This window comes from Streptomyces sp. NBC_01635, from assembly GCF_045209715.1.
In the GTDB taxonomy this organism is placed as follows: domain Bacteria; phylum Actinomycetota; class Actinomycetes; order Streptomycetales; family Streptomycetaceae; genus Streptomyces; species Streptomyces hirsutus.
On sequence record NZ_CP109277.1, the window covers coordinates 2,223,811 to 2,280,184 of the forward strand.

Sequence of the window (56,374 nt, forward strand, 5' to 3'; positions counted from 1 at the left end):
ATGCGGGCATCGCTCGAGTCGATCGGGCATAAACGGGCAATACCGGTTACGCAACAAGCCTGGTCAGGTTCGCGTACCCGCTGTACAACTTCTCGCAAGGGCCCCACAGAGCCCGAACGGGCAATCGACACAGAAAGCGGGGGTGCGGCCATGAACGACAGAACGGCCGAGGAGCGCCAGCGCGAGATCGTGCGGGTGGCACGCGCCACCGGCTCGGTCGACGTGACGGCACTCGCCGCCGATCTGGGCGTGGCCAAGGAGACCGTACGGCGGGATCTGCGCGCCCTGGAGGACCACGGTCTGGTGCGCCGCACCCACGGCGGCGCCTATCCCGTGGAGAGCGCCGCCTTCGAGACCACGCTCGCCTTCCGGGCCACCAGCCATGTGGCCGAGAAGCGACGGGTCGCGAACGCGGCGGCCGAGTTGCTAGGCGACGCGGAGACGGTGTTCGTCGACGAGGGCTTCACCCCGCAGCTCATCGCCGAGGCGCTGCCCCTGGACCGGCCGCTCACCGTGGTCACCGCCTCCCTTCCGGTCGCGGGCGCGCTCGCCGAGACCGGCACCGTGTCCGTCCTGCTGCTCGGTGGCCGGGTCCGCTCCGGCACCCTCGCCACCGTCGACCACTGGACGACGAAGATGCTCTCCGGTTTCGTCATCGACCTGGCGTTCATCGGCGCCAACGGCATCTCGCGCGAACACGGCCTGACCACGCCCGACCCGGCGGTCAGCGAGGTCAAGACACAGGCGGTGCGGGCCTCGCGCCGGGTGGTGTTCGCGGGCGTCCACAGCAAGTTCGGGGCGGTCAGCTTCTGCCGGTTCGCCGGCGTCGGCGCGCTGGAGGCGATCGTCACGAGCACGCTGCTCCCGGCGGCCGAGGCCCACCGCTACTCCCTGCTGGGCCCCCAGGTCATCCGCGTCTGACCGGACGGCCCGGGCCGCAGCACGATCCACGGCACGCGGCTTCCCCGCGCGCCGGTTCACCACACGAGTTCCCCATCCCCCTCGGGCCGACCCGTCCAGGCGACACCCGGTACCTCCCTATACGACAGTTTTCGTCAAGGAGTGATCCATGCGAACCCAGAGCCGACGGAGGCCGCCGCGAGCCACACTCGCCGCGGTCGCCGCAGGGACGCTACTCGCCCCGCTGCTCTCCGGCTGCTGGGTCGGAGCGGGCGGGGCCGGATCAGGCGGTGACGCCGTCAACGTCCTGATGGTCAACAACCCGCAGATGGTGGCGCTGCAGAAGCTCACCGCCGCGCACTTCACCAAGGACACCGGCATCAAGGTGAACTTCACCGTGCTGCCGGAGAACGATGTCCGCGACAAGATCAGCCAGGACTTCGCCAACCAGGCCGGCCAGTACGACGTCGCCACCCTGTCCAACTACGAGATCCCGATCTACGCCCGCAACGGCTGGCTCAAGGAGATGGGCCCGTACGTCGAGGAGGACCCCGGCTACGACGAGCAGGACGTCCTCAAGCCGATGCGCCGGTCCCTCACCGGGGGCGACGGCAAGCTCTACGGCCAGCCCTTCTACGGCGAGTCCTCGTTCCTGATGTACCGCAAGGACCTCCTCGAGCGGGAGGGCCTGACGATGCCGGACCACCCCACCTGGAAGGAGGTGGGCGAGATCGCCGCGAAGCTCGACGGGGCCGAGCCCGGCATGAAGGGCATCTGCCTGCGCGGTCTGCCCGGCTGGGGCGAGGTCATGGCACCGCTGACGACCGTGGTGAACACCTTCGGCGGCACCTGGTTCGACGAGGACTGGAACGCCCGCCTGGACTCCCCGGAGTGGCTCGAGGCCACGAAGTTCTACGTCGGCCTGGTCCGCGAGCACGGCGAGGCGGGCGCCGCCCAGTCCGGCTTCGCCGAGTGCCTGAACAACACCACCCAGGGCAAGACCGCCATGTGGTACGACGCCACCTCCGCGGCCGGCTCCCTGGAGTCCGCCGACTCCCCCGTCAAGGGAAAGATGGGCTACGCCCCCGCCCCCGTGGAGAAGACGGAGTCGGCCGGCTGGCTCTACACCTGGGCCTGGGGCATCCAGAACGCCTCCCGGAACCCGGACAACGCCTGGAAGTTCGTCTCCTGGGCCTCCGGCAAGGAGTACGAGCAGCTGGTCGGCGACGAGATCGGCTGGTCCGACGTCCCGGCCGGCAAGCGCGCCTCCACCTACGAGAACCCGGACTACCGCGCACAGGCCGCGGCCTTCCAGGAGATGACCAGGAAGGCCATCGAGCAGGCCCGCCCGGACGACCCGGGCGTGCAGCCGCGGCCCGCGCCCGGCATCCAGTTCGTGGGCATCCCCGAGTTCACGGACCTCGGCACCCAGGTCTCCCAGGAGATCAGCGCGGCCATCGCCGGACGCCAGTCCGTCGAATCGGCCCTGAAGAAGTCCCAGCAGCTCGCCGAAGAGATCTCCGAGGAGTACGAGGGACGATGACCGCCACGACAACGGCCCCCGTGGCCGCCCCGGACATCCGCCCCGGCGGCCACCGGCGCTCCGACCGGCTGCGCGGCTGGGCCACCAGGGCCCCGCTGCTGCCCGCCCTGATCTTCATGATCGCGGTGACCCAGCTGCCCTTCGTGGCGACGCTGGTGATCTCCTTCTTCGACTGGAACTCCCTCTACCCCGACGCCCGGGAGTTCGCCGGCTTCGCGAACTACGGTGAGGTGCTCGGCGACTCCGACCTGCGCCGGTCGGTCTGGACGACGATCCTGCTGACGGTGGCGGTCGTCCTCGCCAGCCTGGTCCTCGGTCTGCTGCTGGCCCTGCTGCTCGACCGGAGGTTCCGCGGCCGGGGCATCGTCCGCACCCTGCTCATCGCCCCGTTCCTGGTGGTGCCGGTGGCGGCGGCCCTGCTGTGGAAGCACGTCCTCTACAACCCGGAGTACGGCCTGTTCAACGGCCTGCTGCACTACGTCGGCGGCCCGCAGCCCGACTGGATCTCGGACACGCCGCTGCTCGCGGTGGAGGCGGCGCTGGTGTGGCAGTGGACGCCGTTCATGATGCTGATCCTGCTCGCCGGCCTGCAGAGCCGGGACCAGGAGCAGATCGAGGCGGCCCGGGTCGACGGGGCGAGCGACTGGCAGATCTTCCGCCATCTGACCCTGCCGCACCTGCGCCGCTACCTCGAACTGGGCGCCCTGCTCGGGTCGATCTACATCGTGCAGAACTTCGACGCGGTCTTCACGATCACGTCCGGCGGCCTGGGCACCGCCAACCTCCCGTACACCGTGTACCAGACCTTCTACCAGGCCCACGAGAACGGTCTGGCCTCGGCCGCCGGTGTGCTGGTGGTCATCGGCTCGATCATCATCGCGACCTTCGCGCTGCGCGTCGTGTCGTCCCTGTTCCGCGAGGAGGCGTCCCGCGCATGAGTACCGTCGCTGCACCCGACCGCGGCCGGCCGCGGACCCGGAACCGCAAGGGAGCGGGGCTCGGCCTGGTCGCCTGGCTGGCCGGCATCGTCTTCTTCCTGCCGATCGCCTGGATGGCGCTGACGTCCTTCCACTCCGAGGAGGACGCGGCCACCAACCCGCCGTCCTTCGCCGCCGCCCTCACCCTGGACGGCTACCGGGAGTTCTTCGGCGCGGGCGGCGGCGCGAGCCCCTGGCCGTCGCTGATCAACTCGACGGTGGCGTCCGTGGCCTCGATGATCCTGGTCCTGCTGCTCGCCCTCCCGGCGGCATACGCCCTGTCGATCCGCCCGGTGAAGCGGTGGACGGACGTCCTGTTCTTCTTCCTGTCCACCAAGATGCTGCCGGTCGTGGCGGGTCTGCTGCCGCTCTACCTGTTCGCCAAGAACACCGGGATGCTCGACAACATCTGGCTCCTGGTCCTGCTCTACACCTCCATGAACCTGCCGATCGCCGTGTGGATGATGCACTCGTTCCTCTCGGAGATCCCGGTCGCGGTGATCGAGGCCGCCCAGATCGACGGAGCGCGGCTGCCGACGGTGCTGGCCCGCATCATCGCCCCGATGGCGATGCCCGGCATCGCGGCGACCGCCCTGATCTGCTTCATCTTCAGCTGGAACGAACTGCTGTTCGCCCGGGTCCTGACGGGCGTGGTCGCCGAGACCGCCCCCGTCTTCCTGACCGGCTTCATCACCAGCCAGGGCCTCTTCCTGGCCAAGGTGTGCGCCGCGTCGCTCGTCATCTCCCTGCCGGTGCTCGCCGCGGGGTTCGCCGCCCAGGACAAACTCGTCCAGGGCCTGTCGTTGGGAGCCGTGAAATGAAGGCCGCCGTCATCGAGTCCGTGGGCCGGGCCGTCGTCGCCGAGGTCCCGGACCCGACGCCGGGACCCCGCGAGGTCGTCGTCAAGGTGGCGGCCTGCGGGCTGTGCGGCACGGACCTGCACATCCTGCAGGGCGAGTTCGCCCCCAAGCTGCCGATCGTGCCGGGGCACGAGTTCGCCGGCGAGGTGGTCGGCGTCGGCTCCCGGGTCACCGAGGTGTCGCTGGGCGACCAGGTCGCCGTGGACCCCTCCCTGTACTGCTACGAGTGCCGCTACTGCCGGACCGGTCACAACAACCTGTGCGAGCGCTGGGCGGCGATCGGTGTCACCACGGCGGGCGGGGCCGCCCAGTACGCGGTGGCCCCGGTGGCGAACTGCGTCAAGCTGCCCGAGCACGTCCGCACCCAGGACGCGGCCCTGATCGAGCCGCTCTCCTGCGCGGTGCGCGGCTACGACGTGCTGCGGTCCCGCCTCGGCGCGCACGTCCTGATCTACGGCTCCGGAACGATGGGCCTGATGATGCTGGAGCTGGCCAAGCGGACCGGCGCGGCGAGCGTGGACATGGTCGACCTCAATCCGGCCCGCCTGGAGACGGCCCGCGGTCTCGGCGTCTCGGCGTCGGCCGCGAACCCGGACGAACTGGACCGTCCCCAGGGCTGGGACCTCGTCATCGACGCGACGGGCAACGCGGCGGCGATCCAGGACGGCCTGGACCGGGTCGCCAAGGCCGGCACCTTCCTGCAGTTCGGCGTCGCCGACTACGCCACCCGCGTGACCATCGACCCGTACCGCATCTACAACCAGGAGATCACGATCACCGGGTCGATGGCGGTGCTGCACAGCTACGAGCGGGCGGCGGAACTGTTCGCGACCGGTGTCCTGGACCCGGACGTCTTCATCAGCGACCGTGTGCCGCTGGACCGGTATCCGGAGGCGTTGGAGCAGTTCGCGAAGGGTGTGGGGAGGAAGATCGTGGTGGTGCCCTAGCCGGGGCCGGGCCGGCTCCCGTCGCCCCCGGTCGCGCCCCCATGGGACGGGTCGGGGGCGACGGGGCGGACGAGCGGACCCCCTGAGGACGACGGGGCCGCCGGGCAGGGGCGGCGGGGGCGAAAACCCCTGGGCCGCCCCGCCCCCGCCCTCGTACCATCCCGACATGCCCCGACCCCACGGCTTCGCCTACGAGGCCCACCTCAACGGCACCGTGCGCATCACCCACCACAACCACCCCGCGACCACCCTGAACGGTGACCGCGCCGCCCGTTTCCTCACCGAGGTCACCGCCGGCGACCCCCAGCTCGTCATGGCCCGCTGGACCGGCGACTACAAGCGCGGCAACGAGCGCACCGCCCGCAACCACCTCCGCAACCGGCGCCGACAGCCTCTGCCCCATTCGGGCCGCAGGTAAGGGAACGGCAAAACGCCCCCGCTCGTTCACCCGGCATGACAGCTATGACCCCCGGCTCGAACATCCCTCTTCCCACCGCCCGTGTGACGGTGGACGTCGCCGCCCCGGTGCGGCTCGACGTATCGGGCCTGCTGCTCACCGCCGACGGCAAGGTGCGCTCCGACGACGACTTCATCTTCTACAACCAGCCCGCGGGCCCCGGCGTGACCTACCGCTCCGGCGGCGGCAGCGCCCCGGACGCCATCACGATCGACACCACGGCCGTCCCGCCCGGCATCGAGAAGATCGTCGTCACCGCGAGCCCCGACGCCCAGGGCCAGACCTTCCAGGGCATCGAACCGACGGCCACCCTCCGCAGCGCGGACGACAACGCGGTCCTGGCCACGTTCACCCCGCCGAGCCTCGGCGCCGAGACCGCCCTGGTGGTCGTCGAGATCTACCTGCGCAACGGCGCCTGGAAGGCCCGCGCGGTCGGCCAGGGCTACGCCAACGGCCTGGCCGGCATCGCCACCGACTTCGGCGTCACGGTCGAGGAACCGGCCGCCCCCGCCCAGCCGGCCGCCACGGCCCAGCCGGTCGCTCCCCCTCCGCCGGCGCCGCCGGTCCCGCCGATGGCCGCCCCGCAGGCTCCGCCCGCGCCCGCCGCTCCCCCGGCGCCGCCCGCCGCCGCGCCGGGCACCGGGAAGATCAACCTGGACAAGGGCCGGGTCAGCCTCCAGAAGAACCAGACCGTCTCCCTGATGAAGGGCGGTCGCCCGCTGCTCTCGCAGGTCCGGATGGGCCTCGGCTGGGAGCCGGCGTACCGGGGCAAGGACATCGACCTGGACGCCTCGGTCATCGCGTACGGCCCGCAGCGCAACCACATCGACAGCTGCTACTTCGGCAAACTGCAGATCGTGAACGGCGCGATCAAGCACTCCGGCGACAACCTCACGGGCGAGGGCGGCGGGGACGACGAGACGATCACGGTCGACCTCGGCCGCCTCCCCCAGGAGGTCTCCGGTCTGGTCTTCACGGTCAACTCGTTCTCCGGCCAGAAGTTCACCGAGGTCGCCAAGGCGTACTGCCGCCTCCTGGACGCCACCACCGGCGAGGAACTGGTCCGCTTCGACCTCACCTCCGCCGAGCCGCAGACGGGCGTCATGATGGCGAAGCTGATCCGCCAGTTCTCGGGCGAGTGGGAGATGACCGCCATGGGCGAGTTCGTGAAGTCCCGCACGGTCAGGGGCATGGTCAAGCCGGCCGCCAAGGCGCTGTAACAGCCGTACGGCCCGTGGCCGGGTGCACCCCGCGTGATCGCGGGACGCACCCGGCCGCGTCGCGCCCCCGCCCCGCCCTCGCCCGACTCAGAACAACGCGCTGTACGCGTTCAGTGCCGGCTGGCCGCCCAGGTGGGCGTAGAGGACGGTGGACTCGCGGCCGACCTCGCCGCGGGACACCAGGTCGATCAGCCCGGCCATCGACTTCCCCTCGTAGACGGGGTCGGTGACCATCCCCTCGGTGCGGGCCGCGAGCCGCATCGCCTCCAGCGTCGCCTCGTCGGGGATCCCGTAGGTGCCCGCGTGGTACCGCTCGTCCAGCTCCACGTCCTGGACGGTCAGGTCCTGGCGTACGCCGATGAGCCGGCCGGTGTTCTGCGCGATCCGCGCGATCTGTTCGCGGGTGCGGACGGGCGCCGCCGACGCGTCGATCCCGATCACCCGCCGGGTCCGCCCGCCCGCCTCCTGAAGCGCCCGGAATCCGGCCACCATCCCGGCCTGGGTGGACCCGGTGACCGAGCACACGATCACGGTGTCGAAGAAGACGCCCAGCTCCTCCTCCTGCTCGGCGACCTCATGGGCCCAGTTGGCGAAGCCCAGTCCGCCGAGCGGGTGGTCGGAGGCGCCGGCCGGGATGGCGTACGGCTTGCCGCCCGACTCCTCGACCTCCCTCAGCGCCTGCTCCCAGCTCTCCTTGAAGCCGATCCCGAACCCGGCCCGCACCAGGCGCACGTCGGCGCCGGCCAGCCGGCTGATCAGGATGTTGCCGACCTTGTCGTAGACGGCGTCCGGCCATTCCACCCAGCTCTCCTGCACCAGTACGCACCTGAGTCCGGCGCGGGCGGCGACGGCGGCGACCTGGCGGGTGTGGTTGGACTGCACGCCGCCGATGGAGACGAGGGTGTCGCAGCCCTGGGCGAGGGCGTCGGCGACCAGGTACTCCAGTTTGCGGGTCTTGTTCCCGCCGTAGGCCACACCGGAGTTGCAGTCCTCGCGCTTGGCCCACAGGGCGGCGCCGCCGAGGTGCGCGGTGAGCCGCTCCAGCGGATGCACGGGCGAGGGGCCGAAGAGCAGCGGGTAACGCTCGTGGGCAGAGAGGGACATGGGGGTGATCCTTCCGTCAGGGAACGTCGGGAACCTCGGACACGTCGGCGAGCTCCTCCAGGCCCCGCCAGATCTCCGCGGTGACCCGGACCGCCTCGTCCGGGTCTCCGGCCGCGCAGGCCTCGATCAGCCGGTCGTGCAGTCCGGTGGAACGGCAGGCGCCGCCCTCGCCGAAGCGCTGCCGCTCCAGCCGGCGGATGAGCGGGGTGTAGCGGGCGGCGGTCGCGGCGGCGGCACGGTTGCCGCTCACCCGGACGAGGACGTCGTGCAACTCGTCGTCGGCGCGCAGCGCGCCGTCCACGTCACCGGTCCGCACGGCGGCGTCGAACCGCTCGTTCGCGGCGCGCATCAGCTCCACGTCGGGCTCTCCCAGCCGCGGTACGGCGACGCGGGTGACCAGTTCGTGCATGGCGCCGACGACGGCCGCCGCGTCCCGTACGTCGCGGGCGATCAGCGGGGTCACCCGCGTGTAGCTCTGCGGCTTGCTCTCCAGCAGCCCTTCGTCGACCAGCCGCGCGAACGCCTCGCGCACCGGCGCCCGGGACAGCCCGAGCCGCTCGGCGATCTCCGCGTCCCGCACCACCGCGCCGGGTTCGATCTCCCCGGCCACGATGGCGTCCCGGATCGCCGCATGGGCACGGTCCCTGAGCAGGGTGCGCGGTACGGGTCGCATGGTTTCCACAACTGAAATGTTAGATGTCAGAGACCGCCCGAACAAGCCCTCGGTCACCCGCCACCGTGACGGGGACCGCGGGCGGCGGGTTCAGCGGCGTTTCTGGCGCTTCCAGGGGCCCGTGACGGCGAGCATGATGCCCGGTTCCTGGATGTTGGCGTACAGGGTCTTCCCGTCGGGCGAGAAGGTGACGCCGGTGAACTCGCTGAACTCCGGCTCCTCCTCGGTGCCGATGTTCAGGTCGTTGCGGGCGATGGGATAGGTGCGTCCGCTGTCGGTGGCGCCGAACAGGTGCTGCACGCCCTCGCCGTCCTCGGCGATGACCAGTCCGCCGTACGGGGAGACGGTGATGTTGTCCGGGCCGTCGAAGGCGCCGTCCTCGGCCGGGTTCCGGTCGACGCCGAGCAGGACCTTGAGGGTGAGGGTGCGGCGCCGGGGGTCGTAGAACCAGACCTGGCCGTCGTGCTGGACGGGGCTCTCCTCACGGGCGTACGAGGAGACGAAGTACGCCCCGCCGTCGCCCCACCACATGCCCTCCAGTTTGCGGGCACGAGTGACCTCGCCGGCCCCGAACTGCTCGCGCACGGAGACGGTCCGCGCATCGCGGTCGGGCACGTCCACCCAGTCGACGCCGTACACCGTGCCGGTCCGGGTGGCGCGGGAGAGGTCGTCGACGAACCGGCCGCCGGAGTCGAAGCACTTGGGCGCCTGGAGGACGCCCGCGTCGTCGGCGAGGGTGCGGAACCTGCCGGGGCCGTGGCGGAAGTCCTCCGGCGGGGTCCAGCGGAAGAACAGGCCGTTGGGTTCGTCTGCGTCCTCGGTGAGGTAGGCGTGGCCGCGCTTGGAGTCGATGACGACGGCCTCGTGGTCGTACCGGCCGAAGAACTTCAGGGGCTTGGGGTCGCGGTTGGCGCGACGGTCGGCGGGGTCGACCTCGAAGACGTAGCCGTGGTCCTTGGTCATGCCGTTCTCACCGGCCCGGTCGGAATTCTCCTCGCAGGTGAGCCAGGTGCCCCAGGGGGTGCTGCCGCCCGCGCAGTTGTCGGCGGTGCCGGCGATGCCGACCCACTCGGCGACGCTGCCGTCGGGGCGCACTTCGACAATCGTGCAGCCGCCGGGCGCGCCCGGGTCGTAGACGAGGCCCTCGACGAGCGGGACCGGGTGCTCCGCCTCGTCGCGCGGACCGTCCATCTCGTGGTTGTTCACGAGGAGGGTGGTGCCTCGGGGGCCCGCGAAGGCGGCGGTGCCGTCGTGCTCGGCGGGGGTGTACTCGCCGGACTCCAGCCGGGTCTTCCCGCAGTGGGTGAGGATGCGGTAGGAGAAGCCGGCGGGCAGGGCGAGGATGCCGTCCGGATCGGGGAGCAGGGGGCCGTAGCCGATCGTGGGGTGCTGGTGCCGGGCCTCCTGCTGCTCCTCCCCCGCGCTCTCGGCGTCGTGGGAGGCGAGGGCGCCCGGCGCGGAGGCGAGGGCGCCCACGCTGCCCACCAGTGCGACACCGGCGCCGGCGACCGCGGATGTCCTGGCGAAGTCCCTGCGGGTGAGCGACATGGAGCCTCCTGTGACGGTGGGGTGCCGTGAGGGGGTGACGGGTCAGGTCTCGTTCACCGTCACGCTCGCGCCCCTGCCTGAACACCGGTTGAACTCCGCGGGGCCTCCCGACGGCCGCTTCGGTGAACCACGCGCGGCCGCGTCCACTTCGCCCACCGAGCGGGGTACGCGGTCGCTTACTGTGCTCGCCGACCGGGGTGTACGCCTGCCCGCCCCGCTCAACGAACGGGGTGCGACGCGCCCGCTCAACGGGGGGGCGCGCCGCTCACTCCACCCGCACACCGAGGCGCACGTCCGCCCCCGTGCACGCCGGCCGGGAGTGACGGACCCGCTCTGCCATCGGCGCGGGCGCCGGCTGTCCGTCCGAATCCTCTGCCGCGATTCAACTCCCGCGCTGCGAGCGCGCCTTGAAGGCGGCCTTGCGTGCGGCCTTGGCGACCGCCTTGTCCGGGTGCAGCCGGCCCATCGCCTCCAGCACGTCCGCCGTGGCCGGGTGCTCCACCCGCCAGGCGGTGGCGAAGAAGCCGCTGTGCTGGCGGGCCAGGCCCTCCACCAGGGCCTGCAACTCCTCGGAGTGGCCCTCGGCCGCGAGCTGTGCGGCCACCGTGTCGATGGTCAGCCAGAAGATCATGGCCTCGGAGGGCGGCGGTACGTCCGTCGCCCCGTGCTCGGTCAGCCACACCCGGGCCAGCCCGCCGAGTTCCGCGTCGTCGAGCACCTCGCGCAGGGCGGGCTCGGCCGAGACGCCGACCAGCGCCAGCGCCTGCTGGCACTGCAGCCGCCGCAGCGGCGCGTTCTCGTCGCCGCCGCGCGCGGCGGCGAGCAGTTCCCGGGCCGCGTCGAGGGGTTCGCGGCGGGCGAGCCACTGCTCGGTCTCCGCGTGGGCGGCCGCCGGCGGGAAGGCGGGGGTGCGGTCGAGCAGCGCGTCGGCGCCCTTGTCCGTGAGGTCCCCGACCGCCGGGGCGTCGAATCCCGCTTCCAGCAGGCGGGCGCGCAGCCCGTACAGGCCGAGCGGGGTCAGCCGCACCACGCCGTAGCGGGTGACGTCGGTGTCGTCCTGGGGCGGGGCGGGCTCCTCGTCGCCCTCGGCCAGCAGTGCCTCGTCGACCGGCTGGTACTCCACGAGTCCGGACGGCTCCAGCAGGCGGAACCGGTCGTCCAGCCGCATCATCGCGTCGGACACCTCCTGGAGCACGTCGTCGGTGGGCTCCGGCATGTCGTCGGGGACGATCACGGAGGCGGCCAGTGCGGGCAGCGGCACCGACGGGCCGGCGGGCCCCGCCTCGCCGACGGTCAGCAGATACAGGTTGCCGAGGATCCCGTCGAGGAAATCCGCCTCGGCCTCGGGGTTCCAGTCGACCGAGGAGAGGTCGAGTTCGCCGGATCCGTCCCCGGCGGCGAGGGCGTCGACGAGTCCGTCGAGGTCGGGCACGCTCGCGTCGGCGAGTGCCGCCTCCAGCGCGGCGAGCCACACGGTGAGGACGTCCTGCGGCGAGCCGCCGGTGAGCAGGGCGAGGTCGGCGCCCGCGGTGACGGTGCCCTTCTCCTCGTCGACGACGTCGACGAGCCCGGCGTCCACGGCGGCGCGCCATGCCGCACTGGCGTCGGCGGTGGCGTCCTCGCCGCTCAGCCCGAGTTCCTCGGCCGCCGCGGGCAGCTGCTCGTCGACGAGCCCGCCGCCGGCGTCGACCCGCGTTTCGGGCCCGGCCCAGCGGGCGAGCCGGGCGGCCCGGGACAGCAGGGGCGTGGACAGTGCTTCGCGCGCCAGCTCCGCTTCGGGGTGCAGCCGCGCCGGCGGCATGGAGCTGTCTGACATCGGCTGTTTCTCCTAGGGTCTGTCCGGCGGATCACGTCGGGGGCAGCCGGCGGCAGCCGGCCGGCTGGGCCGGAGACGACTCGGCCACTCAGCCTAGACGGATTTCCGCCCAAGCCGCCCGCTTCACCTCTGCTTCACCTCCCGGGCATGGCCGAAACCTTGACAAGTGGCCTGGCCAAGCTGGAGATTGACGCGCGTAGAAATCGGCGGACAGTTGTTCACCGGAGCCGGCGGCCGGCCGCGGACGCCATCCGTGGAGGCCGCCCCGCAGGCCACTCGGGGACCGGCTGCGGACGCCATCCGCAGAAGGCATCCTGAGAGGACGGGAGGCCGCGCAGGGCCGCGGGGCCATCCACGGCAGCCCGCCCGCACCCCGCGCCCTCTCCACGCGTCACACGATTCTCCACCCTCGTCCCGGCACTCATCACATTCCCGGAGGGAATCCGTTGCCGAGCAAGTCGTCCGCGCGTCTCGCCGCGCTCACCGTCGCCGCCGTGTGCGCGGCGTCCACGATCACCCTCACCTCGCCCGCCCACGCGGAGTCCGTGCGCATCCACGACATCCAGGGCGACACCCGGACATCTCCGTACGCCGGGCAGCAGGTCACCGATGTGGCCGGAATCGTCACCGGCGTCCGCACCTACGGCTCGTCCCGCGGATTCTGGATCCAGGATCCGGCGCCGGACGCCGACCCGGCCACCAGTGAGGGCGTCTTCGTCCACACGGGCTCGACCCCCCAGGGGGTCGCCGTCGGCGACGCCCTCACGGTCTCCGGCACGGTGTCGGAGTACGTCCCCGGCGGCACGTCCTCCGGCAACCAGGCGCTGACCGAGATCACCCGCGCCACGTTCACCGTCGTCTCCAGCGGCAACCCGGTCCCGGCCGCGACCAGGATCGACGCCAGGTCCGTCCCCGCCGCCTACACCCCGGCCGGGGACGGCGCGGCGAACGGCTCCGTCAACACCCTGCCGCTGCGCCCCGACCGCTACGCCCTGGACTTCTACGAGTCCCTGGAGGGCATGAACGTCCAGGTCTCCGACACCAGGGTGGTCGGCGCCACCGACCCGTACACCGAGCTCTGGGTCACGGTGAAGCCGAAGGAGAACCGCAACGACCGCGGCGGCACGGTCTACGGCTCCTACGACGACCGGAACACCGGACGGCTGCAGATCCAGTCCCTGGGCCGGGCCGCGGACTTCCCCGACGCGAACGTCGGCGACACCCTCGCCGGTACCACCGCGGGCCCGCTGGACTTCAACCAGTTCGGCGGCTACACGCTGGTGGCGAGCGAACTCGGCACGCTGAAGAACGGGAACCTGCGGCGCGAGTCGACGCGCGCGCAGCGCTCCGGCGAGCTGGCGGTCGCCACGTACAACGTGGAGAACCTGGACCCGTCCGACGGCACGTTCGCCGCGCACGCCGAGGCGATCGTGGGCAACCTGAAGTCGCCCGACATCGTGTCCCTGGAGGAGATCCAGGACAACAACGGCGCCACCGACGACGGCACGGTCGCCGCCGACCGGACGGTGGCCCGGCTGATCGACGCGATCGAGGCGGCGGGCGGCCCGCGCTACGACTGGCGCGGGATCGATCCGGCCGACAAGGCCGATGGCGGCGAGCCGGGCGGCAACATCCGCCAGGTGTTCCTCTTCAACCCGGAGCGGGTCTCCTTCACCGACCGCGCGGGCGGCGACGCCACGACGGCCACCGGCGTCACCAAGGTGCGCGGCAAGGCGGCCCTGACGGTCTCCCCCGGCCGCGTCGCCCCCGGCGCCGAGGCGTTCGAGAACAGCCGCAAGCCGCTGGCCGGCGAGTTCGCCTTCCGCGGCCGCACGGTCATCGTGGTCGCCAACCACTTCGCCTCCAAGGGCGGCGACCAGGCCCTGACGTCGCAGTACCAGCCGCCGTCGCGCAGCTCGGAGACGCAGCGCCACCTCCAGGCGAAGGAGGTCCACGACTTCACCGCGAAGATCCTCGCCGCCCAGAAGAACGCGGCCGTCGTCGTCCTCGGCGACATCAACGACTTCGAGTTCTCCACGACCACGAAGATCCTCGAGGGCCGGGGCACGCTCTGGTCGGCGGTCAAGTCCCTGCCGCGGAGCGAGCGTTACTCGTACGTCTACCAGGGCAACAGCCAGGTGCTGGACCAGATCCTGATCAGCCCGTCGATCCGCCGCGGCGGGTCGTTCACGTACGACAGCGTGCACCTCAACACCGAGTTCCACGACCAGATCAGCGACCACGACCCGCAGATCCTGCGTTTCCGCCCGTAGGGCGTACATCCGCGCCGAGGGCCGGCCGGACGCTCCCGTCCGGCCGGCCCTCGGCCGTGCCCGTCCGGTCGCCCGCCCTGCCCCGCCCGCCCGGGTCCGCAGTGCTCCCCGGCCCGCGGTCAGTGCGTCCCGCGCCGCCGCAGTACCGCCATCCCGGCCGTCGCCGCCAGACCGGCCGCCGTCCCCCCGGCGATCATCACCGGCCATGGCTTCCGCGTCCCGGCCAGCCTGGCCTGCGTGGCGCTGCTCCGCAGTTGCACGGTCACCGCGCCGGCCTTGTCGCGCAGGTCCTCCACACGGGCCATCGCATGGCCCTTGACATCCATCTTCCCGGCCAACTGCTCCACCGTGTCCCCGAGTTCGTGCCGGGTCCGCTCGATCTCCCGCCGCATTTCGTCCGGCCCCTTGGCCCCGCGGGCGGCATCCTGCTCGACCGCGGGCTCGATGTGGGACCCGGAACCGGGTCCGGAGGCCCCCGCCTTCGCAGGCGCGTTCACGCCGTTCACGTCCCGCGTCATCGGTGCGCCCTTCCCTTGATCTCCTCCACGTCGGCCTTCACACTGCCCAGCGCCTGCTCCGGGGTCGCCGGGGTGGCCTGCCGCAGCTGACCGCGACCGAGCACGGCCAGCACACCGGCGATCACGAACAGCACGGCCGTGATGATCAGCGCCGCCGCCCACACCGGCATGACGAGAGAGAGCGCGGCGCCCCCGGTGAAGGCCGTCGCCAGCAGGCCCGCGTAGGCGAAGGCGCCCGCGGCGCCCAGCATGCCGCCGCCGCGTCCGGCCCGGCGGCCCTTCTCGGCCAGCTCCACCTTGGCCAGGGCCATCTCCTGCCGTACCAGCCGGGAGACCTGCTCGGTGGCCTGTCCGACGAGTTCGCCCACGCTGTGCTCGTCGTGGCCGTGCGGGTCACGGGTGTATTCGGCACGGCTGCGGCCGTCACGGCTGCGCGTGTCACGAACGGGCGGTTGCTCGATGGTTGCGGTCACAGTGTTCCGCCTCCTCTCGGTCGGGTGTTCTCCGAGTACCCGGAGCGCGCGGCGCCTACCCTGAACGTCATTCGTTACCGATGCTTACCAATAACTGATAGAGGATTTAAGTGGAACTACGCGGTCATCGGGCAGAGACTACTCCCCATGACCTCATCGACGCCCCCCTTCGGCCGCGCTCTGTGCGCCATGGTCACGCCGTTCACCCCCACCGGCGCCCTGGACCTGGACGGCGCCGCGCGTCTGGCCGACCACCTGGTGAGCCACGGGTGCGACGGCCTGGTGCTGTCCGGTACGACGGGCGAGTCCCCGACCACGACGGACGCCGAGAAGTCCGCCCTCGTCACGGCCGTACGGGAGGCGGTGGGCGATCGCGCCTCGATCGTCGCCGGTGTCGGCACCGCCGACACCGCGCACACCGCCGACCTCGCCCGTGAGGCCGAGCGGGCGGGCGCCGACGGTCTCCTGGTCGCCACCCCGTACTACAGCCGCCCGCCGCAGGACGCGATCGAGGAGCACTTCCACGAGGTCGCGGACGCCACGGACCTCCCCCTGGCCCTGTACGACATCCCGGCCCGCACGGGCACCCGCATCGAGCCGGACACGATGCTGCGACTCGCCGAGCATCCCCGGATCGTGGCGGTGAAGGACTGCTCGTACGACTTCCTGGCCGCCCAGAAGATCCTCGCCCGCACGGATCTCGCCTACTACGCGGGCTGCGACGAGCACATCCTCGCCCTGTACGCGGTCGGCGGCGCCGGGTACGTCAGCACGGTCGCGAACGTGGTCCCGGACCACCTGCGCGCCGTCCTGGACGCCTTCGACGCGGGCGACACGGCCCGCGCGGCCGGTCTCCAGCAGCGGGCCACCGCCCTGATCGAGGCGGTGATGGCGAACGGCCTGCCCGGCACGGTCACGGCCAAGGCCCTCCTCACCACCCTCGGCCTGCCCGCGGGCCCGGTCCGCCGGCCGCTGAGGCCGGCGGACCGCGACACGACCGAGAGTCTCAGGTCGCTCCACGAGGACCTCACGACAGGCTGACCGTCACCACTCGCCGTGCACGCTCTCCGCTCAGTCGAGCGCGTGGGCGAACATGCCCGGCTCGTACGAGCCTCCCTTCTGGTGCACGATCACGGCGAGCCGGTTGGCCGCGTTGATCAGGGCGACCAGGGCGACCAGCGCCGCGGTCTGGTCGTCGTCGTAGTGCTTGCGCACCCGGTCCCAGGTCTCGTCGGAGACACCGTGGTGGGCGTCGCCGAGCCGGGTGCCCTCCTCGGCGAGGGCCAGGGCGGCCTGCTCGGCCTCGGTGAACACGGTGGACTCGCGCCAGGCGGCGACCAGGTGGAGCCGGACCGCGCTCTCACCGGCGGCCGCGGCCTCCTGGGTGTGCATGTCGATGCAGTGACCGCAGCCGTTGATCTGACTGGCGCGCAGCGACACCAGTTCCTGCGTGGACCGGGGCAGCGGCGACTGCTGGATCACCAGGCCCGCGCCCGCGAACCGCTTGGCGAACTTGAGCGCGATCTCATTGGCGAACAGGTCGAATCGGGCTTCCATGGCTTCGTCCTCACTCGTGGTGTTGCATCGGACGAACACGAGACTCCGGCCGGCCGCTGCGTGTGACAGCACCGCCAGGTGACACAAGCCACGGCAGACGGGTGTCACAGGATCGCGGGGACCGGTGTCCCGTGCGCATGACCCAGTCGGAAGCGAAGGAGCGTCCGGTGAAGAGCGAACGAAGCGAGCCCACGGCCGGGCGCCCCGCGGGCACCGCGGGAACGGATCCCGCCACCGAGGCGTTCGTCGACCACCGCAACCTCCTGTTCACGGTCGCCTACGAGATGCTGGGCTCGGCCGCCGACGCGGAGGACGTGCTGCAGGAGACCTGGCTGCGGTGGTCGGGGGTCGATCTCGGCACGGTGCGGGACCGGCGGGCGTACCTGGTCCGGATCACCACGCGCCAGGCGCTGAACCGGCTGCGTACGCTCGGCCGCCGCAAGGAGTCCTACGTGGGCTCCTGGTTGCCCGCGCCGCTGCTCACCACACCCGACGTGGCCGAGGACGTCGAACTGGCCGACAGCGTCTCGACGGCGATGATGCTGGTGCTGGAGACGCTCACGCCGACGGAACGGGCGGTGTTCGTACTGCGCGAGGTGTTCGCCCTGGAGTACGACGAGATCGCGGAGGCCGTCGACCGGAAACCGGCCGCGGTCCGCCAGATCGCGCACCGCGCACGCGGCCATGTGGCGGCACGCCGACCGCGCGAACACGTGTCGTCGGCGGACTCCCGAAAGGCGCTCGACGCGTTCCGTCGGGCGGTCGAGACGGGGGACCTGCAGAACCTGCTCGACATCCTGGCTCCGGACGTCGTCCTGCTGGGCGACGGCGGCGGAGTCAAGCAGGCAGTCCTGCGGCCCATCGTCGGTGCCGACAAGGTGGCCCGCCTGCTGGCCGCGGGCCTGGGCAGGATCCCCACCGGTTCGTCGTTCCTGTTCGCCCAGGTCAACGGCCGCCCGGCACTGCTCCTCCGGGTCGACGGCGAGCTCGACACCGTCCTGACGGTCCGCGTCGACCACGGCCTCGTCACCGGCCTCTACGCCGTACGCAACCCGGAGAAGCTGTCCCACATGCGCCGGGCGACGACCCTGAGCCGCTGAGGCCGGACCTGAGGCCTCATCAGCCACTGCCACGCGGGAGGCGGTTGCGTACAGCCCTCTGACGCGCCGACGGGGGGCTTCGGCCTTCACCCGACGTCCGGCAGCGGGTCCACGACGAACGTCCCCAGCCCGGTGAACAGGCCCACGAAGGTCGGCAGGGCGAACACGTTCCGGGCGCCTTCCGCCTACCGGGCGACCAGATGCACGGGAGTATGCGCGCCTAGGGCTCGGCTGTTCCCCTTCCGGGTCCCGCGGTCGAGGCAGACACCCGGGGTCAGTCGGTGCCGAGGCCGTCGATCAGGCGGTTGAGGAACCGGGCGAAGGTGGCTTCGGGGGCGAGCGGACGGCTGGGCGCGGAGAGGGCTTCAGCGAGTTCCGGATGGTGGCCGTCCGCGGCGACGGCGGCGAGGTAGCGGGCTTCGGCTGCGGCTTGGTCGGGCGACCGCGAGACTGCGGCCTGCGCGATCTCGTGCGCGGCGTGCCCGGCCACGAACGCCGTGAGCTGGGCGAAGATCTCCAGCTTCGCCGCACCGTCCAGACCGGTGGGCCGCAGGGCGGTGAGCGCGCGTTCCATGAAGGCCAGGGTGTGGGGTCCGGGGACGCGGTGGGTGGACAGGGCGGCGGGCAGCCAGGGGTGTCGCAGCATCAGGGCGCGCTGGAGGTGGGCGACGGCCTTCAGGTCGGCGCGCCAGTCGCCGGTGAGCGTGTCCGTGACCGGCAGTTCGCCGCTGACGTGGTCGACCATCAGGTGCAGCAGCGTCTCCTTGTCGGGGGCGTAGCTGTAGAGCGACATGACGCCGGCTCCGACCTGTGCGGCGACTTTCCGCATGGTGACCGCTTCGAGGCCCTCCGCGTCCGCCAGGGCGACGGCCGCCGCGGTGATCGCCTCCCGGCTGTAGGTCGGCTTGCGGCCCCTGCGGGGCCGGGCAGAGCCGAGCCAGAGCTTCTGGGGGTCGACGCCCGGAGCGTCGGCCCTTCCGTCGCGGGGCATGGCCCACACCCCTTTCCCGGATCACGGTTGCCCTTGCGGGCCTCAGTCAAGCATCCTCTATTCTCGTACAGCGTACGTAAATTGAGGAGGGGACGATGACAGCACGCACACACGGTCCTGTGCCGAAGCCCACCTGGGCTCCGCCTTCCGGGAAACCCCCGCTGGCCTCACGGATGATGAGGGCGACGTGGCGCCGGCTCCCGGCCAAACGGCACGATGCCGGGTGGGAGCCGGGGCTGGTGGTGCCGGCCGCCGACGGGAGCCCACTGCTCACCGACCACTACTTCCCGCGCACCGAGGGCGACTTCCCCACTCTCCTGGTCCGCTCGCCGTACGGCCGAGGTCTGCCGTGGTCCCCCATGTACGGCCTGCTCTTCGCCGAACAGGGTTTTCACGTGGTCCTGCAGAGCTGCCGCGGCACCGGCGGTTCGGGAGGCGCGTTCGACCTGTGGCGCAACGAGGCCGCCGACGGGCAGGCCACGGTGGCCTGGCTGCGCGGGCAGCCCTGGTTCGACGGCGCCCTGGGCACCGTCGGCCCCAGTTACCTGGGCTACGTGCAATGGGCCTTTGCCCTGGACCCGCCGCCGGAGCTGAAGGCCATGGTGATGCAGATGGGCCTGCACGATCCCTACGCCCTGTTCCACACGCACGGTGCGCTGCGCCTGGAGAACGCCCTCGCCGTCGGGGTGGGCATGACCTACCAGCATCAGGGCATGGCACCGTTCCTGAGGGCGGCGCTGCGCCTGCGGCGCCGCCTGCGCGACGTCACCACCGCGCAGCCACTGCGCGGGGCGTACGTACCGGCCCTCGGGGGCGAGTTGCCCTGGCTGGACGACGTCATGACGCACCCGGACGCCGAGGACGCGTACTGGCACGGCGCGTCGTCGGCACAGGCGGCGGAGCGGCTCGACGTCCCCACGAGCCTGATCACCGGATGGCACGACGCGCTGGCCGACCAGACCTTCGAGCAGTACGACCGGCTGCGGCGGGCCGGCTGCGAGACCGCCCTGCTCGTCGGGCCCTGGACCCACACCTCCGCCCTGCAGCAGGGCTGGCCCGAGGTGTTCACCGAGAGCCTCTCCTGGCTGCGCGCCCACCTGCACGCTGACCCCTCCGGCCTGCGCCCCACCGCCGTGCGCGTGCACATCGGCGGCGAGAACGCCTGGCGGGACCTCGAGGACTGGCCGCCGGCCACGGCCATCGACCCGTGGTTTCCCACCGCACAGGGACATCTCACCCAACAGCCCCCCGCGGACTCCGCACCACTGACATCGTTCCGCTACGACCCGGCCGACCCCAAACCGTCCCTCGGCGGCCCTCTGCTCTCCCGTACCGCCGGCCCCCGCGACAACGGCACTCTGGAAGCCCGGGACGACGTACTGACGTTCACCGGACCCCCGCTGACCGAGCCCTTGGACATCTTCAGTCCGGTCTCCGCCCGGTTGCGCATCTCGACGGACACCGGCCACGCCGACGTCTTCACCCGCCTGTGCGACGTGGACCCACAAGGCCGCTCCGTCAACATCTGCGACGGACTGGGCCGGATCCGAACGGCCGCGCACGTGCCCGCGCAGGTCACCGTGCCGATGAGCTCCACCGCCCACCGCTTCGCCGTCGGTCACCGCCTCCGCTGGCAGATCAGCGGAGGCGCCCACCCCCGCTACGCCCGCAATCCCGGCACCGGGCAATCACCGCTGGACGCCACCACCTTCACCCCGGTGCACATCACACTCCACACGGACTCGGCGTTGATGCTCCCGATGCACGCCCACGGTTCCCGGCTCAGCCCTGCGGAGAACGGCTGACGAGCCGGACCCGACGGCCCGGCTCAATGAAAGGCACGCTCGTTGTCACCGAGGTGGCTGCTTCGGAGGACGCCGAGAGGTCGGTGGGCTCATGAGATCATCGGGTCCGCGGCCCTGGGAGTCTGGCGCCACAAGCCGAGCGGCTCGGCCAGGGCACCGGCGACACCGAACTGCGGCACCCGGGGGCGGGCATGGAGGACAGCGGGCCAACGGAAGTGCGCCGGGAGCGTGCGCGTGCCGGGCGGCTGCCCGAAGGGCTGACCGTCGCCGTGGCGTCGGTCCTCTCGTTCGTCCTGTTGGCCGGCCCGGCAGTGGTCTTCGGCACCGCGGCCTGGCACCTGGTCACCGACGCCGGTACCACCGCGTTCAGCCGGTTCTCGGCGTCGGCGGTCTTCCTCGCCCTCGTGGTGCTGCCGTTCCTGCTGGCCCGCGTGGTGTTCCGCTCGGGCCGGCGCAAGGGCAGGGAGCGGCTGACGGCTGCGGTCCCGGCAGCGCTGACGCTGCTCGGCTCGTCCGTCGTCTCGTTCGCGGCTCTGTGCCTGATCGTCGTGTACGCGGACTGACCTCCGGCTACCGCACCAGCGAGACGAGGGGTGCCGGCACGAGCGATGCCGGGAGAACCCTGTTCACACACGAGCGCCCTCCCGGGCCGTCATGGGGCCGTGGAAGGGCGCTCGGTGTGGTGACCCGTGCCGACAGGGCCGGCCGGCGGGGCAGCCGGCCGCCGTCGGTCAGTTGTGGCTGTGCAGCACGTCGTTCAGGCCGCCCCAGACCGCGTTGTTCGGGCGGGCCTCGACCGCGCCGCTGATCGAGTTGCGGCGGAAGAGGATGTGGGAGGCGCCGGACAGCGCGCGGGCCTTGACGACCTCACCGTCGGGCATGGTCACGCGGGTGCCCGCGGTGACGTAGAGGCCGGCCTCGACGACGCACTCGTCGCCGAGCGGGATGCCGACGCCCGCCTCGGCGCCGATCAGGCAGCGCTCGCCGATGGAGATGATCACGCTGCCGCCGCCGGACAGCGTGCCCATGGTGGACGCGCCGCCGCCGATGTCCGAGCCGTCGCCGACGACGACGCCCGCGGAGATGCGGCCCTCGATCATGGAGGTGCCCAGGGTGCCCGCGTTGAAGTTGACGAAGCCCGCGTGCATGACCGTGGTGCCCGCGGCGAGGTGGGCGCCCAGGCGGACCCGGTCCGCGTCGGCGATGCGGACGCCCTTGGGGACGACGTAGTCCGTCATGCGGGGGAACTTGTCGACGGACGTGACGGCCAGGTGCAGGCCCTCGGCGCGGGCGTTGAGCCGCGCCTTCTCGACGTCGTCGACGGCGACGGGGCCGAGCGAGGTCCAGGCGACGTTCGCGAGGAAGCCGAACATGCCCTCCAGGTTCTGGCCGTGCGGCTTGACCAGGCGGTGGGAGAGCAGGTGGAGACGGAGGTAGACGTCGTGCGCGTCGGTCGGCTTCTCGTCGAGCGAGGAGATGACCGTACGGACCGCGACCACTTCGACGCCCCGGCGCGCGTCCTGTCCGATCGCCGCGGTCGCGCCGGCGCCGAGGAGTTCGGCGGCCTGCTCGGCGGAGAGCCGCTCGGTGCCGGACGGGCCGGGCGCGTCGGAGAGTTCGGGGGCGGGGAACCAGGTGTCGAGGACGGTTCCGTCGGCGGTGAGGGTGGCGAGGCCGGCGGCCACTGCGCCGGTGGTGCTCTGAGCAGTCGAGTCGGTCATGAGGGCAACCTAACCGGCTCGGGCCCGGCGGCGCGAACCGGCGCCGGGCCGTCTCAGGTGCCGGGCGGGCCGTCCCGGAAGCGGGGACGGCCCCAGGTCGGAGCGGTGCGCCGACGGCCCCGCTCAGTTCCCCGGCAGGATGCGCCCCAGCATCTCCCGCGCGTACTCCTCGTCGTACGGCGTGCCGGTCAGCAGGGCCTGGAGACAGATGCCGTCCATCAGCGCGACCAGGGCGCGGGCGGTGACCGGGTCGGTGCGGTGGGACAGCAGTTCGGCGACGTCCTCGCACCACTCGGCCGCGACGGGGCGCAGGGCGGGCCGGCGCAGGGCGGCCAGGTACAGCTCGTACTCCAGCTCGACGCCGGCGCGCTCGCCCGCGAGCCACTCGCCGAGCAGTCCGGCGAGTTCGGTCGCCAGGTCGGTGCGCGGGTCCTCCAGGCCGCCGTGCGAGGCGACGGCCTTGGCGAACCCCTCGTTGGTCTGGCGCAGCGCGGCGACCAGCAGCTCGTCGAGGGTCTTGAAGTGGTACGTCGTGGAGCCGAGCGGCACATCGGCCTCGGCGGCGACGCTGCGGTGGCTGAGTCCCGCGATGCCGCTCCTGCCGACGACGCGGATCGCTGCTTCGATGATCCGCCGACGCCGCTCGGGGTCGTACCGGCGGGCCATCAGTGCGCGCCGCCGAGGTTGAGCACGACCACGCCCACGATGATCAGCGCGATGCCTGCGGCCTTGGCCGCGGTGAGCCCCTCCCCCATGAACATGATGCCGATCGCGGCGATGGCGGCGGTGCCCACTCCGGCCCAGATGGCGTACGCGGTGCCGATGGAGAGGGTGCGCAGCGTCTGGGCGAGCAGGCTGAAGGAGACCACGTAGCCCACCAGGGTCAGCAGCGAGGGCCAGAGCTTGCTGAAGCCGTCGCTGTACTTCATGGCGGTGGTGGCGCCCACCTCCGCGGCGATCGCCCCGGCGAGCAGAAGGTATCCCATGCGTACGAGCGTACACAGCGATGCGTACGGCTGTACACAACGAACGGCTCGTCCGGCCGGACACGACGACGGCCCCCGGTTCCCGCGAATCCGGTGGATTCGCGGGAACCGGGGGCCGTCCCGTGCCCGTACGACCGGGGTCTCAGACGTTGAAGCCGAGTGCCCTCAGCTGGTCGCGGCCGTCGTCCGTGATCTTGTCGGGGCCCCACGGCGGCATCCACACCCAGTTGATGCGCAGCTCGCTGACCAGGCCGTCCGTGGCGGACTTGGCCTGGTCCTCGATGACGTCGGTCAGCGGACAGGCCGCGGACGTCAGAGTCATGTCGATGGTCGCCACATTGGTGTCGTCGACGTGGACGCCGTAGATCAGACCCAGGTTGACGACGTCGATCCCCAGTTCGGGGTCGACGACGTCCATCAGGGCCTCGCGGACTTCTTCTTCCGAGGCCGGCTTCATCTCCACGGTCTCGCTCATGCCGTTGTCCTTTCGGCGTCGGAGCCCAGTGCCTGGGCCGTCGCGTCCTTCCACGCCATCCAACTGAGGAGGGCGCACTTGACGCGGGCGGGGTACTTGGACACCCCGGCGAACGCGATCGCGTCCTCCAGGGTCTCCTCCATCGCGTCGTCCGGTTCCACCTTGCCCCTGGACTGCATGAGCTCCAGGAAGGTCTCCTGGATCCGCTGCGCCGTGGCGAGGTCCTTGCCGACCAGCAGGTCGTTCAGCACGGAGGCCGAGGCCTGGCTGATGGAGCAGCCCTGCCCCTCGTACGAGACGTCACTGATCGTCGTGCCGTCGTACTTCACCCGCAGCGTGATCTCGTCGCCGCACGTCGGGTTGACGTGGTGCACCTCGGCATCGCCGTCCCGCAAGCCCCGCCCGTGCGGGTTCTTGTAGTGGTCCAGGATGACTTCCTGGTACATCGAATCAAGCTTCACGCGCAGCAGCCCCTCAGCCGAAGAAGTTCCGTACGTGCTCCAGACCGTCGACCAGAGCGTCGATCTCGGCCGGCGTGGAGTACAGATAGAACGACGCTCGCGTGGTCGCGGGAATTCCGTACCGCAGGCAGACCGGCCGCGCGCAGTGGTGGCCGACCCGGACCGCGATGCCCTGCTCGTCGAGGACCTGGCCCACGTCGTGCGGGTGGATGTCGCCCAGCGTGAAGGAGATCGCGGCGCCGCGGTCCTCGGCCGTGTCGGGGCCGATGATGCGCAGGTCCGGGACCTCGGTCAGGCGCTTGACCGCGTACTCGGTGAGCGCGTGCTCGTGGGCGAGGATCTTGTCCATGCCGATCGCGCTCAGGTAGTCGATCGCGGCGCCGAGGCCGACCGCCTGGGCGACCGGCGGGGTGCCCGCCTCGAACTTGTGCGGCGCGGGGGCGTAGGTCGACGAGTGCATCGACACGGTCTCGATCATCTCGCCGCCGCCGAGGAACGGCGGCAGGTCCTCGAGCAGTTCCTGGCGGCCCCACAGGACGCCGATGCCGGTCGGGCCGCACATCTTGTGGCCGGTGAAGGCCACGAAGTCGGCCTGGAGGGCCTGTACGTCCATCGGCATGTGCGGGGCGGCCTGGGAGGCGTCGATGCACACCAGGGCGCCGACCTCCTGGGCGCGGCGCACGATCGCCTCGACCGGGTTGACGGTGCCCAGGATGTTGGACACCAGCACGAAGGAGACGATCTTCGTCTTCTCGGTGATGATCTCGTCGATGTTGGACAGGTCGAGGCGGCCGTCGTCGGTGAGGCCGAACCACTTCAGCTTCGCGCCGGTGCGCTGCGCGAGCAGCTGCCACGGCACGATGTTGGAGTGGTGCTCCATCTCCGTGATGACGATCTCGGTCTCGTGGTCCACCCGGTAGGGCTCGTCGGCCCAGCCCAGCATGTTCGCCACGAGGTTGAGCGACTCCGAGGCGTTCTTGGTGAAGATCACCTCGTCGCGGGAGGGCGCGTTGATGAACTCCGCGACCTTGTCGCGCGCGCCCTCGTACAGCGCCGTGGCCTCCTCGGCGAGCACATGCACACCGCGGTGGACGTTGGCGTTGTAGCGCTCGTAGTACTCACTGAGTGCGTCCAGCACCTGACGCGGCTTCTGGCTGGTCGCCGCGTTGTCCAGGTAGACGAGTTTCCGGCCGTCGTGGACCTGGCGGTCCAGGATGGGGAAGTCGTTACGGATGGCCTCGTCAAGGAGCCTGGGCTCGGTGAGGAGGCCCGGCAGCTGTGTCACGCGGATGCGCCACCCTTCGCGTAGGCCTCGTAGCCCTCGTTCTCCAGCTTGTCGGCGAGCTCGGCGCCGCCGGACTCGGCGATCCGCCCGTCGGCGAACACGTGGACGTAGTCGGGCTTGATGTAGCGCAGGATGCGCGTGTAGTGCGTGATCAGCAGGGTGCCGACCTCGCCGGACTCGCGGACGCGGTTGACGCCCTCGGAGACGATACGCAGCGCGTCGACGTCCAGGCCGGAGTCGGTCTCGTCGAGGATCGCGATCTTCGGCTTGAGCAGTTCCAGCTGGAGGATCTCGTGGCGCTTCTTCTCACCGCCGGAGAAGCCCTCGTTGACGTTGCGCTCGGCGAAGGCGGGGTCCATGTGGAGGCGCTCCATGGTCTCCTTGACCTCCTTCACCCAGGTGCGCAGCTTGGGGGCCTCGCCGCGGATGGCGGTGGCGGAGGTGCGCAGGAAGTTGGAGACGGAGACGCCGGGGACCTCGACCGGGTACTGCATGGCCAGGAACAGGCCGGCGCGGGCGCGCTCGTCGACGGACATCTCCAGGACGTCCTCACCGTCGAGGGTGACGGTGCCGCCGGACACGGTGTACTTGGGGTGACCGGCCAGGGCGTAGGCGAGGGTCGACTTGCCGGAGCCGTTGGGGCCCATGATGGCGTGCGTCTCGCCCTGCTTCACGGTGAGGTCGACGCCCTTGAGGATTTCCTTCGTGGCGTTGTCGGCCTCGACGGTGACGTGCAGGTCTCGGATTTCAAGCGTTGCCATGGGGGCCTCAGGACTCCTGGGTGACGGAGACGAGCACGTCGTCCCCTTCGATCTTTACGGGGTATACGGGAACGGGGCGCGTGGCCGGAAGACTGTCGGGCTTGCCCGAACGGAGGTCGAAGCGCGAGCCGTGCAGCCAGCACTCGATGTGGCAGTCGTCGACCTCGCCCTCCGAGAGGGAGACGTTCGCGTGCGAACAGATGTCGTTGATCGCGAACACCTCGCCCCCGGTGTGCACGAGGGAGACCGGCGTGCCGTCGAGTTCCACCCTTTTCGGGGTGTCCTCCTCCAGCTCGCTCAGTCCACAGGCGCGTTGGAAGGTCATCCGACCGATGCCTCCAGCTCCTCCTCGATCTTGGCGATCAGGCGCTCCTCGATGTCCGGGACGCCGATCTGCTGGACCAGCTCGGCGAAGAAGCCGCGGACCACCAGGCGTCGGGCGTCCTGCTCGGGGATGCCGCGGGCCATCAGATAGAAGAGCTGTTCGTCGTCGAAGCGGCCGGTCGCGGAGGCGTGGCCGGCGCCGACGATCTCGCCGGTCTCGATCTCCAGGTTGGGCACGGAGTCGACGCGGGCGCCGTCGGTGAGGACGAGGTTGCGGTTCATCTCGTAGGTGTCGGTGCCCTCGGCCTTGGCCTCGATGAGCACGTCACCGATCCACACGGCGTGCGCGTCGTCGCCCTGGAGCGCGCCCTTGTAGGCGACGTTCGACTTGCAGTGCGGAACGTTGTGGTCGACCAGGAGGCGGTGCTCCTGGTGCTGGCCGGCGTCGGTGAAGTACAGGCCGAACAGCTCGGCCTCACCGCCGGTGCCCGCGTAGGCCACCCGGGGGTGCAGCCGGACCAGGTCGCCGCCGAAGGTGACGACGACCGACTTGAAGGAGGCGTCGCGGCCGACGAGGGCGTTGTGCTGGGCGACGTGCACGGCCTTCTCGTCCCAGTCCTGGATGGAGACGACGGTGAGCTTGGCGCCGTCGCCGAGGACGTACTCGACGTTGGCGGCGAGCACCGCGTCACCGGTGTGGTCGATGACGACGACCGCCTCGGCGAAGGCGCCGAGCTCGATCACCTGGTGCCCGTAGGCGGCGCCGCCCTCGCCGTGCACCGCGATGCGGATCGGCTCGGTGAGGACGGTCTCCTTCGGCACGGTCACGACCGAGGCCTGCTCGAAGGCGCTGTACGCCTGGGCGGCGACGCGGTCCACCGGCTTGCCGGCCCGGCCCAGCCGCGCGTCGTCGCGGCCGACGGTCTCGACGCGGACGCCCTCGGGCGCCTCGACGGCGGTCTTGACGCCTTCGCCGGTGGCGACGGCGGTGCCGTCGTGCAGGCCGCGCAGGCGCTCCAGCGGGGTGAACCGCCATTCCTCCTCGCGGCCGTGCGGGACCGGGAAGTCCGCCACGTCGAAGGACGGGGGCGCGCTCATCCGGGTGGCGACGGTCGACTCGGCGGCCACCGCGATCGAGCCGGCGGTGGTGGAGCCCACCGGTGGGGGTCCCCCCGCCGCAGCGAAGCCGGAGGTGGGGGAATTCTGAGCCTCAGCCATGGCTGTCGTAGTGCTCTCTTTCTGAGTGAGACGTGTGCTGTCCGACGGGGCGGGCCGAGCCGACCCGCCAACAGGCGGGTCGGGTCGACCGGCCGACGGGGGCGGGGCGGCGGGTCAGCCGACCGCGCCCTCCATCTGCAGCTCGATCAGCCGGTTGAGCTCCAGCGCGTACTCCATCGGCAGTTCCTTGGCGATCGGCTCGACGAAGCCGCGGACGATCATCGCCATCGCCTCGAACTCGGACAGACCGCGGCTCATCAGGTAGAAGAGCTGGTCCTCGGAGACCTTGGAGACGGTCGCCTCGTGGCCCATGGACACGTCGTCCTCGCGGACGTCCACGTAGGGGTAGGTGTCCGAGCGGGAGATGGTGTCCACGAGCAGCGCGTCGCACAGCACGTTGGACTTGGCGCCGGGGGCGCCCTCACCGATCTCGATCAGACCGCGGTAGGAGGTGCGGCCACCGCCGCGCGCCACCGACTTGGAGACGATGTTCGACGAGGTGTTCGGGGCCATGTGGACCATCTTGGCGCCGGCGTCCTGGTGCTGGCCCTCGCCGGCGAAGGCGATGGACAGGGTCTCGCCCTTGGCGTGCTCGCCCATGAGGTAGACGGCCGGGTACTTCATCGTCACCTTGGAGCCGATGTTGCCGTCGACCCACTCCATGGTCGCGCCCTCGTAGGCCACGGCGCGCTTGGTGACCAGGTTGTAGACGTTGTTCGACCAGTTCTGGATGGTCGTGTAGCGGCAGCGGCCGCCCTTCTTGACGATGATCTCGACGACGGCGCTGTGCAGCGAGTCCGAGGTGTAGATCGGGGCGGTGCAGCCCTCGACGTAGTGGACGTAGGCGTCCTCGTCGACGATGATCAGCGTCCGCTCGAACTGGCCCATGTTCTCGGTGTTGATCCGGAAGTAGGCCTGGAGCGGGATGTCCACGTGGACGCCCTTGGGGACGTAGATGAACGACCCGCCGGACCACACGGCCGAGTTCAGCGACGCGAACTTGTTGTCGCCGACCGGAATGACGGTGCCGAAGTACTCCTGGAAGAGCTCCGGGTGCTCCTTCAGCGCGGTGTCCGTGTCGAGGAAGATGACGCCCTGCTCCTCCAGGTCCTCGCGGATCTGGTGGTAGACGACCTCGGACTCGTACTGCGCGGCGACACCGGCGACCAGGCGCTGCTTCTCCGCCTCGGGGATGCCGAGCCGGTCGTAGGTGTTCTTGATGTCCTCGGGCAGGTCCTCCCAGGAAGCGGCCTGCTTCTCGGTGGAGCGCACGAAGTACTTGATGTTGTCGAAGTCGATGCCCGACAGGTCCGAGCCCCAGTTGGGCATGGGCTTCTTGTCGAACAGCCGCAGGCCCTTCAGCCGCAGCTTCAGCATCCACTCCGGCTCGTTTTTCTTCGCGGAGATGTCACGGACGACGTCCTCGCTCAGACCGCGCTTGGCCGCGGAGCCTGCCGCGTCGGAGTCGGCCCAGCCGAATTCGTACGTACCCAGGCCCTCGAGTTCGGGGTGGGCAGTCTCCGTGGGGAGAGTCATGCGGGGTTCCTCCCGGCCGTGCTTGCGGATGCGGTTGCGTTGTGGATGTGGGGCGAAGACTTCTCGGGCTTCGTCCCGGACGTTCTCGGGGGTTTCGAGGGTTCCGGTGACTTCGGGGGCGGTGAGGCCCCCGAAGCCCGCGAAGCCGTCGAGGAATTCGGGATGAAGGTGGTGCAGACACCGTCGCCGTGGGCGATGGTGGCCAGCCGCTGGACATGCGTACCGAGCAGCTCGGCGAAAAATTCCGTCTCCGCCTCGCAGAGTTGCGGAAACCGCTCGGCGGCGTGGGCGACCGGGCAGTGGTGCTGGCACAGCTGCTCACCCTGCTGCGGGTGGGGGGCGCTGCGCGCGGTGGCAGCGTACCCGTCCGCGGTGAGCGCCCTGGCCAGGGCTTGGGCGCGCTCCTCGGGGGCCGCCGCCGCCACCGCCTCGCGGTACGAGCCGGCCTGGGCGGCGATCCGGGCCCGGGCGAACGCGGCGATCGCCTCGTCGCCGCCCTCCCGCTCGCCGATCCACCGCAGGGCGTCCACGGCCAGTTCGTCGTACGACTGGTCGAAGGCGTCCCGCCCGCAGTCGGTGAGGGCGAAGACCTTGGCCGGGCGTCCGCGCGTGCGTGCGCCGTAGACCCGGCGTTCGCGCGCCTCCACGATTCCGTCGGCGGCCAGGGCGTCGAGGTGGCGGCGGACGGCCGCCTGGGTCAGCCCGAGCCGCTGGGCGAGATCGGACACGGTCGACGGGCCGTGGTCCAGGACGGAGCGCACGACCCGGTTGCGGGTGGACCGCTCACCGGTCGCAAGTTCCTCCTGCGGAGCCTCGCCGACGTTTTTCACAACGCCATTGTTGCGTAATTCATCCGGCCCGGGCAAGCCGTGCATGATCCGCCCCGGGGTGCGCTGCATCACTTAGGCAAACCTAAGGTGACCTGCGGAAACGATCTTTGATCGATCAAATCGGTGGCACCCCCGGGCTGCGTCCGGGACACTGCCGGGCATGCCCGCACCCCTGCCGACCGGCCCTCTTGTCACCCGGGACACCCTCGCCGCCGGTCTCGCCGAGCTCGGTGTGCGGCCCGGCGAGACCCTCCTCGTGCACTCCTCGCTCAGCTCCCTGGGCTGGGTCAACGGCGGCCCGATATCCGTCGTCGCCGCACTGCTCGACGTGCTGGGTCCGGACGGCACCCTGGTCGTCCCGGCCCAGTCCGGCGGCCTCTCCGACCCGGCGCTGTGGGGCGATCCGCCGGTGCCGAAGGCCTGGTGGGAGACCATCCGGGCCACCATGCCCGGCTACGACCCGGCGACCACCCCCACCCGCGGGGTGGGAATCGTCCCGGAGACGGTACGGACCTGGCCGGGCGCCCGGCGCAGCGCCCACCCGCAGACCTCGTTCGCCGCGCTCGGACGGCGGGCGGCTGAGGTCGTCGCGGTGCACGCGCGGAACTGCCGACTGGGTGAGCACAGCCCGCTGGCGGCCCTGGAGCGGCTGGACGCCCGGGTGCTGCTGCTCGGCACCGGCTACGACACCTGCACCTGCTTCCACCTCGCCGAGTACCGGATACCCTCCCCGCTCGTCGCGGTGGGCCGCCCCGGCCCGGCGGGCTGGGAGACCCTGACCGAGGTGTCGATCACCTCCGAGCGCTTCGACGAGCTGGGCCACGACTTCGAACGGGACCGCCCCGCGGACCGCCCCGTCGTCCGCGGCAGGATCGGGGCGGCCGGGGCGCGGCTGTTCCCGCTGCCGGACGCGGTGGCCTACGCGGAGAGATGGCTGGAAGTGCACCGGCCCCGTACGGAGGAGCTCTGAACCCGGACCCCAGCAGTTCCCCACCCCCCGGCCTGAGTCCCCCGGCCCGTCCCTAGACTCGTGACCCATGCGAAGCGAGCCCGTGGTCCAGGTGCAGGCCCTGGTGAAGCGGTACGGCACGAAGACCGCGGTGGACGGCCTCGACCTGGTGGCACGGCAGGGCGTGACGGCCGTGCTCGGGCCCAACGGGGCGGGCAAGACGACCACGGTGGAGACCTGCGAGGGATACCGGCGGCCGGACTCCGGCACGGTGCGCGTCCTGGGCCTGGACCCGGTGCGGCAGTCGGCCGCGCTCAGACCCCGCGTCGGCGTGATGCTCCAGTCCGGTGGCGTCTACTCGGGCGCGCGGGCCGACGAGATGCTCCGGCACATGGCCAGGCTGCACGCGCACCCCCTGGACGTGGACGCGCTGATCGAGCGCCTCGGACTCGGCTCCTGCGGCCGTACGACGTACCGGCGGCTCTCCGGCGGCCAGCAGCAGCGGCTCGCGCTGGCGATGGCCGTGGTCGGGCGCCCGGAACTGGTCTTCCTGGACGAGCCGACCGCCGGACTCGACCCGCAGGCCCGCCGCGCCACCTGGGACCTCGTACGGGATCTGCGCGCCGACGGGGTCTCCGTCATCCTGACGACGCACCACATGGACGAGGCCGAACAGCTCGCCGACGACGTCGCGATCATCGACGCCGGCCGGGTGGTGGCCCAGGGCAGCCCCGAGGAGCTGTGCCGGGGCGGCGCCGAGAACACCCTGCGCTTCTCGGGCCGGCCGGGGCTGGACGTAATCTCCCTGCTCAAGGCGCTGCCGCCCGACTCCCAGGCCGCCGAGCTGACCCCGGGCTCGTACCGGGTGGTCGGCGAGGTGGACCCGCAACTGCTCGCCACGGTCACGTCCTGGTGCGCACAGCACGGCGTCCTGCCGGACCGGATCTCGGTCGAACGGCACACCCTGGAGGACGTCTTTCTGGAACTCACCGGCAAGGAGCTGCGCTCATGAATCCGGCACCCACCGGGACCGGCCGGGCCGGTGGCACCGGCGCCTACGCGCCGAAGCCGGGCGCGGCGCCGCTCCCCCGCATGATCGCGGCGCAGGCGGCGCTCGAGACGAAAATGCTGCTGCGCAACGGCGAGCAGCTGCTGCTCACCGTGGTCATCCCCACCCTGCTGCTGGTGCTGTTCAGCACCGTGGACATCGTGGACACCGGCGCCGGCGAGGCCGTGGACTTCCTCGCCCCCGGCATCCTCGCGCTGGCGGTGATGTCGACGGCGTTCACCGGGCAGGCCATCGCCACCGGCTTCGAGCGCCGGTACGGGGTGCTGAAGCGGCTGGCCTCGTCGCCGCTGCCGCGCTGGGCGCTGATGACCGCGAAGACGCTGTCGGTGCTGGTCACCGAGGTGCTCCAGATCGTCCTGCTGACGGTGATCGCGTTCGCGCTGGGCTGGTCGCCGCAGGGCAACCCGTTCGCGGTGCTCCTGCTGCTGGTGCTGGGCACGGCCGCCTTCTCGGGACTCGGCCTGCTGATGGCGGGCACCCTGAAGGCCGAGGCGACGCTCGCCGCCGCCAACCTGGTGTTCCTGCTGCTGCTCGTCGGCGGCGGGGTCGTCGTGCCGCTGGAGAACTTCCCGGACGCCGCGCAGGGCGTCCTCGGGCTGCTGCCCGTCTCGGCGCTGTCGGAGGGCCTGCGGGACGTGCTCCAGGACGGGGCGGGGCTGCCGTGGGGCCAGGTCGCGGTCCTCGCCGTGTGGGCGGTCGCGGGGCTGGCGGCGGCGGGCCGGTTCTTCCGCTGGGAATGAGCGGGCGGGGTGAGGAGCACGGGCGGGGGACAGGGATCGGCGGGGCGTCCGGACGGACCCTCGTGAAAGCGTGCACAAGCGGAGCCCTACGATGGGTCGCGTGCCGAACCTGACCCGCGCCGACGCCCAGGCCGCCCTGCGCAACCCCCTCGCCTTCATCGCCGCACGCTGGACCCCGGACCCCCGGACGGTCCGGCGGGCGGTCCTCGCCGCGCTCGTCATGTCGGTGGTCATCGTGGTCACCGGCGGTGCGGTGCGGCTGACCGGCTCCGGCCTGGGCTGCCCGACCTGGCCCAAGTGCACCGAGGACTCCCTCACCTCCACCCGCGAGATGGGGGTGCACGGTGTCATCGAGTTCGGCAACCGGCTGCTGACGTACGTGCTGTGTGCCGCCGTCGGCTGGGCGATCGTCGCCGTGCGCTCCCAGAAGCCGTTCCGGCGCAGCCTGACGCGGCTCGGCTGGGCGCAGTTCTGGATCGTGATGGGCAACGCGATCCTCGGCGGCATCGTGGTCCTGGTCGGCCTGAACCCGTACACGGTCGCGGCGCACTTCCTGCTCTCCTCGGCGCTGATCGCGGTGGCCGCCGTGATGTGGCAGCGCGTCCGCGAGGGCGACGGTGAGCCCCGGCCGCTGGTCGGCAAGCCGGTACAGCAGCTGGTGTGGTTCCTGGTGGTGGCGTCCGTGCTGCTGATCGCGGTCGGCACGGTGGTGACCGGCGCGGGGCCGCACGCGGGCGACTCCAGCGAGGTCGCGCGGATGCCGGTGGACTCGGCGATGGTCAGCAAGCTGCACGCCGTGCTGGCGTGGGTCGTGGCGACGCTGACGTTCGCCCTGTGGTTCGTCCTCAAGGCGGTGGACGCCCCCAAGGGCCCGCTGCACCGCACCCGCGAGCTGTTCCTGATCATCCTCGCGCAGGGTGTGATCGGCTACGTCCAGTACTTCACGGACCTGCCCGAGGTCCTGGTCGGCGCCCACATGTTCGGCTCCTGCGTGATGTGGATCTGGGTGGTGCGGGTCCTGCTGTCGCTGCGCGAGCGGCCGGATGCGCCGGCGGCCGATCTGCCGGTGCCGTCCGATCAGCCGGCCCGCGCCACGAGCGAGTCGATCGCCGGCCCCAGGTAGTCCCGGGTCAGCCGTGCCCGGCGCAGGACCCATTCCCCGTCGGGCGGTGCGGGATCCTCGTAGCGCCGCCTCCGGATGTCCGCGACGACCTCGCCGGGGGCCCCGAGGCCGGCCAGTACCTCCAGGGCCTCCCGCTTGGAGATCAGCCGGCCCTCGCGCACCGTGACCGTGGCGCGGGCGAAGGTCAGCAGACCCAGGTCGACCCATACGTCCTGCGTCCAGTGGGCGTCCCGGTCCACCTCCCGCCGCCAGAAGTCGCGCTGGTCGCGCAGCACGAACGCGGCGAGTTCGCCGTCCGGCACCGGCGGCAGTACGTCCGCGGGCGGCGCACCGTGCAGGACCCGGCCGAAGCGGTGCAGCTCGGTCCGGGTGACCGGGGTGACCGTCCGTTCGAAGAGCTGCTCGTGCGCCCAGGTCAGGTGGCGCCGCTCGGCATCCGGGGCGGTGTCCGGCGTCAGATAGGTGCAGTGCAGCCGGTCGGCGAGTGGCTCGTTGCGCAGGCGGGCGTGCAGCAGCGCCACCCGCCACACCGTCCGCGCCGTGACCGGGCGGTCCAGGACCGTGATCAGGTCCAGGTCGCTGCGGCCCTCCCGGTAGTCACCGCCGGCCAGTGAGCCGTGCGCCCAGACGGCGACCGGGGTGAGCGGCGCGAGCCCGGTGAGGAAGCGGTCGAGCAGGGCGTCGGTCGGCATCCGCCCAGTCTTCACGCCTCACTCCGGCCCGTACACCGTTCCTGAAGACTGAGCAGAAGTGAGCCCTCTCAGCCGCACGCCCCGAACGGTCTTGGGCGCACTGGTCCCCGGCGTACTCAGCCCCGAGTCGGCGACACGCATCCGGTGCGTGGTCCGGTCTCGGGAGGCCGGTTCCCTCACGACCTGGCCATATGGGTGTGGCCAGAGGCGACGGGGAGGCCCCGAACCATCACACCGGTGGAGCGGGGGCCCCGCACACTGGCGCCATACCCGGCGTCCCAGATCGCACGCTCACGCTAGCCCGGCCGGCCCAGGGCACCACAGGCTCGCGAACGAACCATCACACGATCGAGCTAACGCGGCCTCGTACGCACCCCCCGGCGAGCAGCTACCAACCCCCGCGTGCTCGCCTCAGGGGGCGAGTTCCAGGACCTCCGCGAGGACGGTCGCCGCGCCGGCGCCGGTGCGGGCGAGGGAGGCACCGGAGTCGACGTACACATGCGGGTGGATGCCGGCCAGGCGGGCGGCGTACCGGTGGTCCGGGTAGCCGTGCAGCAGGACGAGGTCGGTGCCGAGCCCGGCGGTGGCCCGGAGGAAGCCGCCCAGCAGCGCCGGGTCGGTGGCCCCGGGCCGGGTGCCGGATGCGCCGGGCCCCACGTGCAGCTGCAGGGGCCGGCCCGAGGCGACAGCGGTCCACAACAGGTGCCGCAGCAGCACCGGGTCTCTCAGCTCGTCCCCGGCCCGGCGTGCGGCCAGCCAGCGCGCGGCCGCGCCGCGCACCTCCCCGGGCCCCGGCGGCTGCGGGGCCAGTGCCGGACCCTGCCGTAGGCCGGCGACGGAGGTGAAGGCGACGGCGTGCGCGGCGGCTCCGTGGACGGACTCGGCGAGGTTGGCGAGGAAGGACTCCACCGTGCCGGAGGTGTCGGCGACCTGCTCGGCGAGTTGTTCGAGGCGCACGATCTCGTGGGCCTCGGCGGCGCCGGCCCTGGCCAGTTCCGCCGTTCCGGTGAGGTCGCCGGGCAGTCCGGTGTCGACGAGGTAGGTGGTGATGCCGCTGGCCCGCAGCAGTCGGCGGCCCGTCTCGGCGACGCCCAGCTCACGGCGCCGGGCCAGGTAGCGGGCGGGCGGGCAGTGCGGCTCCAGGCCCAGCAGGGGCGGGCACCAGCGGCGTACGGCGAAACCGGTCTGGGTGTCGAAGAGGGTGGTGCCCGGGGCGGGCGGGCCCCCGGTACGGGCGAGCTGGGCCTCGAAGGTGCCGAGGCCCAGCTCGGTACGCAGCACGCCGTGGCAGTACTGGTCCACGAGGGACGGCGGGTCGATCATCCGGGCTCCCCAGGTGGGCGCTGCGCTGGCTTCGCAGGGCCTAACGGTGAACCGGCGAGTAGGTGTTGCCCGGCCGCGGGGCTGCCGTGGCGCGGCCCGGCGTCCCCCGCCGGGCCGGCGCCGCCCGAGGGCGTGGTTCAGCCGTTGGCCGGGCCGCCGATCTGGAGGCCCGCCATACGGGTCCACTCGTACCGGCCGGTCCTGACCTTGGCGGCGAACTCGCCGTCGAAGTCGTCGTGGAGGGTGATGCCCGCCCGCTCGGCCGCCTTCTGGGCGATGGGGTAGGAGTGGGCGACCAGGTCGCCCCAGTCGCCGTCCTCGCCGACGAGCACGATCCGGGCGCCGCGCTGTCCGAGGTACGCGATCTGGCCTTCGGCTCCGCCGTGGGCCGTGGCGAAGCCACTGATCCTTTTGGCGAGCTTGGCCGCCTTCCGGTCGGCCTTGCGCTCGGCCTTCTGTTCGGCCCGCTGCTCGGAGGTCTGCTCGGCCTTCGGGTCCGACTGCTGCGTGTCTGCCATGACCAGGATGCTACCGACGGGTAGATCGAATCGCGACGGGCGGGGTCCGTGGCCTTGGCCACGGACCCCGCCCGGGGAACGCGTCGGAAGGGGCCACCACGGGAGGCGGGCTGCCGCGGGAGGGGCCTACCGCAGGAAGGGGTCCACCGCGACGGCCACGAAGAGCAGCGACACATAGGTGATGGACCAGTGGAACAGCCGCATCTCCTTGAGCTTGCCGCCGGTCACCTCGGACTTGGCCCGGTTGAGGAGCGCGTGCGCCTCCCAGAGCCACCAGCCGCCCGCGGCCAGCGCGACCGCGGTGTAGAACCAGCCGGTGTAGCCGAGCGGGGTGAGCAGCAGCGACACCGCGACCATGACCCAGCTGTAGATCACGATCTGCTGGGCGACGACCTTGTTGGAGGCGATCACCGGGAGCATCGGCACGCCCACGCGCGCGTAGTCCTCCTTCACCTTCATGGACAGCGGCCAGTAGTGCGGCGGCGTCCAGAAGAAGATGACGAGGAAGAGGACGACCGGCGCCCAGGACATCGAGTTGGTGACCGCGGACCAGCCGATCAGCACCGGCATGCAGCCGGCGATGCCGCCCCACACGATGTTCTGCGACGTACGCCGTTTGAGGATCATCGTGTAGACGACGACGTAGAAGAGGAGCGCGCCGAGGGAGAGCCAGGCGGACAGCCAGTTGACGGCAAGGCCGAACAGCAGGGTCGAGACGACGGCCAGGGCGATGCCGAAGGCCAGGCACTCGCGCGGGCTGACCATGCCGGTGACCAGGGGACGCTGCGAGGTGCGGTCCATCAGGGCGTCGATGTCGCGGTCGAGGTACATGTTGAGCGCGTTGGCACCCCCCGCCGACAGGTAGCCGCCGACGCAGGTCAGCAGCACCAGCTGCAGATCGGGCACTCCTTGCTGCGCCAGGAACATCACCGGAACGGTGGTGATGAGCAGCAGCTCGATGATCCGCGGCTTGGTCAACGCCACGAACGCCTTGACACGGGCCCCGATCGGCCGGTGACTCGGGCTCTGGCTCGTCCCGATAACCCCCGCAGGACGGGATTCAACGGCCGTCACTCGCACCCCTGACAGAGACATCCCAGCAAGCCCTCCCGATGAAGTGGCGGTAAAGGCTCGCGCGTACCACGCCACCTTAGACGTTGCCCAGACCCGGACATTCGCGGGGGTCGGCTCGTGTTGAACATGGTCGCTCATCACGGGGATCCGAGCTCGATTGAGCATCCGGATGAGCGGCTCCGTATTCATCTGCCGAATGCGCATACTTCCCAGTCAGAAGGCGGATCGCCGGGAGCCTGGGCACGCTGGAAGGACTCGGGGGAAGCGTGTCCTACGGGGGTAGGCTCGACACCGCCGGTATGTACCCATCCGGCTTCCGAATGCATGTGGAGAGGAGCCCTGACTCAGGGTGAGCACCAAGCCGACCACCGCAGACCTCGAGTGGACCGAACTGGACCAGCGGGCCGTGGACACCGCCCGCGTCCTGGCCGCCGATGCCGTACAGAAGGTCGGCAACGGCCATCCCGGTACGGCGATGAGCCTGGCGCCCGCCGCGTACACCCTCTTCCAGAAGGTGATGCGGCACGACCCCTCGGACGCCGACTGGGTCGGGCGGGACCGTTTCGTCCTGTCCGCCGGCCATTCGTCCCTGACTCTCTACACCCAGCTGTACCTGGCCGGTTTCGGCCTGGAGCTGGACGACCTGAAGGCGTTCCGCACCTGGGGTTCGAAGACGCCCGGACACCCGGAGTACGGGCACACCACCGGTGTGGAGACGACGACCGGGCCGCTGGGCCAGGGTGTCGCCAACGCGGTCGGCATGGCGATGGCCGCCCGCTACGAGCGCGGCCTGTTCGATCCGGAGGCCGCCCCGGGCGAGTCCCCGTTCGACCACTTCGTCTACTGCATCGCCGGTGACGGCTGCCTGCAGGAGGGCATCTCCGCGGAGGCGTCCTCGCTGGCCGGCCACCAGAAGCTCGGCAACCTGGTCCTGCTGTGGGACGACAACCACATCTCGATCGAGGGCGACACCGAGACGGCCGTCTCCGAGGACGTCACCAAGCGGTACGAGGCCTACGGCTGGCACGTGCAGCGGGTGGCCCCGAAGCCGGACGGCGACCTGGACCCGAACGCGATCTACGACGCCGTCCAGGAAGCCAAGAAGGTCACCGACCGGCCGTCGTTCATCGCGATGCGCTCGATCATCGCCTGGCCGGCCCCGAACGCGCAGAACACCGAGGCCTCCCACGGCTCGGCGCTCGGCGACGACGAGGTGGCCGCCACCAAGCGGGTGCTGGGCTTCGACCCGGAGCAGACCTTCGAGGTGACCGACGAGGTCATCGGCCACACCCGCGGGGCGCTGGAGCGCGGCAAGCAGGCGCGGGCCGAGTGGGAGAAGTCGTTCCAGGAGTGGCGGAGCAACAACGCCGAGCGCGCGGCCGAGTTCGACCGGATCGCGGCCGGTGAGCTGCCCAAGGGCTGGGAGGACACGCTTCCGGTCTTCGAGTCGGGCAAGGCGGTCGCCACTCGTGCCGCGTCCGGCAAGGTGCTCCAGGCGCTCGGCGCGGTCGTCCCGGAGCTGTGGGGCGGCTCGGCCGACCTGGCGGGCTCCAACAACACGACGATCGACAAGACGTCGTCCTTCCTCCCGGCGGACAACCCGCTGCCCGAGGCGGACCCGTACGGCCGCACGATCCACTTCGGCATCCGCGAGCACTCCATGGCCGCGGAGATGAACGGCATCGCGCTGCACGGCAACACCCGCATCTACGGCGGCACCTTCCTGGTGTTCTCCGACTACATGCGCAACGCGGTGCGGCTGTCCGCCCTGATGCACCTGCCGGTGACGTACGTGTGGACGCACGACTCCGTCGGTCTGGGCGAGGACGGTCCGACCCACCAGCCCGTGGAGCACCTGGCCTCGCTGCGCGCCATCCCCGGTCTGAACGTCGTCCGCCCCGCGGACGCCAACGAGACCGCGATCGCCTGGCGGGAGATCCTGAAGCGCTGGACGAAGGAGTTCGGCAAGGGCGCCCCGCACGGTCTGGCCCTCACCCGCCAGGGCGTGCCGGTCTACGAGCCGAACGAGGACGCCGCGCGCGGTGGCTACGTGCTGTTCGAGGCCGAAGGGCCCTCCGGGCAGAGCGCGGAACCGCAGGTGGTCCTGATCGCCACCGGTTCCGAGGTGCATGTCGCCGTCGGGGCGCGCGAGCAGCTGCAGGCGGCCGGCGTGCCGACGCGCGTAGTGTCCATGCCCTCGGTGGAGTGGTTCGAGGAGCAGGACCGGGAGTACCGGGACAGCGTGCTGCCGCCGGCCGTGAAGGCCCGCGTCGCCGTCGAGGCGGGCATCGGCCTCACCTGGCACAAGTACGTGGGGGACGCCGGGCGCATCGTGTCCCTGGAGCACTTCGGCGCGTCCGCCGACGGCAAGCTGCTGTTCGAGGAGTACGGCTTCACCGCCGAGAACGTGGCGGACGCCGCCCGGGAATCGCTGGCCAGCGCCCAGCGCTGACGCTCACACAAGACACGAAACGTAGGAGATGGAATTTCCATGACAGACGCACTCAAGCGCCTTTCCGACGAAGGCGTCGCGATCTGGCTGGACGACCTGTCGCGCAAGCGGATCACGTCCGGCAACCTCGCCGAGCTGATCGACCAGCAGCACGTCGTGGGCGTCACCACCAACCCGTCGATCTTCCAGAAGGCGATCTCCGAGGGCGACGGCTACGAGGAGCAGCTCGCCGACCTCGCCGCCCGCGGGGTCACGGTCGAAGAGGCCATCCGGATGATCACCACGGCGGACGTCCGCGACGCCGCCGACATCCTGCGCCCGGTCTTCGACGCCACCGACGGCCAGGACGGCCGGGTCTCCATCGAGGTCGACCCGCGTCTGGCGCACAACACGCGTTCCACCGTCGCCGAGGCCAAGCAGCTGGCCTGGCTGGTGGACCGGCCCAACACCCTGATCAAGATCCCGGCGACCGAGGCCGGCATCCCGGCGATCGCCGAGACCATCGGCCTGGGCATCAGCGTCAACGTCACGCTGATCTTCTCCCTGGAGCGCTACCGCAAGGTCATGGACGCGTTCCTGACCGGCCTGGAGAAGGCCAAGGAGCGCGGCCTGGACCTGTCGAAGATCCACTCGGTGGCGTCGTTCTTCGTGTCCCGGGTGGACACCGAGATCGACAAGCGGATCGACGCGCTCGGCACCGACGCCGCCAAGGCGCTGCGCGGCAAGGCCGCCCTCGCCAACGCGCGCCTGGCCTACCAGGCGTACGAGGAGGTCTTCGCCACCGACCGCTGGAGCGCGCTGGAGCGCGAGGGCGCCAACAAGCAGCGTCCGCTGTGGGCCTCCACCGGTGTGAAGGACAAGGCGTACAAGGCCACGCTGTACGTCGACGACCTGGTGGCGCCGAACACGGTGAACACCATGCCGGAGGCGACCCTGGTGGCCACCGAGGAGTCGGGCGAGATCACCGGCAACACCATCGCCGGCACCTACGAGCAGGCCCGCGCCGACCTCGACGCGGTGGAGAAGCTCGGCATCTCGTACGACGAGGTGGTGCAGCTGCTGGAGAACGAGGGCGTCGACAAGTTCGAGGCGGCCTGGAACGACCTGCTGAAGTCGACCGAGGCGGAGCTCGCGCGCCTCGCCCCTTCGGAGGGCTGACATCTTGTCGAGCAGCAATCCGCTGCGTGACCCAGCAGACCGACGGCTCCCGCGTATCGCGGGGCCGTCGGGCCTGGTCATCTTCGGGGTCACGGGCGATCTGTCGCGCAAGAAGCTGATGCCGGCGGTGTACGACCTCGCCAACCGGGGTCTGCTGCCGCCGGGCTTCTCGCTGGTCGGTTTCGCCCGCCGTGAGTGGGCGCACGAGGACTTCGCGCAGGAGGTCCACGACGCGGTCAAGGAGCACGCCCGCACCCCCTTCCGCGAGGAGGTCTGGCAGCAGCTCATCCAGGGCATGCGGTTCGTCCAGGGCACCTTCGACGACGACGACTCCTTCGAGCGGCTGCGCGGCACGATCGAGGAACTGGACAAGGCCCAGGGCACGGGCGGGAACTTCGCGTTCTACCTGTCGGTGCCGCCGCGTTCCTTCCCGGTGGTCATCCAGCAGCTGAAGAAGCACGGTCTCGCCGACCAGTCGAGCGGTTCCTGGCGGCGCGCGGTGATCGAGAAGCCGTTCGGCCACGACCTGAAGTCGGCCGAGGAGCTCAACGCGATCGTCCACGAGGTGTTCGCCCCGGACCAGGTCTTCCGCATCGACCACTACCTGGGCAAGGAGACCGTCCAGAACATCCTGGCGCTGCGCTTCGCGAACACGATGTTCGAGCCGATCTGGAACCGGTCCTTCGTCGACCACGTGCAGATCACCATGGCCGAGGACATCGGCATCGGCGGCCGGGCCGGCTACTACGACGGCATCGGCGCCGCCCGCGACGTCATCCAGAACCACCTGCTCCAGCTCATGGCGCTCACCGCCATGGAGGAGCCCGCCTCCTTCGACGCGGACGCGCTGGCCGCGGAGAAGACCAAGGTGCTCGGCGCCGTGCGGCTGCCGAAGGACCTGGGCCGGGACACCGTGCGCGGGCAGTACGAGGCGGGCTGGCAGGGCGGCGCGAAGGCGGTCGGGTATCTGGAGGAGGAGGGCATCGACGCCTCCTCGAACACCGATACGTACGCCGCGATCAAGCTGGGCGTGGACAACCGCCGCTGGGCGGGCGTCCCCTTCTACCTGCGCACCGGCAAGCGGCTGGGCCGCCGGGTCACCGAGATCGCGGTGGTGTTCCAGCGGGCGCCGCACTCCCCCTTCGACTCCACGGCGACCGAGGAGCTCGGGCAGAACGCCATCGTGATCCGCGTCCAGCCGGACGAGGGTGTCACGGTGCGGTTCGGCTCCAAGGTCCCCGGCACGTCGATGGAGATCCGGGACGTGTCGATGGACTTCGCCTACGGCGAGTCGTTCACGGAGTCCAGCCCGGAGGCGTACGAACGGCTCATCCTCGACGTCCTGCTCGGCGACTCCAACCTCTTCCCCCGCACCGAGGAGGTCGAGCTGTCCTGGAAGATCCTCGACCCGATCGAGGAGTACTGGGACAACCACGGCAGGCCGGCCCAGTACCAGGCCGGCACCTGGGGGCCCGTCGAGGCGGACCACATGCTCGAGCGAGACGGACGGAGCTGGCGTCGGCCATGAAGATAGACCTCACGGACACCACGGCCAGCAAGATCAACAAGTCGCTGGTGAAGGCCCGCCGGGCCATCGGCACACCGGCGGTCGGCATGGTGCTCACCCTGGTCATCGTGACCGACGAGGAGAACGCCTACGACGCGCTGAAGTCCGCCGGGGACGCCTCGCGCGAGCATCCCTCGCGCACCCTGGTCGTCATCAAGCGCGTCTCCCGCTCGCACCGCGACCGTACGCGGTCCCGGCTGGACGCGGAGGTGCTGGTCGGCGCGGACGCGGGCACCGGTGAGACGGTGGTGCTGCGGCTGTACGGCGAGGTCGCCGACCACGCCCAGTCGGTGGTGCTGCCGCTGCTGCTGCCGGACGCCCCGGTGGTGGTCTGGTGGCCGGTCAACGCCCCGCCGAACCCGGCGGGCGATCCGCTGGGAGCGCTGGCCCAGCGCCGAGTGACCGACACCTACGCCTGCGAGCAGCCGGTACGGGAACTCGCGGTCCGCGCCGACTCCTACACCCCGGGCGACACCGACCTGTCCTGGACCCGGATCACGCCCTGGCGTTCGATGCTGGCGGCGGCCCTGGACCAGGTGACCTGCGAGGTGCAGGGCGTCGAGGTGGAGGGCGAGGAGTCCAACCCGAGCTGCGAGCTGCTGGCGATGTGGCTCGCGGACCGGCTGGACGTCCCCGTGAAGCGTTCGCTGTCCGCCGGCCCCGGGCTCACGGCGGTCCGTCTGACGACGGACTGCGGCCCGATCGTGCTGGACCGGGCCGACGGTTCGCTGGCGACGCTGTCGATCCAGGGGCAGCCCAAGCGTGCGGTGGCGCTCAAGCGCCGGGTCACGTCGGAGCTGATCGCGGAGGAACTGCGCCGGCTGGACCCGGACGACACGTACGCGTCGGCGTTGCGGTACGGGGTCGAGCGGCTGAGGAACCCGGCGCACAGGCCGGCGGCGGGTCCGGGGGCGTCGAAGGCGCCGTCGGGCGAGCGGCTGGCGGCGGTGTCGCGCGGGCTGACCGAGGCGTCGAGCGCGCTCGACGAGGTGTCGCGGGCGCTCGACGAGGCGTCGGGGTCTCCGAAGGAGTCGGCGCGGGAGCCCGAGGCGTCGGGTGACTCCGGGAAGCGGCCGGCCGGTGAGTCGCCGGCCAAAGGAGCAGGGAGCCCCGCTCCCGTCGAAGCAGTTGCGGAAGGTGCCCGGGGCCCGGCGTCGGCGCAGGCACCGGTGAACCGGGCGGTGGCGAAGTGAGTAGGGCACCGCAGCTCGTCGTGCACCGCGACAAGGAGCTGATGGCCCAGGCCGCGGCGGCCCGGCTGATCACCAGGGTCGTGGACGCGCAGGCCTCGCGGGGTTCGGCGTCCGTGGTCCTGACCGGCGGCCGCAACGGCAACGGCCTGCTGGCCGCGCTCGCGGCGGCGCCCGCCCGGGACGCGGTCGACTGGGGCCGGATCGACCTGTGGTGGGGCGACGAGCGGTTCCTGCCGGACGGGGACCCGAAGCGCAATGTCACCCAGGCCCGCGCGGCGCTGCTCGACGCGGTGCCGCTGGACCCGGAGCGCGTGCACGCCATGCCCGCGTCCGACGGACCGCACGGCACCGACGTGGACACGGCGGCGGCCGCGTACGCCGAGGAGCTGGCGCGTGCCGCGGGCCCGACGGACCACGGCGGGGTGCCGGAGTTCGACGTGCTCATGCTGGGCGTCGGCCCGGACACGCACGTGGCGTCCCTCTTCCCGGAACTGCCCGCGGTCCGGGAGACGGAGCGCACGGTGGTCGGCGTCCATGGCGCGCCCAAGCCGCCGCCGACCAGGGTGACGCTCACCCTGCCGGCGATCCGCGCGGCCCGCGAGGTGTGGCTGCTGGCGGCCGGCGAGGACAAGGCGGAGGCCGCGGCGATCGCCCTGTCGGGCGCGGGCGAGATCCAGGCCCCGGCGGCGGGCGCGTACGGCCGGGCCCGCACCCTGTGGCTGCTGGACTCGGCGGCGGCCTCGCAGCTGCCGCGGTCGATGTATCCACCGGCGTCGGCGTAGCGCCCGCGGCGCACGACACGCACGGACCCCCGCTTCGTCAGGAAGCGGGGGTCCGTGCGTTCCGGGCGGGACGGTGTCCGTCACTTCACCGAGCCCGCCATCACCCCCTGCACGAAGTGCCGCTGGAAGGCGAAGAACACGGCCACCGGCACCACCAGGGACAGGAACGCGCCCGGCGCGAGCACGTCGATGTTGCTGCCGAACTGACGGATCTGTGACTGGAGTTCCACCGTCAGCGGCTGCGAGGAGCTGTCGGCGAAGAGGAGGGCGACCAGCATGTCGTTCCAGACCCACAGGAACTGGAAGATGGCGAGGCTGGCGATCGCCGGCCGCCCGACGGGCAGGATCAGCCGGGTGAAGATGCGCCACTCGCTGCCGCCGTCCATCCGGGCGGCCTCCAGCATTTCCTTGGGCATCTCGGCGAAGTAGTTGCGCAGCAGGAACACCGCGAACGGCAGCCCGTACGCCACATGGAACAGCACGACGCCGGGGATGGTGCCGAACAGCCCCAGCTGGCCGAAGAGTTTGGCGACCGGCAGCAGTCCGACCTGCACGGGGACCACCAGCAGCGCCACCACGAGCAGGAAGATCGCGTCGCGTCCGGGGAAGTCCAGCCAGGCGAAGGCGTATCCGGCGAGCGCCGCGACGACCACGACCAGGACCGTGGTCGGCACCGAGATCAGCACGGTGTTCCAGAACGCCTGCGTCATCCCCGAGTTCTTCAGCAGGGCCGCGTAGTTGTCGAAGGACAGCTGCCCGGGGCTGGTGAGCACCGTCCACCAGCCGCCCTTGGCCGTGTCCTGTGCGGACCGCAGCGAGGAGAGGAACAGGCCGGCCAGCGGGGTCATCCACACCAGGCCGATCACGACCAGGAACGCCTGCACCACGGCGTTGCCCAGGCCGCGCCGGATCGCGTTCATCGCTGACTCCTTCGGAAGCGGCGGACGTTGAAGACCATGGCGGGGACCACCAGCAGCAGGAGCAGCACGCCGAGCGCGCTGCCCATCCCCTGGTCGTTTCCGCCGCCGAACGACACCAGCCACATCTGGGTCGCGAGCACGGTCGCGTCCTCCTGCACGGGTCCGGGCGCGATGATGTAGACGAGGTCGAAGACCTTCATCACGTTGATCACCAGGGTCACGAAGACGACGGTGAGGACCGGTGCGAGCAGCGGGACGGTGATCCGGCGGAAGATCTGCCACTCGTTCGCGCCGTCCATCCGCGCCGCCTCCAGCGCGTCCCGCGGCAGGGCCGAGAGTCCCGCGCCGATCAGCACCATCGCGAACCCGGTCCAGATCCACAGGTAGGACCCGATGATCGCCGGGGTGACCAGGGTGGGTCCGAGCCAGGAGATGCCGTCGTAGGGGGGCGCGAAGTTGGCGGCGGGCAGCTTGACCGCGTACGAGCCGCCGTCCAGGCCGGTGAAGCGGAACGAGCCGTCGGCGGCGGTCGTCGTGCTCGCGACGGTCCGTCCGTCGCGGACCGCCTCGACCGTCATCCCGGGCAGTCCGCTCTCCTGCCGGTCGACCACGCCCGGCTCTCCTCCCCCGCCGGGGGTGAAGTCGAGGTAGACCACTCCGCGGACCTCGTCGGCGCCCGCCTCCTGGCGGGTGGCCGCCGGGTGGGCGGGCGCGGCGTCGCCGGGCAGGTCCTTGGGGGCGACACCGACCAGGCCGAGGGCGGTGACGGTGCCCGGCGAGAGGTCCGCGCCGGTCGTGTAGGCGCCGTCGGCCTCCTTGGTCAGACCCGGTCCGGCGCCCCCTCCCCCGCCCCCGACGGCCTCGCGGGCGCGGGCCGTCGGGTAGGAGGAACTGCCCTTGAAGGCGTCGTGGACCGTGACGGCGGCGGCGTTCAGCACGCCCTTGTCGGGGTCGTCGTCGTAGGCGAGCCGGAAGATGATGCCGGCCGCCAGGAAGGACACCGCCATCGGCATGAACAGCAGCAGCTTGAAGGCGGTGGCCCAGCGGATCTTCTCCACCAGCACGGCCAGGATCAGGCCGAGGCCGGTGAGCAGGGTGGGGGCGATCACGACCCAGATCGCGGTGTTGCGGACGGCCTTGAGGGTGGCCGGGTCGCGGAACATCTCGGTGTAGTTCCCGCCGCCCACGAACCGGGTGCCGGAGGCGTCGAAGAGGCTGCGGCCGACGGAGAACAGCACCGGGTACACGACCAGCGCGCCCAGCAGGAGCAGCGCGGGCAGCACGAACAGCACGGCGACGATCCGCCCCCGCCGGCGCAGGCGCCGGCGGCGGGCACGATCGGGGTGCGAGGGAGCCGGGGGGCTCGCCTCCTTCACCAGGGTGGCGGTCATGGCCGTCAGTTCCCGTACGCCTTGGCCGCAGCCCTCTCCAGCTCGGCGGCGGTCTTCTTCGGGTCGGACGGGTCGCGCAGGAAGTCCTGGAGGATCTTCCACTCGCCGGTGCCCTTGGTGCCGCCGAAGGCCGCCGGAGCCTGGTCGGACATGTCGAAGCGGACCGAGTCGCCGGCCTCGACGAGGGACTCGGCGGTGGCGCGGGTGACGTCGTCGCCGTAGGAGGAGAGGTCGAGCTTCGTGTTCGGGGAGAGGAAGCCTCCGGCCTCGGCCCACACGGCGGCGGCCTCCGGTGTGGCCAGGTACTCCAGGAGCGCCATGCCGGCCTCGGCGTTCTTGCCGTCCTTGAGCACCACGGCCGCGTCGCCGCCGCTGACCACCGGGGCCTCGCCGTCGCCGACCGGCGGGAACGGGAAGAAGTTCGCGTCGGTGCCGATGTCCTTGCCGAACTGGTCCTTGGCGACGCCGGCCACGAAGTCGCCCTCGTAGACCATGGCGGCGTCCGGCTCGGGTCCGAAGACCTTCTCCACCGAGCCGGGGAAGTCGGTGTTCAGCGCTTCCTTCTGGCCGCCCGCGAGGAGCTGCTTGTCCTTGAAGAGGTCGCCGAGGGTGGTGAGCGCCTCGACCACCGTCGGGTCGGTCCACTTGATCTCGTGCGCGGCGAGGGCGTCGTACTTCTCGGGGCCGGCCTGGGAGAGGTAGACGTTCTCGAACCAGTCGGTCAGCGTCCAGCCGTCCTGTCCGGCGACCGAGAAGGCGGCGAGGCCGGAGTCGGAGATCGTGCGCCCGCCCTTCAGCATGGCGTCGTAGGTCTTCGGCGGGGTGACCCCGGCCTGTTCGAGGGCCTCGGGGCTGTACCAGACGGTCGACTTGTGGGCGGCCTTGAAGTAGAGGCCGTACAGGGTGCCGTCGACGCTGCCGTAATTGCGCCACACCTCGGCGAAGTTGGCCTCCGCGGTGCCCTGGACCTTCTTGTCCAGCGGCTTGAGCCAGCCCTGCTCGGCGAACTGCTTCAGCACGCCGACCTGCGGGACCATCACGACGTCGGGGGCGTTGCCGCCCTCGATCTTGCTGCCGACGACGGTGGAGACGTTGTCGCCGGTGGACACGAACTCCGTCTTGGCACCGGTCTTCTCGGTGAAGGCGTCCAGCACCTTCTGGAAGTTCTTCTGCTCGCTGCCGGACCAGACGCCGGCGACCGAGACGGTCCGGCCGTCGAGCGCCTTGTCGCCGCCGCCGGCCGCGACGGGCTCGCCCGAGCCGCAGGCGGTGGCGCCGAGGGCGAGCACCAGGGCGGTGCAGCCGGTGAGCAGGGTGGTACGTCGTCGCATCATCGTTGATGTCCCTTCGGAAAACGTTCGGAAATGCGTTCGGAAGCTTTCGGGATACGTGAAGTGAGCGGGTTTCAGGAGTCGCTGATCCACCAGGCGGCCGTGGAGCCGGGCAGGACTCCGGGCGGGCACGGGCCGCTGGCGAGCAGCGGGATGCCGGGGACCGGAGCGGGTACGGGGGCGGTGCCGAAGTTGACGGCGCACACCAGGTCGTCGGCGCGGGTGAAGGCCAGGACGTCGGGCGGGGTCTCCAGCCAGCGCAGCGTGCCCTCGCCCAGCTGGGGCAGGGTGGAGCGCAGTTGCAGGCCGTCGCGGTAGAGGTGCCAGAAGGAACGGGTGTCGGCGAGGGCCCGGTCGGTGGCGTGCTCGGCGAACCACTCGGGCTGCGGCAGCCAGGGTGCGGCCCCTTCGGCGCCGGAGGTGAAGCCGAACGGGGAGGCCTGTCCCGACCAGGGCAGCGGCACCCGGCAGCCGTCGCGGATCCGGGCGCGGCTGCCGGTGCGGTGGAAGATCGGGTCGGTGAGCACGTCGTCGGGGAGGTCGACGACCTCGGGCAGGCCCAGTTCCTCGCCCTGGTAGATGTAGGCGGCGCCGGGCAGCGCCAGCATCAGCAGCGCGGCGGCGCGGGCGCGGGCGGTCCCGAGGCCGCTGCCCTGGGGGGCGGGTTCGCCGTAGCGGGTGACGGTGCGGACCTGGTCGTGGTTGTTGAGGACCCAGGTGACGGTCGAGCCGGTGCCGGCGATGTCCTGCATGGCCTCGGAGATGACCTTGCGGAAGGCGTCGGCGTCCCAGGGGGCGCCCAGCAGGTCGAAGAAGAAGGCCTGGTGCAGCTCGTCGGGGCGCACGTACTGGGCGTGTTCGCGGGCGCTCGGGACGGAGACCTCACCGACCAGGAGCCGCTCGCGGCCGTCGCGCCGCGTGTACTCCTCGCACACCGCGCGCCAGTGCCGCCACACCTCGTGCACCTCGGGCTGGTTCCAGGCCAGCGGGTTGACCGAGTCGCGGGTGCGGGCGTCGGCCTCCGGGTCCGGGGAGTCGGGCAGTTCCGGGTGCTTGAAGAGTCCGGCGGCGACATCGATGCGGAAGCCGTCGACGCCCCGGTCCAGCCAGAACCGCAGGGTCCGGTCGTAGTCGGCGGCGATCTCGGGGTTGCGCCAGTTCCAGTCCGGCTGTTCGGGCGTGAACATGTGCAGGTACCACTGGCCGGGCCGGCCGTCCGGTTCGGTGACGCGGCTCCAGGCGGGCCCGCCGAACATGGCGTGCCAGTTGTTGGGCGGCTCGGCACCGTCGGGGCCGCGGCCGTCGGTGAAGTGGAAGCGGGCCCGTTCCGGGCTGCCGGGGGCCGCTGCGAGCGCCTCGCGGAACCAGGGGTGCTCGCTGGAGCAGTGGTTGGGGACGATGTCCAGCAGCACCTTGAGGTCGAGCCGCCGGGCGGCCCCGACCAGCAGGTCGAACTCGGCGAGGTCGCCGAAGACCGGGTCGACGTCGCGGTAGTCGGCCACGTCGTAGCCGTGGTCGTGCTGCGGCGAGGGGTAGAAGGGGCTCAGCCAGATCCCGTCCACGCCCAGCTTCTTCAGGTAGGGCAGGCCCGCCCTGACGCCGGCGAGATCGCCGATTCCATCGCCGGTGCTGTCCAGGAAGCTGCGGACGTACACCTGGTAGATCACTGCGTCGCGCCACCAGCGGTGGGTGTCGATGTGCTCGGGGCTCACCACGTCGACCTGTCTGTGCGTGCGGAGACCCGGGAGTCCCGGGCCGACGGCGTCCTCGCCGTTATGCATGCATGTTAAGTAGGTGTGTCGCGGGGGTGTCAATGAACGGGCGCAAGCTGTCCGTCAGTTGCCGTGGACCAATCACCACCCACTCGGGCATAGCGGGCACTGTTGAGACGTTCACGTTACTTAACAGGTAACTAGGCATGGCGGTCCGGGTGAGAGCCCCGGGGGCCGGGCGGGCGCGGGCTCCCGGAGTGCGCTCCGCGGACGGCGCGGCTAGCGCGCGGAGACGGCGGCGAGTTCGCGCGCCAGCCGTCGCACTGCCGACTCGGGCGTCTGCCGCCCCGTCATCGCGTCCCGCACCACCGCCTGCACGACCAGGCTCACCTGGTCGTAGCGCGGGCTCTTGGGGCGCGGGGCGGCGGCGAGCACGCTCTCGCGCAGCGTGGGCAGGTACGGGAACCGCCGGACCAGTCCGGGATCGTCGTACAGCGCGGCCCGTACGGGCGGCAGGGCGCCGCGGGTGAGCACCTGGCGCTGGACCGGCTCGCTGGTGAGGTACGCGATCAGCCGCGCGGCGGAGTCTGGGTGCCGCGCATGGGCGGCGACGGCGAGGTTGGAGCCGCCCAGGACGCTGGTCCCCGGCAGGGGTACGGCGCCGACCTTCCCGGCGACCGCGGAGCCCTCGGCGGACGCGGCGACGTAGGCGTAGGGCCAGTTGCGCAGGAAGAGCAGCCTGCCGTCCTGGAAGGCCTGCTTGGACTCCTCCTCCTTGTAGGTCAGCGCCTCCTGCGGGATCCAGCCGTCGCGGACCCCGCGGGCGAGGAACCCGATGCCCTCGCGGGCCGCCCGGGAGTCGACGGTGACGCGCTCGCCCTCGTCGCCCAGGATGGTGCCGCCCGCCGAGTAGACGGCCTCGGCCGCGTTGACGGTCAGGCCCTCGTAGGGCAGGAACTGGCCGGCGTAGCCGTCGAGTCCGTGCGCCGGGGCGAGGGTCTTCGCGGCCCGCTCCAGCTCGGCCCAGGTGCGCGGCGGCGCCACGCCCTCGGCGTCGAGCACGTCCGCGCGGTACAGGAGCAGCCCGGCGTTGGTCACGTACGGGACGGCGTACAGCAGGCCGTCATAGGTCGCGGTGTCCACGACGCCCGGCAGGAAGGTGTCCAGTGGGAAGCGGTCGCGCGGCAGGGGGCGGATCCAGCCGCCGGCGGCGAACTCCGAGGTCCAGCTGACGTCGATGTTGAGGACGTCGAAGCGGCCGCGGCCGGCGTCGCGCAGGTCCGTGATCATCTGTGCGCGGGTCTCGTCGGCCGAGTCGGGCAGCTCGACGAGCGTGACCTCCTCGCCGGGGTGGGTGCGGTTCCAGCCGTCGAGCAGGGGGCCGAGATAGCCGGTGAGGTCCCCCGCGGTGGCCAGGGTGAGCGGGCCGCGCCCGTCGCCGGAAGCGGCCCGGTCGGTCCGTGCCCCGGAGACCACCCCCATGGCCAGGAGCACGAGGAGGACGAGAAGGCCCCTACCGGCGGCATGGATCCACCGCATAGGTTCCTCCCTGTGCACCCGCACCCGGCACCCTTGCCGGGGTCAGTGGCCATGTATACCTGTTAGGTATCGGCGATACTAGGGCGTGCGGCACATTGTGTGAGGCGCGCGGGAGACGGAACCGGGCGCGCCGCACCTGGCACGAAGGACGCGGGGAGGAGAGCACGAGTGCGGCAGTCCCTGCTGGCCCTGCTCGCTCGCGGCCCGGCCCACGGCTACGAGCTGAAGCAGGACCTTGAGCAACTGCTGGGCTCCGCGTACCCTCAGCCGAACGTCGGCCAGATCTACGTCACCCTGGGCCGCCTCGAGAAGTCGGGGCTGATCGAGGGCGAGGACGTCGAGCAGTCCAGCCGGCCCAACAAGAAGGTCTACCACCTCACCGACGCCGGGCGGGAGGCGCTGCGCGCCTGGTTCGAGGAGACCGCGGACGAGCCGCGGGTGCGGGACGAGTTCTTCATGAAACTGGCCCTCGCCCCGCAGACCGGCCTCGCCGACCGGATCTCCCTGATCAACCGCCAGCGGCGCCAGTACCTCAACACCATGCGGCAGTTGTCGAAACTGACCGCCGCCGAAGACCGGGACAACCGCGTCGCCCATCTGCTGATCGAGGGCGCGATGCTGCACCTGCAGGCCGACCTCGACTGGCTGGAGCGGTGCCAGGAAGAGCTGGAGGAGCTGGAGTGAGCGAGAGTCCCGCTCCCGTGCTGCGCGCCGAAGGCCTGGTCAAGACGCACCACGGCGAGGGAGCCCCGGCGCACGCGGTGCGCGGGGTCGATCTGCGGGTGACGCGCGGCGAGTTCGTGGCGGTCACCGGTCCGTCCGGCTCCGGCAAGTCGACCCTGCTGCATCTGCTCGGCGGACTCCAGCGCCCGGACGCCGGCAGTATCTGGCTGGACGGCGAGCGCACCGACGCCTACAGCGAGGCCCGCTGGGCGGTGGAGCGCAGGAAGCACATCGGGATCGTCTTCCAGTTCTTCAACCTCGTCTCGAACCTGTCGGTCGCCGACAACGTCGAGCTGCCGGCGCTGCTCGCCGGGACCCCGCCGAGGAAGGCCCGCGCCGGGCGGGAGGAACTGCTGGCCGAGCTGGGCCTGACGGGCAAGGAGCGGAGCATGCCGGGCGAGCTGTCCGGTGGTGAGCAGCAGCGGGTCGCGCTGGCCCGTGCCCTGGTCAACCATCCGCCGCTGCTTCTGGCCGACGAACCCGCCGGCAGCCTGGACAGCAAGGGCACCCGCGAGGTGATGCGGCTGCTGTCCCGCTTCCACCGGCGCGGGCAGACGATCCTGCTGGTCACGCACGACGCCCGGCTGGCGAGCGCCGCGGACCGGGTGATCAGCTTCTTCGACGGACGGATCGCCGACGACGCGGAACTGGACGGGACGCCGTCGCCCGGCCGGGGAGCGTCCGGGGTGCTGAAGCTCAGGGACTGAACCGAGAGGCGGCCGGGGACCGAACCGAGAGGCGGCCGGGACCGATTCCCGGCCCGGCACGGAACGGAACACGGCGCCGACAAGGAACCGACGAAGGACTGACGAAGGACTGGCATGCGGATGTACGACGGTCCGGGCGTCCGGCGCCGGCGAAGGGGCTGACGCCGGTGCGAGCGAGCTTGCGCTGGGCGCATTCCGATCTGCGCACGCACCGCGGTGAGGCGCTGTTCCTGGTCCTGGCCACCGCGGGCATCGTCGCGTCCCTGCTGCTGGCCACGGCCCTGTTCGGGTACGCGACCAACCCCTGGCAGCGGACCTTCGCCCAGGCCCGCGGCGCGCATGTCACGCTGCACACCACGGCCTCCGCCGACGCCTCGAAGCTGGCGGACCTGGACGGTGTGGAGTCCGTCGCCGGTCCCTTCCCCACGGCCGCCGTCACCCTCGCCGCCCGCGGCAGCCGGGCCGCCGCCGAACTGCGCGGCACCGTCGACCGGCCCGGGACCGGTCGCCCGCTGATCACCTCCGGGCACTGGCTGGACCCCGCCACGCCCGACGGCGTGGTCCTGGAGAGCAGCCTCGCCCGCGCTTTGCTCACCACGCCCGGCGACACCCTCACCCTGCCCGGCACCGCGCGGACCCTGACCGTGGTGGGCGTCGCCGACAGTGCCGAGCCGCGCTACCGGCCGGGGGAGCAGCCCGGCGTGGTGTGGGCCCTGCCGTCGGCCGTGGCCGACCCCGACGGCCAGGTGGCCGGGCTGCGGCTGACCGATCCCGCCGACACCGGGTACGTGGTGCAGCGGGCGGTGACCGTGCTGGGGTCCGGCGCCATCGGGGAGGTCTCCACCTGGCAGCAGGCGCGGGCCGAGGCGCAGGGCGACAACCGGCTGCTCGGCCAGGTCCTGGGCCTGTTCGGGCTCGGCGCGCTGGTCGCCGCCGGGTTCGCGGTGCACGGGGCGATCAGCACCCGGATCCGGGGGCACCTGCGGGACATCTCCGTCCTCAAGGCGATCGGCTTCACCCCGGGGCAGGTCGTGCGCGTCTTCCTTCTTCAGCATCTCGGCTACGCCCTGCTGGGCGCGGTGGCGGCCGCCGCACTGACCGAGGCGCTGGGCAGGGGGATACCGGGGCGGCTCGGAGACGCGGTCGGCGTGTGGCAGGGCCTGCCGGGGCACACCGTGGCGCTGTTCGTGGTGCCCGCGGGGGCGGTGCTGTTCATCGGCGCCACCACCGGGCTGGCGGCGTGGCGGGCGGGCCGGGTGCCGCCGGTGCCGGTGCCGCGGCCGGCGGCGCCCGAGGCCGGCCGGCTGACGGGCGTGGCGCGACGGGCGCTCGGGGCCCGGGTGCCGCCCGCCCTGGTCCTGGGCTGGCACAAGGCGTTCACCCGCCGCCCGCGCTCCCTGGGCACGGTGGCCAGGCTGGCGCTGCCGCTGCTGCTGATCGTGACGGCGCTGAGCGCCTGGACCACCATCGACCGCTTCCGGAGCGGCCCGGAGCTGATGGGGCTGCCCGCCGCGCTCAGCGTCCGCGCGGACGCCTCGCTCGGCGACCGGGAGGCCCGCGCCCTGCTGGAACGCGATCCGCAGGTCGCCGCCGCCCACCCCGGCGTGGAGGTGGCCGCCCTGGTCCCCGGCCAGACCGCCACGATCGCGCTGCGCGGCTTCGGTACCCGCCAGGAGCCCTACCCGTTCACCCTGGCCGAGGGCCGCGCCGCGCACGGGCCCGACGAGGCGGTGGCCGGGCAGGGACTCCTGGACCTGCTGCACGTACAAGTCGGCGACTGGGTGCGGGTGACCGTCGGCGACCGGCCGCAGGTCCTGCACATCGTCGGCCGCAGCATCGAGCCGGAGAACGCCGGACGGGTCGTCTCCACCTCGCTCGACACCCTCCGCGGCAACGACCCCGCTCTGGAGCCCGACCTCTACCAGCTCCGGCTGGTTCCCGGCGCCGACCCGGGCGCCGTCGCCGAGCGGTTGGCCGGGGCCGGGGACGGCCGGCTCGACGTGCATGCCGTGGCCGACCCGGCCGAGGGACTGTCCCCGTTGCGCGCGGTCATGGTCGGGCTGATCGCCGTACTCGCGCTGATCGGGCTGATCGAGCTGCTCACCGCGATCGGCGGCACGGTCCGCGAGGGCGAACGGGACCTGCTCGCCCTCAAGGCGATCGGCCTCTCGCCGCGGCAGATCACCGCGATCACGGTCACGGCCACCTCCTGCACGGCCCTGGCCGCCGTGCTCGTCGCCATGGGGCTGGGGCTGCCGCTGGCGCACTGGCTGATCGACGCCCAGGGACGGTCGAGCGGCGTCGGCGCCGGAATCGCCCGGGGGCCCTCCCCCGCGCTCCTGGTGCTGCTCGGTGTCGCCGCGGTGCTGGGCGCCGCCGTCCTCGCCGCCCTTCCGGCCGCCCGCGCGGCCCGGCGCCGCCTCGCGGACACGCTGAGCGCGGTCGCGTGACGGAGTGGCGGGGGGGTGCGCACGAGGCCGCGTTAGCTCGATCGTGTGATGGTTCGTTCGCGAGCTTCTGGCGCCCTGGGCCGGCTGGGCTGACGTGAGCGTGCGATCCGGGACGCCGGGTATGGCGCCGGCGTGCGGGGCCCCCGCTCCACCGGTGTGATGGTTCGGGGCCTCTCCGTCGCCTCTGGCCCCACCCCTATGGCCGGGTCGTGAGGGAACCGGCCTCCCGGGACCGGACCATGCACAGGATGCGTGTCGCCGACTCGGGGTCGAGTACGCCGGGGACCAGTGCGCCCAGGACCGTTCGGGGCGTGCGGCCGAGTGGGCTCACTTCTGCTCAGTCTTCAGGAACGGTTGCCCTGGACCGGGATGTGCGGCTGCCCCGGACCGGGCGCCGGGGCGGGGGCCGGGTGCGACTCCGGGGCCTGTGCGGGGACCGGCGGAACGAGTCCCGGGAGCGGGCCCCGGGCCGCCGGGTGGTCCGCCGGCCGGACGCCGTAGCGCCGCTCGAGCCGTCGCAGTTCCAGCAGCGCGATCCCGGTGACCGTCGGCGGGGCGGCCAGGATGATGACTGCACCACGAGCGACGGGGGATTCCACGGG

At 71.7% G+C, this 56,374-nt stretch carries 52 protein-coding genes and 1 pseudogene; 24 read left to right on the forward strand and 29 right to left on the reverse strand.

The window, feature by feature from the left end; translation table 11 throughout:
* The first annotated feature begins 150 nt into the window (after positions 1-150).
* From OHB56_RS10580 to OHB56_RS10610, 7 genes are all read left to right on the forward strand, one after another.
* On the forward strand, positions 151-921 hold the full coding sequence (locus OHB56_RS10580) for a DeoR/GlpR family DNA-binding transcription regulator (protein WP_406352852.1): 771 nt from the start codon (positions 151-153) through the stop codon (positions 919-921).
* Between the two features lie 148 nt (positions 922-1,069).
* Complete coding sequence (locus tag OHB56_RS10585; RefSeq protein ID WP_406352854.1) at positions 1,070-2,443, forward strand: ABC transporter substrate-binding protein; 1,374 nt, start codon at positions 1,070-1,072, stop codon at positions 2,441-2,443.
* Positions 2,440-3,381, forward strand: coding sequence for a carbohydrate ABC transporter permease (locus OHB56_RS10590; RefSeq protein WP_055628622.1), 942 nt, complete (start codon positions 2,440-2,442; stop codon positions 3,379-3,381). The genes OHB56_RS10585 and OHB56_RS10590 overlap by 4 nt, the downstream gene beginning before the upstream one ends.
* Positions 3,378-4,241 carry a carbohydrate ABC transporter permease gene (locus OHB56_RS10595; RefSeq protein ID WP_406352856.1) on the forward strand — a complete coding sequence of 288 codons (864 nt, stop codon included), beginning with the start codon at positions 3,378-3,380 and terminating at the stop codon, positions 4,239-4,241. The genes OHB56_RS10590 and OHB56_RS10595 overlap by 4 nt, the downstream gene beginning before the upstream one ends.
* Entirely contained in the window at positions 4,238-5,227 is a 990-nt protein-coding gene (locus OHB56_RS10600) for a zinc-dependent alcohol dehydrogenase family protein (protein ID WP_406352858.1), read from the forward strand. The genes OHB56_RS10595 and OHB56_RS10600 overlap by 4 nt, the downstream gene beginning before the upstream one ends.
* A 166-nt stretch (positions 5,228-5,393) precedes the next feature.
* Entirely contained in the window at positions 5,394-5,645 is a 252-nt protein-coding gene (locus OHB56_RS10605) for a hypothetical protein (RefSeq protein ID WP_326752027.1), read from the forward strand.
* Between the two features lie 44 nt (positions 5,646-5,689).
* The gene (locus OHB56_RS10610) at positions 5,690-6,904 is read left to right on the forward strand and encodes a TerD family protein (RefSeq protein WP_406359000.1); all 1,215 of its coding nucleotides are present in this window, start codon (positions 5,690-5,692) and stop codon (positions 6,902-6,904) included.
* A gap of 87 nt (positions 6,905-6,991) precedes the next feature.
* On the opposite strand, the gene OHB56_RS10615 is transcribed toward OHB56_RS10610, so the two are convergent.
* From OHB56_RS10615 to OHB56_RS10630, 4 genes are all read right to left on the reverse strand, one after another.
* On the reverse strand, positions 6,992-8,008 hold the full coding sequence (locus OHB56_RS10615; protein WP_326752028.1) for a 1-aminocyclopropane-1-carboxylate deaminase: 1,017 nt from the start codon (positions 8,006-8,008) through the stop codon (positions 6,992-6,994).
* Between the two features lie 16 nt (positions 8,009-8,024).
* On the reverse strand, positions 8,025-8,690 hold the full coding sequence (locus tag OHB56_RS10620) for a GntR family transcriptional regulator (RefSeq protein ID WP_406352860.1): 666 nt from the start codon (positions 8,688-8,690) through the stop codon (positions 8,025-8,027).
* 81 nt (positions 8,691-8,771) lie between these two features.
* The gene (locus OHB56_RS10625) at positions 8,772-10,229 is read right to left on the reverse strand and encodes an alkaline phosphatase PhoX (RefSeq protein WP_406352862.1); all 1,458 of its coding nucleotides are present in this window, start codon (positions 10,227-10,229) and stop codon (positions 8,772-8,774) included.
* Between the two features lie 382 nt (positions 10,230-10,611).
* Positions 10,612-12,045: a hypothetical protein gene (locus tag OHB56_RS10630; protein WP_326752031.1), complete on the reverse strand. Its 1,434-nt coding sequence runs from the start codon at positions 12,043-12,045 to the stop codon at positions 10,612-10,614.
* Positions 12,046-12,491: 446 nt separating this feature from the next.
* Here OHB56_RS10630 and OHB56_RS10635 point away from each other — a divergent pair, with 446 nt between their 5' ends.
* Entirely contained in the window at positions 12,492-14,318 is a 1,827-nt protein-coding gene (locus tag OHB56_RS10635; protein ID WP_406352864.1) for an endonuclease/exonuclease/phosphatase family protein, read from the forward strand.
* Positions 14,319-14,437: 119 nt separating this feature from the next.
* On the opposite strand, the gene OHB56_RS10640 is transcribed toward OHB56_RS10635, so the two are convergent.
* Positions 14,438-14,836: a DUF3618 domain-containing protein gene (locus OHB56_RS10640; protein WP_326752033.1), complete on the reverse strand. Its 399-nt coding sequence runs from the start codon at positions 14,834-14,836 to the stop codon at positions 14,438-14,440.
* Complete coding sequence (locus OHB56_RS10645) at positions 14,833-15,309, reverse strand: phage holin family protein (protein ID WP_406352866.1); 477 nt, start codon at positions 15,307-15,309, stop codon at positions 14,833-14,835. The genes OHB56_RS10640 and OHB56_RS10645 overlap by 4 nt, the downstream gene beginning before the upstream one ends.
* Before the next feature lie 147 nt (positions 15,310-15,456).
* Here OHB56_RS10645 and dapA point away from each other — a divergent pair, with 147 nt between their 5' ends.
* Positions 15,457-16,350, forward strand: a complete 894-nt coding sequence (gene dapA, locus OHB56_RS10650) for a 4-hydroxy-tetrahydrodipicolinate synthase (protein WP_406352867.1) — start codon at positions 15,457-15,459, stop codon at positions 16,348-16,350.
* A gap of 30 nt (positions 16,351-16,380) precedes the next feature.
* On the opposite strand, the gene OHB56_RS10655 is transcribed toward dapA, so the two are convergent.
* Positions 16,381-16,866 carry a carboxymuconolactone decarboxylase family protein gene (locus OHB56_RS10655; protein WP_406352869.1) on the reverse strand — a complete coding sequence of 162 codons (486 nt, stop codon included), beginning with the start codon at positions 16,864-16,866 and terminating at the stop codon, positions 16,381-16,383.
* 137 nt (positions 16,867-17,003) lie between these two features.
* Here OHB56_RS10655 and OHB56_RS10660 point away from each other — a divergent pair, with 137 nt between their 5' ends.
* Entirely contained in the window at positions 17,004-17,966 is a 963-nt protein-coding gene (locus tag OHB56_RS10660; RefSeq protein ID WP_406352871.1) for an RNA polymerase sigma-70 factor, read from the forward strand.
* 274 nt (positions 17,967-18,240) lie between these two features.
* On the opposite strand, the gene OHB56_RS10665 is transcribed toward OHB56_RS10660, so the two are convergent.
* Entirely contained in the window at positions 18,241-18,957 is a 717-nt protein-coding gene (locus OHB56_RS10665; protein ID WP_326752037.1) for a TetR/AcrR family transcriptional regulator C-terminal domain-containing protein, read from the reverse strand.
* Positions 18,958-19,133: 176 nt separating this feature from the next.
* Here OHB56_RS10665 and OHB56_RS10670 point away from each other — a divergent pair, with 176 nt between their 5' ends.
* Positions 19,134-20,762: a CocE/NonD family hydrolase gene (locus OHB56_RS10670; RefSeq protein ID WP_406359001.1), complete on the forward strand. Its 1,629-nt coding sequence runs from the start codon at positions 19,134-19,136 to the stop codon at positions 20,760-20,762.
* Between the two features lie 191 nt (positions 20,763-20,953).
* Positions 20,954-21,325 carry a hypothetical protein gene (locus OHB56_RS10675; protein ID WP_406352872.1) on the forward strand — a complete coding sequence of 124 codons (372 nt, stop codon included), beginning with the start codon at positions 20,954-20,956 and terminating at the stop codon, positions 21,323-21,325.
* Positions 21,326-21,493: 168 nt separating this feature from the next.
* On the opposite strand, the gene dapD is transcribed toward OHB56_RS10675, so the two are convergent.
* The 11 genes from dapD to OHB56_RS10730 all read right to left on the reverse strand — a co-directional run bounded on the left by dapD (position 21,494) and on the right by OHB56_RS10730 (position 30,359).
* Entirely contained in the window at positions 21,494-22,483 is a 990-nt protein-coding gene (dapD, locus tag OHB56_RS10680) for a 2,3,4,5-tetrahydropyridine-2,6-dicarboxylate N-succinyltransferase (RefSeq protein ID WP_326752039.1), read from the reverse strand.
* Between the two features lie 123 nt (positions 22,484-22,606).
* On the reverse strand, positions 22,607-23,149 hold the full coding sequence (locus tag OHB56_RS10685) for a TetR family transcriptional regulator (RefSeq protein ID WP_326752040.1): 543 nt from the start codon (positions 23,147-23,149) through the stop codon (positions 22,607-22,609).
* Entirely contained in the window at positions 23,149-23,469 is a 321-nt protein-coding gene (locus tag OHB56_RS10690; protein ID WP_055591707.1) for a multidrug efflux SMR transporter, read from the reverse strand. Before OHB56_RS10690 ends, OHB56_RS10685 begins: the two co-directional genes overlap by 1 nt.
* Positions 23,470-23,611: 142 nt before the next feature.
* Positions 23,612-23,944, reverse strand: a complete 333-nt coding sequence (locus tag OHB56_RS10695) for a metal-sulfur cluster assembly factor (RefSeq protein WP_055591708.1) — start codon at positions 23,942-23,944, stop codon at positions 23,612-23,614.
* Positions 23,941-24,405, reverse strand: coding sequence for a Fe-S cluster assembly sulfur transfer protein SufU (gene sufU / locus OHB56_RS10700; RefSeq protein ID WP_326752041.1), 465 nt, complete (start codon positions 24,403-24,405; stop codon positions 23,941-23,943). Before sufU ends, OHB56_RS10695 begins: the two co-directional genes overlap by 4 nt.
* Positions 24,406-24,418: 13 nt before the next feature.
* Complete coding sequence (locus OHB56_RS10705; RefSeq protein ID WP_326752042.1) at positions 24,419-25,690, reverse strand: cysteine desulfurase; 1,272 nt, start codon at positions 25,688-25,690, stop codon at positions 24,419-24,421.
* Complete coding sequence (sufC, locus tag OHB56_RS10710) at positions 25,687-26,451, reverse strand: Fe-S cluster assembly ATPase SufC (protein ID WP_055591711.1); 765 nt, start codon at positions 26,449-26,451, stop codon at positions 25,687-25,689. The genes OHB56_RS10705 and sufC overlap by 4 nt, the downstream gene beginning before the upstream one ends.
* A gap of 7 nt (positions 26,452-26,458) precedes the next feature.
* Complete coding sequence (locus tag OHB56_RS10715) at positions 26,459-26,776, reverse strand: non-heme iron oxygenase ferredoxin subunit (protein WP_055572483.1); 318 nt, start codon at positions 26,774-26,776, stop codon at positions 26,459-26,461.
* Complete coding sequence (sufD, locus tag OHB56_RS10720; RefSeq protein ID WP_406352876.1) at positions 26,773-27,993, reverse strand: Fe-S cluster assembly protein SufD; 1,221 nt, start codon at positions 27,991-27,993, stop codon at positions 26,773-26,775. Before sufD ends, OHB56_RS10715 begins: the two co-directional genes overlap by 4 nt.
* Positions 27,994-28,107: 114 nt before the next feature.
* Complete coding sequence (gene sufB / locus OHB56_RS10725; RefSeq protein WP_055591713.1) at positions 28,108-29,529, reverse strand: Fe-S cluster assembly protein SufB; 1,422 nt, start codon at positions 29,527-29,529, stop codon at positions 28,108-28,110.
* A complete protein-coding gene (locus OHB56_RS10730; protein WP_406352878.1) occupies positions 29,526-30,359 on the reverse strand; it encodes a helix-turn-helix transcriptional regulator in 834 nt (277 codons plus the stop codon). Before OHB56_RS10730 ends, sufB begins: the two co-directional genes overlap by 4 nt.
* Positions 30,360-30,519: 160 nt before the next feature.
* Between OHB56_RS10730 and OHB56_RS10735 the strand changes: the two genes are divergently transcribed.
* From OHB56_RS10735 to OHB56_RS10750, 4 genes are all read left to right on the forward strand, one after another.
* Positions 30,520-31,329 carry an aminoglycoside N(3)-acetyltransferase gene (locus tag OHB56_RS10735; RefSeq protein WP_406352879.1) on the forward strand — a complete coding sequence of 270 codons (810 nt, stop codon included), beginning with the start codon at positions 30,520-30,522 and terminating at the stop codon, positions 31,327-31,329.
* 67 nt (positions 31,330-31,396) lie between these two features.
* Complete coding sequence (locus OHB56_RS10740) at positions 31,397-32,320, forward strand: ABC transporter ATP-binding protein (protein WP_406352881.1); 924 nt, start codon at positions 31,397-31,399, stop codon at positions 32,318-32,320.
* Entirely contained in the window at positions 32,317-33,117 is an 801-nt protein-coding gene (locus tag OHB56_RS10745) for an ABC transporter permease (RefSeq protein WP_406352883.1), read from the forward strand. The genes OHB56_RS10740 and OHB56_RS10745 overlap by 4 nt, the downstream gene beginning before the upstream one ends.
* A gap of 91 nt (positions 33,118-33,208) precedes the next feature.
* Positions 33,209-34,240, forward strand: a complete 1,032-nt coding sequence (locus tag OHB56_RS10750) for a COX15/CtaA family protein (protein WP_406352884.1) — start codon at positions 33,209-33,211, stop codon at positions 34,238-34,240.
* Here OHB56_RS10750 and OHB56_RS10755 read toward each other — a convergent pair.
* The 4 genes and pseudogenes from OHB56_RS10755 to OHB56_RS10770 form a co-directional block, all read right to left on the reverse strand.
* The gene (locus OHB56_RS10755) at positions 34,195-34,932 is read right to left on the reverse strand and encodes a nucleotidyltransferase domain-containing protein (protein WP_406352886.1); all 738 of its coding nucleotides are present in this window, start codon (positions 34,930-34,932) and stop codon (positions 34,195-34,197) included. The two genes, OHB56_RS10750 and OHB56_RS10755, sit on opposite strands and share 46 nt — an antisense overlap.
* A 414-nt stretch (positions 34,933-35,346) precedes the next feature.
* Positions 35,347-36,255: pseudogene (locus OHB56_RS10760) on the reverse strand (amidohydrolase family protein); the annotation flags it as partial.
* Between the two features lie 137 nt (positions 36,256-36,392).
* Positions 36,393-36,773, reverse strand: a complete 381-nt coding sequence (locus OHB56_RS10765) for a hypothetical protein (protein ID WP_055591721.1) — start codon at positions 36,771-36,773, stop codon at positions 36,393-36,395.
* 126 nt (positions 36,774-36,899) lie between these two features.
* Positions 36,900-37,868: a heme o synthase gene (locus OHB56_RS10770; RefSeq protein WP_326752052.1), complete on the reverse strand. Its 969-nt coding sequence runs from the start codon at positions 37,866-37,868 to the stop codon at positions 36,900-36,902.
* 328 nt (positions 37,869-38,196) lie between these two features.
* Between OHB56_RS10770 and tkt the strand changes: the two genes are divergently transcribed.
* From tkt to pgl, 5 genes are read left to right on the forward strand one after another with little or no spacing between them, the layout of a single operon-like run.
* Positions 38,197-40,299 (forward strand): transketolase, encoded by a 2,103-nt coding sequence (gene tkt, locus OHB56_RS10775; RefSeq protein WP_406352888.1) that lies wholly within the window; start codon positions 38,197-38,199, stop codon positions 40,297-40,299.
* Between the two features lie 39 nt (positions 40,300-40,338).
* The gene (gene tal / locus OHB56_RS10780; protein ID WP_055591724.1) at positions 40,339-41,457 is read left to right on the forward strand and encodes a transaldolase; all 1,119 of its coding nucleotides are present in this window, start codon (positions 40,339-40,341) and stop codon (positions 41,455-41,457) included.
* A 4-nt stretch (positions 41,458-41,461) separates the two neighbouring features.
* Positions 41,462-42,985, forward strand: a complete 1,524-nt coding sequence (gene zwf / locus OHB56_RS10785; protein WP_326752054.1) for a glucose-6-phosphate dehydrogenase — start codon at positions 41,462-41,464, stop codon at positions 42,983-42,985.
* Entirely contained in the window at positions 42,982-44,217 is a 1,236-nt protein-coding gene (gene opcA, locus OHB56_RS10790) for a glucose-6-phosphate dehydrogenase assembly protein OpcA (protein ID WP_326752055.1), read from the forward strand. Before zwf ends, opcA begins: the two co-directional genes overlap by 4 nt.
* Positions 44,214-44,999 carry a 6-phosphogluconolactonase gene (gene pgl, locus OHB56_RS10795; protein WP_406352891.1) on the forward strand — a complete coding sequence of 262 codons (786 nt, stop codon included), beginning with the start codon at positions 44,214-44,216 and terminating at the stop codon, positions 44,997-44,999. Before opcA ends, pgl begins: the two co-directional genes overlap by 4 nt.
* Before the next feature lie 80 nt (positions 45,000-45,079).
* On the opposite strand, the gene OHB56_RS10800 is transcribed toward pgl, so the two are convergent.
* The 5 genes from OHB56_RS10800 to OHB56_RS10820 form a co-directional block, all read right to left on the reverse strand.
* Positions 45,080-45,919, reverse strand: a complete 840-nt coding sequence (locus OHB56_RS10800) for a carbohydrate ABC transporter permease (RefSeq protein ID WP_326752057.1) — start codon at positions 45,917-45,919, stop codon at positions 45,080-45,082.
* Positions 45,916-47,310, reverse strand: a complete 1,395-nt coding sequence (locus OHB56_RS10805) for an ABC transporter permease subunit (protein ID WP_326752058.1) — start codon at positions 47,308-47,310, stop codon at positions 45,916-45,918. Before OHB56_RS10805 ends, OHB56_RS10800 begins: the two co-directional genes overlap by 4 nt.
* 5 nt (positions 47,311-47,315) lie before the next feature.
* Positions 47,316-48,644: an ABC transporter substrate-binding protein gene (locus OHB56_RS10810; protein ID WP_406352894.1), complete on the reverse strand. Its 1,329-nt coding sequence runs from the start codon at positions 48,642-48,644 to the stop codon at positions 47,316-47,318.
* A 71-nt stretch (positions 48,645-48,715) separates the two neighbouring features.
* Complete coding sequence (locus OHB56_RS10815) at positions 48,716-50,338, reverse strand: glycoside hydrolase family 13 protein (protein ID WP_326756959.1); 1,623 nt, start codon at positions 50,336-50,338, stop codon at positions 48,716-48,718.
* 294 nt (positions 50,339-50,632) lie between these two features.
* Positions 50,633-51,892, reverse strand: coding sequence for an ABC transporter substrate-binding protein (locus OHB56_RS10820; protein ID WP_406352896.1), 1,260 nt, complete (start codon positions 51,890-51,892; stop codon positions 50,633-50,635).
* 168 nt (positions 51,893-52,060) lie between these two features.
* On the opposite strand from OHB56_RS10820, the gene OHB56_RS10825 reads away from it, so the two are divergent.
* From OHB56_RS10825 to OHB56_RS10835, 3 genes are all read left to right on the forward strand, one after another.
* On the forward strand, positions 52,061-52,576 hold the full coding sequence (locus tag OHB56_RS10825) for a PadR family transcriptional regulator (RefSeq protein ID WP_406352898.1): 516 nt from the start codon (positions 52,061-52,063) through the stop codon (positions 52,574-52,576).
* Positions 52,573-53,322 carry an ABC transporter ATP-binding protein gene (locus OHB56_RS10830; RefSeq protein WP_406352900.1) on the forward strand — a complete coding sequence of 250 codons (750 nt, stop codon included), beginning with the start codon at positions 52,573-52,575 and terminating at the stop codon, positions 53,320-53,322. Before OHB56_RS10825 ends, OHB56_RS10830 begins: the two co-directional genes overlap by 4 nt.
* Before the next feature lie 167 nt (positions 53,323-53,489).
* Positions 53,490-55,772 carry an ABC transporter permease gene (locus tag OHB56_RS10835; RefSeq protein WP_406352902.1) on the forward strand — a complete coding sequence of 761 codons (2,283 nt, stop codon included), beginning with the start codon at positions 53,490-53,492 and terminating at the stop codon, positions 55,770-55,772.
* A gap of 344 nt (positions 55,773-56,116) precedes the next feature.
* Here the strand turns inward: OHB56_RS10835 and OHB56_RS10840 are convergent, their stop codons facing one another.
* Complete coding sequence (locus tag OHB56_RS10840; protein ID WP_406352904.1) at positions 56,117-56,371, reverse strand: hypothetical protein; 255 nt, start codon at positions 56,369-56,371, stop codon at positions 56,117-56,119.
* Positions 56,372-56,374 lie beyond the last annotated feature (3 nt).

Excerpts from the sequence above, each read along its gene's own strand:
- OHB56_RS10580 (WP_406352852.1), top strand. The coding sequence starts at position 151 with ATGAACGACAGAACGGCCGAGGAGCGCCAGCGCGAGATCGTGCGGGTG.
- OHB56_RS10585 (WP_406352854.1), top strand. The coding sequence starts at position 1,070 with ATGCGAACCCAGAGCCGACGGAGGCCGCCGCGAGCCACACTCGCCGCG.
- OHB56_RS10590 (WP_055628622.1), top strand. The coding sequence starts at position 2,440 with ATGACCGCCACGACAACGGCCCCCGTGGCCGCCCCGGACATCCGCCCC.
- OHB56_RS10595 (WP_406352856.1), top strand. The coding sequence starts at position 3,378 with ATGAGTACCGTCGCTGCACCCGACCGCGGCCGGCCGCGGACCCGGAAC.
- OHB56_RS10600 (WP_406352858.1), top strand. The coding sequence starts at position 4,238 with ATGAAGGCCGCCGTCATCGAGTCCGTGGGCCGGGCCGTCGTCGCCGAG.
- OHB56_RS10605 (WP_326752027.1), top strand. The coding sequence starts at position 5,394 with ATGCCCCGACCCCACGGCTTCGCCTACGAGGCCCACCTCAACGGCACC.
- OHB56_RS10610 (WP_406359000.1), top strand. The coding sequence starts at position 5,690 with ATGACCCCCGGCTCGAACATCCCTCTTCCCACCGCCCGTGTGACGGTG.
- OHB56_RS10615 (WP_326752028.1), bottom strand. The coding sequence starts at position 8,008 with ATGTCCCTCTCTGCCCACGAGCGTTACCCGCTGCTCTTCGGCCCCTCG.
- OHB56_RS10625 (WP_406352862.1), bottom strand. The coding sequence starts at position 10,229 with ATGTCGCTCACCCGCAGGGACTTCGCCAGGACATCCGCGGTCGCCGGC.
- OHB56_RS10630 (WP_326752031.1), bottom strand. The coding sequence starts at position 12,045 with ATGTCAGACAGCTCCATGCCGCCGGCGCGGCTGCACCCCGAAGCGGAG.
- OHB56_RS10640 (WP_326752033.1), bottom strand. The coding sequence starts at position 14,836 with ATGACGCGGGACGTGAACGGCGTGAACGCGCCTGCGAAGGCGGGGGCC.
- dapA (WP_406352867.1), top strand. The coding sequence starts at position 15,457 with ATGACCTCATCGACGCCCCCCTTCGGCCGCGCTCTGTGCGCCATGGTC.
- OHB56_RS10655 (WP_406352869.1), bottom strand. The coding sequence starts at position 16,866 with ATGGAAGCCCGATTCGACCTGTTCGCCAATGAGATCGCGCTCAAGTTC.
- OHB56_RS10660 (WP_406352871.1), top strand. The coding sequence starts at position 17,004 with ATGACCCAGTCGGAAGCGAAGGAGCGTCCGGTGAAGAGCGAACGAAGC.
- OHB56_RS10665 (WP_326752037.1), bottom strand. The coding sequence starts at position 18,957 with ATGCCCCGCGACGGAAGGGCCGACGCTCCGGGCGTCGACCCCCAGAAG.
- OHB56_RS10670 (WP_406359001.1), top strand. The coding sequence starts at position 19,134 with ATGAGGGCGACGTGGCGCCGGCTCCCGGCCAAACGGCACGATGCCGGG.
- OHB56_RS10675 (WP_406352872.1), top strand. The coding sequence starts at position 20,954 with ATGGAGGACAGCGGGCCAACGGAAGTGCGCCGGGAGCGTGCGCGTGCC.
- dapD (WP_326752039.1), bottom strand. The coding sequence starts at position 22,483 with ATGACCGACTCGACTGCTCAGAGCACCACCGGCGCAGTGGCCGCCGGC.
- OHB56_RS10685 (WP_326752040.1), bottom strand. The coding sequence starts at position 23,149 with ATGGCCCGCCGGTACGACCCCGAGCGGCGTCGGCGGATCATCGAAGCA.
- OHB56_RS10690 (WP_055591707.1), bottom strand. The coding sequence starts at position 23,469 with ATGGGATACCTTCTGCTCGCCGGGGCGATCGCCGCGGAGGTGGGCGCC.
- OHB56_RS10695 (WP_055591708.1), bottom strand. The coding sequence starts at position 23,944 with ATGAGCGAGACCGTGGAGATGAAGCCGGCCTCGGAAGAAGAAGTCCGC.
- sufC (WP_055591711.1), bottom strand. The coding sequence starts at position 26,451 with ATGGCAACGCTTGAAATCCGAGACCTGCACGTCACCGTCGAGGCCGAC.
- OHB56_RS10715 (WP_055572483.1), bottom strand. The coding sequence starts at position 26,776 with ATGACCTTCCAACGCGCCTGTGGACTGAGCGAGCTGGAGGAGGACACC.
- sufD (WP_406352876.1), bottom strand. The coding sequence starts at position 27,993 with ATGGCTGAGGCTCAGAATTCCCCCACCTCCGGCTTCGCTGCGGCGGGG.
- sufB (WP_055591713.1), bottom strand. The coding sequence starts at position 29,529 with ATGACTCTCCCCACGGAGACTGCCCACCCCGAACTCGAGGGCCTGGGT.
- OHB56_RS10735 (WP_406352879.1), top strand. The coding sequence starts at position 30,520 with ATGCCCGCACCCCTGCCGACCGGCCCTCTTGTCACCCGGGACACCCTC.
- OHB56_RS10740 (WP_406352881.1), top strand. The coding sequence starts at position 31,397 with ATGCGAAGCGAGCCCGTGGTCCAGGTGCAGGCCCTGGTGAAGCGGTAC.
- OHB56_RS10745 (WP_406352883.1), top strand. The coding sequence starts at position 32,317 with ATGAATCCGGCACCCACCGGGACCGGCCGGGCCGGTGGCACCGGCGCC.
- OHB56_RS10750 (WP_406352884.1), top strand. The coding sequence starts at position 33,209 with ATGGGTCGCGTGCCGAACCTGACCCGCGCCGACGCCCAGGCCGCCCTG.
- OHB56_RS10755 (WP_406352886.1), bottom strand. The coding sequence starts at position 34,932 with ATGCCGACCGACGCCCTGCTCGACCGCTTCCTCACCGGGCTCGCGCCG.
- OHB56_RS10765 (WP_055591721.1), bottom strand. The coding sequence starts at position 36,773 with ATGGCAGACACGCAGCAGTCGGACCCGAAGGCCGAGCAGACCTCCGAG.
- OHB56_RS10770 (WP_326752052.1), bottom strand. The coding sequence starts at position 37,868 with ATGTCTCTGTCAGGGGTGCGAGTGACGGCCGTTGAATCCCGTCCTGCG.
- tal (WP_055591724.1), top strand. The coding sequence starts at position 40,339 with ATGACAGACGCACTCAAGCGCCTTTCCGACGAAGGCGTCGCGATCTGG.
- opcA (WP_326752055.1), top strand. The coding sequence starts at position 42,982 with ATGAAGATAGACCTCACGGACACCACGGCCAGCAAGATCAACAAGTCG.
- OHB56_RS10800 (WP_326752057.1), bottom strand. The coding sequence starts at position 45,919 with ATGAACGCGATCCGGCGCGGCCTGGGCAACGCCGTGGTGCAGGCGTTC.
- OHB56_RS10805 (WP_326752058.1), bottom strand. The coding sequence starts at position 47,310 with ATGACCGCCACCCTGGTGAAGGAGGCGAGCCCCCCGGCTCCCTCGCAC.
- OHB56_RS10810 (WP_406352894.1), bottom strand. The coding sequence starts at position 48,644 with ATGATGCGACGACGTACCACCCTGCTCACCGGCTGCACCGCCCTGGTG.
- OHB56_RS10820 (WP_406352896.1), bottom strand. The coding sequence starts at position 51,892 with ATGCGGTGGATCCATGCCGCCGGTAGGGGCCTTCTCGTCCTCCTCGTG.